At 68.8% G+C, this 55,208-nt stretch carries 59 protein-coding genes and 3 pseudogenes (2 of these 62 running past the window's edge); 35 read left to right on the top strand and 27 right to left on the bottom strand.

The features are described 5' to 3' along the window. Positions 1-1,171 carry the 3' portion of a helix-turn-helix domain-containing protein gene (locus tag OHU89_RS26240; RefSeq protein ID WP_405646304.1) on the top strand. It extends 74 nt beyond the left edge of the window, so 1,171 of the gene's 1,245 nt are visible here — the last part of the coding sequence; its start codon lies off the left edge, out of view; it ends in the stop codon at positions 1,169-1,171. 21 nt (positions 1,172-1,192) lie between these two features. Here the strand turns inward: OHU89_RS26240 and OHU89_RS26235 are convergent, their stop codons facing one another. The 6 genes from OHU89_RS26235 to OHU89_RS26210 all read right to left on the bottom strand — a co-directional run bounded on the left by OHU89_RS26235 (position 1,193) and on the right by OHU89_RS26210 (position 5,293). Then, complete coding sequence (locus OHU89_RS26235) at positions 1,193-2,542, bottom strand: phosphatase PAP2 family protein (RefSeq protein ID WP_405646302.1); 1,350 nt, start codon at positions 2,540-2,542, stop codon at positions 1,193-1,195. A 208-nt stretch (positions 2,543-2,750) separates the two neighbouring features. Beyond that, positions 2,751-3,053, bottom strand: coding sequence for an SCO5918 family protein (locus OHU89_RS26230; protein WP_405646301.1), 303 nt, complete (start codon positions 3,051-3,053; stop codon positions 2,751-2,753). 99 nt (positions 3,054-3,152) lie between these two features. After that, entirely contained in the window at positions 3,153-3,356 is a 204-nt protein-coding gene (locus OHU89_RS26225; protein ID WP_046247661.1) for a cold-shock protein, read from the bottom strand. A 248-nt stretch (positions 3,357-3,604) separates the two neighbouring features. Further along, entirely contained in the window at positions 3,605-3,925 is a 321-nt protein-coding gene (locus tag OHU89_RS26220) for a MerR family transcriptional regulator (protein WP_405646300.1), read from the bottom strand. Between the two features lie 112 nt (positions 3,926-4,037). Next, positions 4,038-4,805 carry a hypothetical protein gene (locus tag OHU89_RS26215; protein ID WP_405646298.1) on the bottom strand — a complete coding sequence of 256 codons (768 nt, stop codon included), beginning with the start codon at positions 4,803-4,805 and terminating at the stop codon, positions 4,038-4,040. Between the two features lie 362 nt (positions 4,806-5,167). Further along, on the bottom strand, positions 5,168-5,293 hold the full coding sequence (locus OHU89_RS26210) for a hypothetical protein (RefSeq protein ID WP_405646296.1): 126 nt from the start codon (positions 5,291-5,293) through the stop codon (positions 5,168-5,170). Positions 5,294-5,449: 156 nt separating this feature from the next. Here OHU89_RS26210 and OHU89_RS26205 point away from each other — a divergent pair, with 156 nt between their 5' ends. From OHU89_RS26205 to OHU89_RS26185, 5 genes are all read left to right on the top strand, one after another. Next, complete coding sequence (locus OHU89_RS26205) at positions 5,450-6,373, top strand: amidohydrolase family protein (protein ID WP_405646294.1); 924 nt, start codon at positions 5,450-5,452, stop codon at positions 6,371-6,373. A 43-nt stretch (positions 6,374-6,416) separates the two neighbouring features. Beyond that, positions 6,417-6,911: a MarR family winged helix-turn-helix transcriptional regulator gene (locus OHU89_RS26200; RefSeq protein ID WP_266889757.1), complete on the top strand. Its 495-nt coding sequence runs from the start codon at positions 6,417-6,419 to the stop codon at positions 6,909-6,911. A 166-nt stretch (positions 6,912-7,077) separates the two neighbouring features. Continuing rightward, positions 7,078-7,698 (top strand): DsbA family protein, encoded by a 621-nt coding sequence (locus OHU89_RS26195; protein WP_405646291.1) that lies wholly within the window; start codon positions 7,078-7,080, stop codon positions 7,696-7,698. A 26-nt stretch (positions 7,699-7,724) separates the two neighbouring features. Next, complete coding sequence (locus OHU89_RS26190; RefSeq protein WP_405646289.1) at positions 7,725-8,531, top strand: MBL fold metallo-hydrolase; 807 nt, start codon at positions 7,725-7,727, stop codon at positions 8,529-8,531. A gap of 2 nt (positions 8,532-8,533) precedes the next feature. Further along, complete coding sequence (locus tag OHU89_RS26185; RefSeq protein WP_405646287.1) at positions 8,534-8,944, top strand: nuclear transport factor 2 family protein; 411 nt, start codon at positions 8,534-8,536, stop codon at positions 8,942-8,944. Positions 8,945-8,971: 27 nt separating this feature from the next. Here the strand turns inward: OHU89_RS26185 and OHU89_RS26180 are convergent, their stop codons facing one another. Beyond that, a complete protein-coding gene (locus OHU89_RS26180; RefSeq protein WP_266889766.1) occupies positions 8,972-9,595 on the bottom strand; it encodes a phosphoribosylanthranilate isomerase in 624 nt (207 codons plus the stop codon). 72 nt (positions 9,596-9,667) lie between these two features. Continuing rightward, positions 9,668-11,239, bottom strand: coding sequence for a CBM35 domain-containing protein (locus OHU89_RS26175; protein ID WP_405646285.1), 1,572 nt, complete (start codon positions 11,237-11,239; stop codon positions 9,668-9,670). A gap of 270 nt (positions 11,240-11,509) precedes the next feature. Here OHU89_RS26175 and OHU89_RS26170 point away from each other — a divergent pair, with 270 nt between their 5' ends. Together OHU89_RS26170 and OHU89_RS26165 are read left to right on the top strand one after the other, a co-directional pair. Further along, positions 11,510-13,108: an alpha/beta hydrolase gene (locus tag OHU89_RS26170; RefSeq protein ID WP_405646283.1), complete on the top strand. Its 1,599-nt coding sequence runs from the start codon at positions 11,510-11,512 to the stop codon at positions 13,106-13,108. Between the two features lie 69 nt (positions 13,109-13,177). Beyond that, positions 13,178-13,876 (top strand): ankyrin repeat domain-containing protein, encoded by a 699-nt coding sequence (locus OHU89_RS26165; protein ID WP_405646281.1) that lies wholly within the window; start codon positions 13,178-13,180, stop codon positions 13,874-13,876. Between the two features lie 332 nt (positions 13,877-14,208). Here OHU89_RS26165 and OHU89_RS26160 read toward each other — a convergent pair whose 3' ends face one another. Beyond that, positions 14,209-14,541 (bottom strand): recombinase family protein, encoded by a 333-nt coding sequence (locus OHU89_RS26160; protein ID WP_405646279.1) that lies wholly within the window; start codon positions 14,539-14,541, stop codon positions 14,209-14,211. A gap of 51 nt (positions 14,542-14,592) precedes the next feature. Here OHU89_RS26160 and OHU89_RS26155 point away from each other — a divergent pair, with 51 nt between their 5' ends. From OHU89_RS26155 to OHU89_RS26130, 6 genes are all read left to right on the top strand, one after another. Continuing rightward, positions 14,593-14,916, top strand: coding sequence for an antibiotic biosynthesis monooxygenase family protein (locus tag OHU89_RS26155; protein ID WP_405646277.1), 324 nt, complete (start codon positions 14,593-14,595; stop codon positions 14,914-14,916). 125 nt (positions 14,917-15,041) lie between these two features. Continuing rightward, the gene (locus OHU89_RS26150; protein WP_405646275.1) at positions 15,042-15,881 is read left to right on the top strand and encodes a Scr1 family TA system antitoxin-like transcriptional regulator; all 840 of its coding nucleotides are present in this window, start codon (positions 15,042-15,044) and stop codon (positions 15,879-15,881) included. Then, positions 15,878-16,054 carry a DUF397 domain-containing protein gene (locus OHU89_RS26145; protein ID WP_405646273.1) on the top strand — a complete coding sequence of 59 codons (177 nt, stop codon included), beginning with the start codon at positions 15,878-15,880 and terminating at the stop codon, positions 16,052-16,054. Before OHU89_RS26150 ends, OHU89_RS26145 begins: the two co-directional genes overlap by 4 nt. A 6-nt stretch (positions 16,055-16,060) precedes the next feature. After that, the gene (locus OHU89_RS26140; protein WP_405646271.1) at positions 16,061-16,648 is read left to right on the top strand and encodes a toll/interleukin-1 receptor domain-containing protein; all 588 of its coding nucleotides are present in this window, start codon (positions 16,061-16,063) and stop codon (positions 16,646-16,648) included. Further along, a complete protein-coding gene (gene fxsT, locus OHU89_RS26135; RefSeq protein WP_405646269.1) occupies positions 16,648-20,331 on the top strand; it encodes an FxSxx-COOH system tetratricopeptide repeat protein in 3,684 nt (1,227 codons plus the stop codon). Before OHU89_RS26140 ends, fxsT begins: the two co-directional genes overlap by 1 nt. 111 nt (positions 20,332-20,442) lie before the next feature. Next, positions 20,443-21,375 carry a hypothetical protein gene (locus OHU89_RS26130; RefSeq protein ID WP_405646267.1) on the top strand — a complete coding sequence of 311 codons (933 nt, stop codon included), beginning with the start codon at positions 20,443-20,445 and terminating at the stop codon, positions 21,373-21,375. A gap of 1 nt (position 21,376) precedes the next feature. Here OHU89_RS26130 and OHU89_RS26125 read toward each other — a convergent pair whose 3' ends face one another. Continuing rightward, positions 21,377-22,495 carry a sugar ABC transporter substrate-binding protein gene (locus OHU89_RS26125; RefSeq protein ID WP_405646266.1) on the bottom strand — a complete coding sequence of 373 codons (1,119 nt, stop codon included), beginning with the start codon at positions 22,493-22,495 and terminating at the stop codon, positions 21,377-21,379. Positions 22,496-22,645: 150 nt separating this feature from the next. Further along, positions 22,646-23,293, bottom strand: coding sequence for a TetR/AcrR family transcriptional regulator (locus OHU89_RS26120; protein ID WP_405646264.1), 648 nt, complete (start codon positions 23,291-23,293; stop codon positions 22,646-22,648). Positions 23,294-23,396: 103 nt separating this feature from the next. Here OHU89_RS26120 and OHU89_RS26115 point away from each other — a divergent pair, with 103 nt between their 5' ends. Both OHU89_RS26115 and OHU89_RS26110 read left to right on the top strand, forming a co-directional pair. Then, positions 23,397-24,230, top strand: coding sequence for a patatin-like phospholipase family protein (locus OHU89_RS26115; protein WP_405646262.1), 834 nt, complete (start codon positions 23,397-23,399; stop codon positions 24,228-24,230). 151 nt (positions 24,231-24,381) lie between these two features. Beyond that, complete coding sequence (locus OHU89_RS26110; protein WP_405646260.1) at positions 24,382-25,482, top strand: cytochrome P450; 1,101 nt, start codon at positions 24,382-24,384, stop codon at positions 25,480-25,482. Here the strand turns inward: OHU89_RS26110 and OHU89_RS26105 are convergent, their stop codons facing one another. Then, on the bottom strand, positions 25,483-25,851 hold the full coding sequence (locus OHU89_RS26105; RefSeq protein WP_405646258.1) for a DUF4333 domain-containing protein: 369 nt from the start codon (positions 25,849-25,851) through the stop codon (positions 25,483-25,485). Positions 25,852-25,965: 114 nt separating this feature from the next. Between OHU89_RS26105 and OHU89_RS26100 the strand changes: the two genes are divergently transcribed. After that, on the top strand, positions 25,966-27,120 hold the full coding sequence (locus tag OHU89_RS26100) for a sensor histidine kinase (protein WP_405646256.1): 1,155 nt from the start codon (positions 25,966-25,968) through the stop codon (positions 27,118-27,120). An 81-nt stretch (positions 27,121-27,201) separates the two neighbouring features. Here the strand turns inward: OHU89_RS26100 and OHU89_RS26095 are convergent, their stop codons facing one another. Further along, the gene (locus tag OHU89_RS26095; protein WP_405646255.1) at positions 27,202-28,881 is read right to left on the bottom strand and encodes a lysyl oxidase family protein; all 1,680 of its coding nucleotides are present in this window, start codon (positions 28,879-28,881) and stop codon (positions 27,202-27,204) included. A gap of 264 nt (positions 28,882-29,145) precedes the next feature. On the opposite strand from OHU89_RS26095, the gene OHU89_RS26090 reads away from it, so the two are divergent. Beyond that, a complete protein-coding gene (locus OHU89_RS26090) occupies positions 29,146-29,526 on the top strand; it encodes a luciferase family protein (protein WP_405646253.1) in 381 nt (126 codons plus the stop codon). 9 nt (positions 29,527-29,535) lie between these two features. Here OHU89_RS26090 and OHU89_RS26085 read toward each other — a convergent pair whose 3' ends face one another. From OHU89_RS26085 to OHU89_RS26070, 4 genes and pseudogenes are all read right to left on the bottom strand, one after another. Beyond that, positions 29,536-30,588: an NAD-dependent epimerase/dehydratase family protein gene (locus OHU89_RS26085; protein ID WP_405646251.1), complete on the bottom strand. Its 1,053-nt coding sequence runs from the start codon at positions 30,586-30,588 to the stop codon at positions 29,536-29,538. A gap of 23 nt (positions 30,589-30,611) precedes the next feature. Beyond that, positions 30,612-31,454 carry a hypothetical protein gene (locus OHU89_RS26080; protein WP_405646249.1) on the bottom strand — a complete coding sequence of 281 codons (843 nt, stop codon included), beginning with the start codon at positions 31,452-31,454 and terminating at the stop codon, positions 30,612-30,614. Positions 31,455-31,533: 79 nt separating this feature from the next. Then, positions 31,534-31,893 (bottom strand): annotated as a pseudogene (locus tag OHU89_RS26075) (ABC transporter substrate-binding protein); the annotation flags it as partial. Positions 31,894-32,045: 152 nt separating this feature from the next. Then, positions 32,046-32,972 carry an SMP-30/gluconolactonase/LRE family protein gene (locus OHU89_RS26070; protein WP_405646247.1) on the bottom strand — a complete coding sequence of 309 codons (927 nt, stop codon included), beginning with the start codon at positions 32,970-32,972 and terminating at the stop codon, positions 32,046-32,048. A gap of 157 nt (positions 32,973-33,129) precedes the next feature. Between OHU89_RS26070 and OHU89_RS26065 the strand changes: the two genes are divergently transcribed. Continuing rightward, on the top strand, positions 33,130-33,492 hold the full coding sequence (locus OHU89_RS26065) for a DUF6479 family protein (RefSeq protein ID WP_405646245.1): 363 nt from the start codon (positions 33,130-33,132) through the stop codon (positions 33,490-33,492). A 78-nt stretch (positions 33,493-33,570) separates the two neighbouring features. Here the strand turns inward: OHU89_RS26065 and OHU89_RS26060 are convergent, their stop codons facing one another. Next, a complete protein-coding gene (locus OHU89_RS26060; RefSeq protein ID WP_405646243.1) occupies positions 33,571-34,086 on the bottom strand; it encodes a hypothetical protein in 516 nt (171 codons plus the stop codon). Positions 34,087-34,210: 124 nt separating this feature from the next. Between OHU89_RS26060 and OHU89_RS26055 the strand changes: the two genes are divergently transcribed. Further along, a complete protein-coding gene (locus OHU89_RS26055; protein WP_405646242.1) occupies positions 34,211-34,681 on the top strand; it encodes a hypothetical protein in 471 nt (156 codons plus the stop codon). 28 nt (positions 34,682-34,709) lie between these two features. Here OHU89_RS26055 and OHU89_RS26050 read toward each other — a convergent pair whose 3' ends face one another. Then, complete coding sequence (locus OHU89_RS26050) at positions 34,710-35,384, bottom strand: DUF6445 family protein (protein WP_046262261.1); 675 nt, start codon at positions 35,382-35,384, stop codon at positions 34,710-34,712. 422 nt (positions 35,385-35,806) lie between these two features. Here OHU89_RS26050 and OHU89_RS26045 point away from each other — a divergent pair, with 422 nt between their 5' ends. Then, positions 35,807-36,973 (top strand): hypothetical protein, encoded by a 1,167-nt coding sequence (locus OHU89_RS26045; RefSeq protein ID WP_405646240.1) that lies wholly within the window; start codon positions 35,807-35,809, stop codon positions 36,971-36,973. Positions 36,974-36,977: 4 nt separating this feature from the next. Here OHU89_RS26045 and OHU89_RS26040 read toward each other — a convergent pair whose 3' ends face one another. Together OHU89_RS26040 and OHU89_RS26035 are read right to left on the bottom strand one after the other, a co-directional pair. Further along, positions 36,978-37,739: a carboxypeptidase regulatory-like domain-containing protein gene (locus OHU89_RS26040; RefSeq protein ID WP_405646238.1), complete on the bottom strand. Its 762-nt coding sequence runs from the start codon at positions 37,737-37,739 to the stop codon at positions 36,978-36,980. Positions 37,740-37,909: 170 nt separating this feature from the next. Then, the gene (locus tag OHU89_RS26035; protein ID WP_405646236.1) at positions 37,910-39,049 is read right to left on the bottom strand and encodes a PucR family transcriptional regulator; all 1,140 of its coding nucleotides are present in this window, start codon (positions 39,047-39,049) and stop codon (positions 37,910-37,912) included. Positions 39,050-39,211: 162 nt separating this feature from the next. Here OHU89_RS26035 and OHU89_RS26030 point away from each other — a divergent pair, with 162 nt between their 5' ends. After that, on the top strand, positions 39,212-39,955 hold the full coding sequence (locus OHU89_RS26030; RefSeq protein WP_405654657.1) for a DUF4142 domain-containing protein: 744 nt from the start codon (positions 39,212-39,214) through the stop codon (positions 39,953-39,955). Here the strand turns inward: OHU89_RS26030 and OHU89_RS26025 are convergent, their stop codons facing one another. Beyond that, positions 39,956-41,605, bottom strand: a complete 1,650-nt coding sequence (locus OHU89_RS26025) for a glycoside hydrolase family 13 protein (protein ID WP_405646234.1) — start codon at positions 41,603-41,605, stop codon at positions 39,956-39,958. A 284-nt stretch (positions 41,606-41,889) separates the two neighbouring features. On the opposite strand from OHU89_RS26025, the gene OHU89_RS26020 reads away from it, so the two are divergent. Then, complete coding sequence (locus OHU89_RS26020; protein WP_405646233.1) at positions 41,890-42,819, top strand: LAETG motif-containing sortase-dependent surface protein; 930 nt, start codon at positions 41,890-41,892, stop codon at positions 42,817-42,819. Positions 42,820-42,911: 92 nt separating this feature from the next. Here the strand turns inward: OHU89_RS26020 and OHU89_RS26015 are convergent, their stop codons facing one another. Genes OHU89_RS26015 through OHU89_RS26005 form a run of 3 tightly spaced genes read right to left on the bottom strand, consistent with a single transcriptional unit; the run spans position 42,912 to position 44,010 of the window. Then, positions 42,912-43,226 (bottom strand): hypothetical protein, encoded by a 315-nt coding sequence (locus OHU89_RS26015; RefSeq protein WP_405646231.1) that lies wholly within the window; start codon positions 43,224-43,226, stop codon positions 42,912-42,914. Next, a complete protein-coding gene (locus tag OHU89_RS26010; protein WP_405646229.1) occupies positions 43,223-43,510 on the bottom strand; it encodes a hypothetical protein in 288 nt (95 codons plus the stop codon). The genes OHU89_RS26015 and OHU89_RS26010 overlap by 4 nt, the downstream gene beginning before the upstream one ends. A 59-nt stretch (positions 43,511-43,569) precedes the next feature. Then, positions 43,570-44,010, bottom strand: a complete 441-nt coding sequence (locus OHU89_RS26005; protein WP_405646227.1) for an ATP-binding protein — start codon at positions 44,008-44,010, stop codon at positions 43,570-43,572. A gap of 153 nt (positions 44,011-44,163) precedes the next feature. On the opposite strand from OHU89_RS26005, the gene OHU89_RS26000 reads away from it, so the two are divergent. From OHU89_RS26000 to OHU89_RS25945, 12 genes and pseudogenes are all read left to right on the top strand, one after another. Further along, positions 44,164-45,042 (top strand): helix-turn-helix domain-containing protein, encoded by an 879-nt coding sequence (locus OHU89_RS26000; RefSeq protein ID WP_405646226.1) that lies wholly within the window; start codon positions 44,164-44,166, stop codon positions 45,040-45,042. 5 nt (positions 45,043-45,047) lie between these two features. Continuing rightward, positions 45,048-45,236: a DUF397 domain-containing protein gene (locus OHU89_RS25995; RefSeq protein WP_405646225.1), complete on the top strand. Its 189-nt coding sequence runs from the start codon at positions 45,048-45,050 to the stop codon at positions 45,234-45,236. A gap of 195 nt (positions 45,237-45,431) precedes the next feature. Next, the gene (gene thrS, locus OHU89_RS25990) at positions 45,432-46,646 is read left to right on the top strand and encodes a threonine--tRNA ligase (protein ID WP_405646223.1); all 1,215 of its coding nucleotides are present in this window, start codon (positions 45,432-45,434) and stop codon (positions 46,644-46,646) included. A gap of 27 nt (positions 46,647-46,673) precedes the next feature. Then, on the top strand, positions 46,674-47,636 hold the full coding sequence (locus tag OHU89_RS25985) for a nucleoside hydrolase (protein ID WP_405646222.1): 963 nt from the start codon (positions 46,674-46,676) through the stop codon (positions 47,634-47,636). A 737-nt stretch (positions 47,637-48,373) separates the two neighbouring features. Beyond that, positions 48,374-50,113, top strand: coding sequence for a hypothetical protein (locus OHU89_RS25980; protein WP_405646220.1), 1,740 nt, complete (start codon positions 48,374-48,376; stop codon positions 50,111-50,113). Further along, the gene (locus OHU89_RS25975) at positions 50,110-50,736 is read left to right on the top strand and encodes a thymidylate synthase (RefSeq protein WP_405646218.1); all 627 of its coding nucleotides are present in this window, start codon (positions 50,110-50,112) and stop codon (positions 50,734-50,736) included. Before OHU89_RS25980 ends, OHU89_RS25975 begins: the two co-directional genes overlap by 4 nt. 17 nt (positions 50,737-50,753) lie before the next feature. After that, entirely contained in the window at positions 50,754-51,524 is a 771-nt protein-coding gene (locus OHU89_RS25970; RefSeq protein WP_405646217.1) for a class I SAM-dependent methyltransferase, read from the top strand. A gap of 13 nt (positions 51,525-51,537) precedes the next feature. Next, a complete protein-coding gene (locus tag OHU89_RS25965) occupies positions 51,538-51,828 on the top strand; it encodes a hypothetical protein (protein ID WP_405646216.1) in 291 nt (96 codons plus the stop codon). Then, entirely contained in the window at positions 51,825-52,349 is a 525-nt protein-coding gene (locus OHU89_RS25960) for a Pycsar system effector family protein (RefSeq protein ID WP_405646214.1), read from the top strand. The genes OHU89_RS25965 and OHU89_RS25960 overlap by 4 nt, the downstream gene beginning before the upstream one ends. A 22-nt stretch (positions 52,350-52,371) precedes the next feature. After that, positions 52,372-52,637, top strand: a pseudogene (locus OHU89_RS25955) (NUDIX hydrolase); the annotation flags it as partial. A gap of 6 nt (positions 52,638-52,643) precedes the next feature. After that, positions 52,644-53,189 (top strand): annotated as a pseudogene (locus OHU89_RS25950) (protein kinase family protein); the annotation flags it as partial. Positions 53,190-53,378: 189 nt separating this feature from the next. Then, entirely contained in the window at positions 53,379-54,149 is a 771-nt protein-coding gene (locus OHU89_RS25945) for a hypothetical protein (RefSeq protein WP_405646212.1), read from the top strand. 101 nt (positions 54,150-54,250) lie between these two features. On the opposite strand, the gene OHU89_RS25940 is transcribed toward OHU89_RS25945, so the two are convergent. Further along, on the bottom strand, positions 54,251-55,063 hold the full coding sequence (locus OHU89_RS25940) for a GAF and ANTAR domain-containing protein (protein ID WP_405646210.1): 813 nt from the start codon (positions 55,061-55,063) through the stop codon (positions 54,251-54,253). 111 nt (positions 55,064-55,174) lie between these two features. Next, positions 55,175-55,208: the 3' portion of an ANTAR domain-containing protein gene (locus OHU89_RS25935; protein WP_405646208.1), read on the bottom strand. 173 nt of this gene lie beyond the right edge of the window; only the last 34 of its 207 coding nucleotides appear in the window; the start codon falls outside the window, past its right edge; the stop codon is at positions 55,175-55,177.

The raw sequence follows: 55,208 nt of genomic DNA, 5'->3' as shown, positions 1-55,208 counted from the left end.
GAAGCGGCTGCACACCAGTACGTCCACCCTTCACCGGTACGTCAACGGGGACGCCGTACCGACGGACTACGCACCCGTGGAACGGTTCGCGCGGGTGTGCAGGGCGACGCCCGAGGAACTGGTGGAACTGCATCGGCGGTGGGTTCTCGCGGATGCCCGCCGGGGACAGAAGGCCGGCGCGGCTCCTGAGGCCACTGAGGCACCTGACACCCCTGCCGAGGAGGAACCGCAGGCACGGCCAGCCGCGGCGGCCGGGGCCACTCGCCGACGTACCGTCGTCCTCGCCGGGTCCGCCGTGGCCGCCGTCCTCGTGTCGGCCGCGCTCGTGGCGAATCTCGTGCCCGGCGACAGCGATGACGAGCAGGGCGGGAAGCGGTCCGTGGGGGCTGGCGCCCCGTCCGTCGACGAGAGTCCCCGCGTCTCCGGGTCGGCCGACGCGAAGGGCGGGTCGGCCTCGCCGTCCGTCTCCGCCAGTGGCAGTCCCACGGCTTCCGCCTCCGCCTCCCGCAGCGGTGGGGCCGGGGCCGCCCAGGGCGACGGCGATGCCGCGGAGAAGGCCACCGCGCCCGCCGTCGCCGTCAATCCGTACAAGTGGGAAGACCCGTGCGGCCCGCACTTCCTGGTGGACCGCAAGCCCGAGCAGGTGCCTCCGCCGCCGGGCGAGCAGGACGCGCGCGGGTGGGTCAACGCGCTCGGCGCGGTCTCCGCCGGGCAGCAGATGCTCGCGCTGACCGTGCAGGGCACCGGGAGGGCCACCGTCGTCCTGGACGACCTGCATGTGCGGGTCGTGGAGCAGAGCGCGCCGCTCGACTGGAACGACTTCTCGATGGGCGTCGGCTGCGGTGGCGGCGTGGACACGACGGCCTTCGAGGTGGACCTCGACGCCGGGCGGCCCGCGGTCTCCCCCAAGGCCGGTCAGCGCGACTTCCCGTACAAGGTGAGCGAGTCCGACCCCGAGGTCTTCTACATCTTCGCGGACGCGCGGGCCCACAACGTCAGTTGGTACCTGGAGCTGGACTGGTCCAGCGGCGACCGGAAGGGCACCGTACGCATCGACGACAAGGGGCAGCCCTTCCGGACGAGCGGAAACGTGGGACGGCCCGCCTACGACTATCCGCTCGGCGCCTCCGAGTGGGGGCGCAACGAGTACGAGCCCGACATCCCCGGCTGAGCGTCCGGCGGGCGGCGGGGGTCAGACGGGTTCCGACTGCCGTTCCGGCTGCTCCACCGGGACGGGTGCCGTCTCCCACTGTCCGGTGGTCCGTACGTAGCCGTAGATCACCGAGGCCATCGCCAGCAGGAGCAGTGGACCGTAGAGCCACGGCTGCCCGGCCATCTCCACCGGCAGAAAGCGGTACGCCAGCAGGAGCCCGGCGAAGACCGTGGCGCCGTAGGCGACCAGCTGGAGCCCCGACCGGTCCCAGCCGCGGTCGTAGGTGCGCAGGGCGGCCTCGATGGTGAGCACGAACACCACGCCGGCGACGAGGTCGACGCCGTAGTGGTAGCCGAAGCCCAGCGTCGCGGCGAGCGTGGCCACCAGCCAGAACGTGCCTGCCCAGCGCAGCGCTCTCGCGCCCTTGCGGGAATGGATGAAGATCGCGACGGCCCATGCCGTGTGCAGGCTCGGCATGCAGTTGCGGGGCGTGATGTCGTCGAACGGTATGGAGTGCGGGGTGGTGATCGGCGCCACCGTGTCCGGCCAGACCTGGGCCACCGCCCACTGCCCGGTGGAGTGCGTCTCCGCCCAGATGGCGACGTCGGCCCAGTGCTCGGTGCCGTTGCCGTAGGCGAAGATCGGTCCGACCACCGGGTAGATCATGTAGATGCCCGGCCCGAGGAGGCCGATCACCAGGAAGGTGCGCACCAGATGGTGGCGCGGGAAGCGGCGGTCGGCGGCCACGTTGCGCAGTTGGTACAGGGCGACGAGGACCGCGGCGACCGCGAGGTTGCCGTAGACGAAGTCGAGGAGGTTGAAGCCGAACTTGCCGGTGGCCTCGACGATCCGGCCCACCACCCACGACGGGTCGCCCAGCGCGTGGTCGGCGGTCGCGACGTACTGGTCGAGCACCGTCGGACGGGTCTTCGAGGTGAGGAGCAGCCAGGTGTCTCCGGCCTTGCGGCCGGCCCCCAGCAGCAGTCCGAGGCCCGCGCCCTTCAGCAGCAGAACGCGTTCCGCGCCGGTGCGACGGGTGAGCGCGAAGACCGCACAGCCCAGGATCACCCACAGCGCGCCGATACCGAAGGGATGGCCCTCCGTCACCTTGATGCCGGCCACCCATCGGACCAGCGCGATGGTGACGTCGATGCCGATCGCGGTGCCGAGCGCGAGGAGGCGTTGCCGCCAGGGAAGCACGACCAGCGTCAGCGCCAGGCCGGCGTACAGCAGTCCACCCGACTTGGGGGCGGATATCAGCTCTTGCAGCTGGCAGGTGAGCGGTCCCGGCAGATCGTAGCGACGCGCGGCGATCTCCAGCATGAGGAGGAACGCGAGGGTCACCACGCCCGCGGCGACCCACAGCACCGCTCGCGACTGACCCTTCACTCGCGAAAGCACCCGTGGTGATATATTTATCAACTTTGACCGATTTTTTGAGTGTGAGGTGAAGTGGCTACGTATCGCGCCCGATGGGGGTGTTCGTCGCGAGCTCGAACATGTTAGCGGAGCCGCTCACAGGTTTCACCAAAATTAACCGACCGCACACCTTGGCGACCGTCGGTCACGGACGCCTGGAGGAGGAGGCAGGGGCGGGTCAGCCGAGAAGGCGGTCGACCGAGCCGTAGGACAGGTCGGGGGCGGGGGCCGCCTTGGGGGGCGCGTTCTCGCAGGTGAAGCCGAGACGGACCAGGGCGCGGACCACTTCCGCGGCGGTGAAGTCGCGGGGATCCTGACCCGTGATCACCGCTCCCACCTGCTTGACGGGGTACGCCCGGCCACCGATGGTCACCGAGGCGACGGAGGCGTCAGTCACCGGTTCGGGACGGACCTTCTCCATCGACTTCTCCACCTCGGCCTTGGACAGGTCGAAGGGGTAACGGGCGATCACACAGCGCATGGTGCCTCACCAGGGTCAGGGCGGATCCGGCGTGCGAACGGGGCCGGAGAAACGGACAGGGGCCCGCACCCAAGGTGCGGGCCCCTGCTCAGCCGTGTGTCAGGCGGGGACGATGTTCTCCGCCTGCGGGCCCTTCTGGCCCTGCGTGACGTCGAAAGTCACCTTCTGGCCTTCCTGAAGCTCGCGGAAGCCCTGGGTGGCGATGTTCGAGTAGTGAGCGAAGACGTCGGGGCCTCCACCCTCCTGCTCGATGAAGCCGAAGCCCTTTTCCGCGTTGAACCACTTCACAGTGCCGGTGGCCATGTGTTTTCTCCTACTTAGGCAGTGCTGGAACCCGCACCTCGCGAGCTCCCTCATCGCTGTGATGATCACCTGCCCCGGAAAACCGGCAAGAATGGCAAGAATGGCAACCACAACTGCAACTGATATTCAGCCTAGCACGGACGAAATCGACAGCAAGAATAAGCGGGCAGACGACGGAAAAACTGTCGGCGCACTCGAAAATACTTTTACCTAACCGGTCGGGTTTCTACCCTGGCGCTGTCAGATATTCACCCGCCGCGGCGCAGTTTCTCGTTGACGCGCAGCGCGTCCGCCAGCTGGTCCTCGAGGCCGATGATCCGGCAGACCGCCTCGACCGGGGTGCCCTGGTCGACCATGTCGCGGGCGCGTGCGGCGAGGCGCAGCTGGTGGCGCGAGTAGCGGCGGTGGCCGCCCTCCGACCGTAGCGGCGTGATGAGTCCGGCCTCGCCGAGCGCCCTGAGGAACCCGGGGCTGGCGCCGATGACCTCCGCGGCACGGCCCATGGTGTACGCGGGGTGGTGGTCGTCGTCGAGCCGGTCGACAGCGGGCGACCGGTCTTCCGAGGGCATGTGTGCCTTCCCGCGGACCGCCGATGTCACGGCCCGCACAGGGAACTGGTTCCCTGACCGGAATTCTAGTCGGCTCCGGGGAAATTCTACTGTGGCGAGCACAGAATCTGCGTCAGCGGAGCACCAGGAGCCGGCGGTCGGCCGGTCGGGACGCCCCGCGGACCCCGGCCGTCGGCAGACAGCGCCAGCCCCAGGACAGCAGTGCCTCGAAGGTGTCCGTGTCGCCGCGGTCGACGAGCATGACGCCGACCGCCGGGGTGTGATCGCTCAGCAGCCGCTTCTGCAGGCGCCGGGCGAGGTTCCACTCGCGGCTCTGGTCCTGGGTGCGCACCCGGCGCTCGACCAGGATGTCGCCGATCACGAACAGGCCTCCGGGGGCGGCGAGGCCCAGCAGGTTCGCGGGGAGGTATCCGTCGAGCTCGTGCCACCAGGCGTCGTCGCCGAGTACGGGAAAGCCGTAAGCGCAGGCCGTGAGGACGGTGACACCCGAGGGGCGGGTCGTCTCCGCCACCAGCAGCTCGAACCCGGGCCGCCGCATGTGGTCCGCGAGCCGTCGGAGGAAGGCGGCGGACCTCGCCTGGGCCGAGGGGGCGGAGCTGTCCGAGGGTGCCGAGCTGTCCGAGGCGGATCCGCGGGCCGAGGTGTCCCAGAGGGCCGAGTGGTTCGAGGTGCGCGGTTTGCGTGGTCCGCTCGGTGTGGTCTGTGCGTACAGCTCGCCGAGTTCGGCCATGTGGTCGGCGATCTGGCGGCGGCTCAGCGGGCGGAGGAGCTCGCCCTCCTCGGGTGAGGGCCCTTGCCGGTGCCGCGGTGGATGCGCTCGGCCCCGGACCGGGGTCCCGGGGTGGGCGGTCGCCGGGCGGTCGGGGCTGTTCGAGGTCATGAGGCGAACCCTGCCCCGGGTCCGACGGTGGCCGGCCCGGCATCGTCGTTCGCCGAGAACGGCACCGGAGCGGAGCCGGCGCGCGAAGAGCCCTCGGTGCCTTCGAGACTACGCCCGCAGCCGTTGCGGAGAGTTGCGGCGGAGCCCGGCCGCGGGGCGAGGGAATCGGACGGGAACGGATCGGAACCCGAGCATGCTCTTCACCTTCGCGGACCGCAGCGGCGGCGACACTGCTTCTCCTCCTTCGTCGCTCTGACGTCGCTCCGTCGTCGCTCCCCGAGTGCGGGCCGTCGTCACGGCCGCTGTCACCCCGCGGATCGCGGTGGTCGAAGCTCTCGGCCGGCGACTCAGGCGTGGCGCGGCTAGGTGTGGGTGAAGGAGGTCTCCGCCGTCTCGAGCTCGATCTCGACGTCCAGGTCCGCGGCGACCTTCGTCTCGACCTGGTCCTCGACCTGGGCGGACTGCATCTCGTTGATGTTCTCGGCCATTTCCGTCTCCTTGAGTCGGGCCCGCCGTTCGGGCTGTGACTCAAGAGTCCGCCACGGCCGGGGGCCCAACCAGTCGGTAAAGCACACGACTTGACAGGCGGGAGTGGCCCTTGTGCGGGTGGACGCGCGGCCTCGTCAGAGGCGATCGTGGGCGGCATGAGCGATCAAGCGGCCATGAGCGACGTGCCTTCGGACGAGGAAGCCGGCGAGGTGCGCCGCTTCTGGGGGCGGCTGGGGCTTCCCGGGCTGATCGACGTGCATACGCACTTCATGCCCGAGCGGGTCCTGCGCAAGGTCTGGGAGTACTTCGACGCGCTCGGACCGCTGACCGGCGGTCTGGAGTGGCCGATCACCTACCGGCAGGAGGAGGCGGAACGAGCGGCGCTGCTGCGGGAGTTCGGCGTACGCGCCTTCACCTCGATGCTCTACCCGCACAAGCCGGGCATGGCCCGGTGGCTGAACGACTGGGCGGCCGACTTCGCCCGCCGCACCCCCGACTGTCTGCACACCGCCACGCTCTTTCCCGAGCCGGACACCGAGGCCTACGTCCGTGAGGCCGTCGAGGCGGGCGCGCGGGTCTTCAAGGCACATGTGCAGGTGGGGGCGTACGACCCGGCCGACGAACTCCTGGACGGGGCCTGGGGGTTGCTGGCGGAGGCCGGGGTCCCCGTCGTCATCCACTGCGGCTCCGGGCCGGCGCCCGGCAAGCACACCGGCCCCGAGCCGGTCGCCCGGGTGCTGGGGCGCCATCCCCGGCTGCGGCTCATCGTCGCGCACATGGGGATGCCCGAGTACGAGGACTTCCTCGGCCTCGCGGAGCGGTACGGGGAGGTGCGGCTGGACACGACGATGGCGTTCACCGACTTCACCGAGGACTTCATCCCGTTCCCCCGCCGGGCCCTGCCCCGCCTGACCGACCTCGGCGACCGCATCCTGCTCGGCACCGACTTCCCCAACATTCCCTATCCGTACATGCACCAGCTGCATGCCCTGGAGCGGCTGGACCTCGGGGAGGAGTGGCTGCGGCGGGTGTGTCACGACAACGCGGCGGGATTGTTCGGGCTGACCGGCACGGCATGATCAGGGGTGGACCGGCGGGGACGAGGAGAAGGGCGGCTGGGCCGTGGACGAGCGGGTGGAGATCTCGACGGCGAAGGAGGCCGCGGGCAATGAGCTGGTGCTCGCCTTCGGGCGGCTGCAGGGCGCGGCGAACCGGCTGGAGTACATCCTGGGGCGGGCCCTGGAGGTGGAGTGCGGGATCAGCCATCTCATGTTCGAGGTGCTGCTCATCCTGGGCCGGGCGGGTGAGCCGGGACTGTCGATGCGGGCCGTCGCCCAGGAGCAGGTGCTGACGACCGGCGGCGCCACCCGGCTGGTGGACCGTATGGAGGCGGCGGGCCTGGTCGAGCGGGCCGAGGATCCCGGTGACCGGCGTGGGCGTCTGGTGCGGCTGACACCCCGGGGCGAGGAGACCGCGGTCGCCGCCGCACGGGTGCACGTGGAGAACATCCGCCGGTATTTCGTGGCCCCGCTCCCGGCCGAGGACCGCGAGCGGTTCGCGGAGGACCTGCGCATCCTGAGCCATTCGGCGCGGGACATCCTCCCCCGCCTGCCCTGACACCGGCGCCCCGAGCTGCGGCCGGGCGGACGCCTTGCTCTAATGGCGGGAGAGCCACAGGTGTGGCAGCTGTCACACGTGACAGGAAATATCTGACACGTCAGTTACTGTTTTGTCAGGTGAATCGCTCGCAACCGGCGGGTGCCACACCCTCTCGAGGTCTCCCATGCGGCTCGTCTACGTCTTCGACGCCTACTGCGGCTGGTCCCACGGCTTCTCCGGGACGCTCCGCGCGGCGGCCTCCCGCCACCCCGAACTGCCGGTGGAGGTGGTCTCCGGCGGTCTGTTCACCGGACCGCGCCGGGTCCCGATCCGCGAGTTCGGCTACGTCCAGGGCGCGAACGCCAAGATCGCCGAGCTGACCGATGCGGAGTTCGGCGAGAGCTACGAGCGGCTGATCGCCGACGGCTCGTTCGTCATGGACTCCGAGGCCGCCGCCCGTGGCGTCGCCGCCCTGCGCCAGGTGGCCCCCGACCGCGCGGCGGAGCTGGCCGCGGCCCTGCAGGACGCCTTCTACGTCGACGGCCTGAGCCTGTCCGACCCGGCCACCTACCGCACGGTGGCCCAGGCGGCCGGGCTGGACGCCGATGCCGTCGTCGCCGCCTTCGAGGCGCCCGGAACGCGGGCCGCCGCCGAGGCCGACTTCCGCCGCGGCGCCGCGCTGGGCGTCACCGGCTTCCCCACCCTCCTGGCGGTCGACGGCGACTCCATCGCCGTGCTGGCCCACGGCCACGCCACCGCCGACGAGATCGACCGCCGGCTGACCACCCTGACCACCACCCGCTGAACCCCATCCCCCTGAGGAGCCCCCGCATGAGCACGCTCTCCTTCAAGATCCTCGACCTGGACTTCCCGGCCGGCAGCAAGAACAAGACCGCCACCCTCGTCACCGGCGAGACCGAGGCGCTGCTGGTCGACGCCGCCTTCACCCGCGCCGACGGCCACCGCCTGGCCGCCGAGATCCTCGACTCCGGCAAGCAGCTCACCACCGTGTTCGTCTCCCACGCCGACCCCGACTTCTACTTCGGCGCCGAAGTCATCGCCGACGCCTTCCCAGACGCGGCCTTCGTCGCCACCCCCATCGTCATCGACCACATCAAGCACTCCTACGAAGGCAAGCTCAAGGCCTGGGCCGCCCTCGGCCCGAACCTGCCCACCCGCCTGGTCGACCTCACCCCCCTCACCGGCGACCTCACCCTCGAAGGCCACCGCTTCGAACTCAAGGGCGGCACCGCCGACCTGCCCGACCGCCACTACCTGTGGCAGGCCGAGCACCGCGCCCTCCTCGGCGGCGTCCTGCTCTTCCAGCAGGAACACGTCTGGGTCGCCGACACCGCCACCCCCGCCTCCCGGACCGCCTGGATCAAGCTCCTGGACGAGATGGCCGCCCTCGACCCGCAGCTGGTCGTCCCGGGCCACCGCCTGCCCGGCACCGCCGCCGACGCGTCCGCGATCACCGCCACCCGCGACTACCTCCTCGCCTTCGAGGAGGAGCTCGCCAAGGCGGCCGACGGTGCCGCGCTGACCGAGGCGCTCATCGCGCGCTACCCCGACAACGGCATGCTGATCGCCGCCCAGATCGGCGCGAAGGTCGCCAAGGGCGAGATGAAGTGGGGCTGACCATGAACGACTTCACCACATCCACCGCGCCCGCCGACGTCGTACGCCGTCAGTACCTGGCCTCCGCCGCCGCCGACCTGGAAGCCCTGCGCGCCACCCTCGCCCCCGACGTCGAGTGGACGGAGATGGCCGGCTTCCCCCTCGCCGGCACCTACCGCACCCCCGACGGCGTCACCGCCAACGTCATGGAAAAGCTCGGCCAGGACTGGGACGGCTGGGCCGCCCACGACGACACCTACGTCGTCGACGGCGAGAACGTCGTCGTCCTGGCCCGCTACACCGCGACCAACAAGGCCACCGGCAAACCGATCGACGTCCGCGTCGCCCACCACTTCGTCGTACGCGGCGGTCTCATCGTGCGGTTCGAGCAGTTCGTCGACACCGCACTGGTCCGCGAGGCGATGACGGACTGACCAGGGCGGAACCCGCCTCCTGCCGCGTCAGCCCAGCGGGCGGGCCGCCTTGACGAAGGCCGTGATCAGGGCGGGGTCCTTCACGCCGCGGGCGTGTTCCACTCCGCTGGAGACGTCGACGCCCCACGGGCTGGTCGCCTCGACGGCCACCCGGACGTTGTCGGGGGTGAGCCCGCCGGCGAGGAGCCACTTCTCGCCGGGGGCGGCGAGGGGCTTGCTGGACCAGTCCCAGGCGATGCCGGAACCGGGGACGGGGGCGTCGAGCAGGAGCATGTCCTCGCCGTACTCACCCACGCGGGGCACGGAGTCGCCGAAGGCGGCGGCGCGGATCAGGGTCCAGTCGCCGGTGGCGAGGTCGGCGTAGTACGCGTGGTCCTCGGGGCCGTGCAGCTGGACGGCCCCGATGCCGGACTCGTCGGCCATGGCGCGTACGAAGTCCAGGGGCTCCTTGCGGAAGACGCCGACCGTCAGGACGTGCTCGGGCACCCGGCGGCTGAGCCGGAGGGCCGTGGCGGCGTCGACACGGCGCGGGCTCTGGGAGAAGACGAAGCCGATGGCGTCGGCGCCCGCCTCGACGGCCGTGTCGACGTCCCGCTCGGTCTTCAGGCCGCAGATCTTGATGAACAGGGTTTCGCTGGAGTTCTCGCTCACGGGTCCCAGACTGCCGTATCGCGCGCGGAAGGCCCGGATCGGGGACCCGGGCCTCACACGCCGAACGTGGTCCTACAGCGTGACCTTGGTGCCGCCGATCGTCACGACCAGCGTGCCGTCCGAGGCGAAGGACCAGGCCAGGGCCCCGGAGTAGGCGGAGCAGCGGGAGCCGTTGGTGCCGGACCAGAACTGGTTGGAGCTGTCGGCGTCACCGACGTACCGGTCGGACGATCCGCTGTTGCAGGAGGTGTTGTTGCGGAACACCGAGGTACCGGCGTCGAAGTTGAAGTTGCGCTCGGTGTTGGCGATGCTCAGGTTGTTCGAGATCGTCATCTTGCCCGGGTTGCTGTTGTAGGTGAACCCGTGCTTGCCGTTCTCGAAGGCGATGCTGCGCTTCACGATGTGGTTGACCGCGATGTCGTCGCCGCCGAGCTTGTAGCCGTTGCGGTCGCCGTTGCCGGCCGTGGTGCCGTCACTGAGGGTGCCGTTGTCGTAGGCGAGGGAGTCCTCGATGGTCACCGGGCCGATGGCTCCGGTGTCGGTCTTGGTGTAGAGGTCCCAGCCGTCGTCGATGTTGTTGTGGGAGACGGCGTACCGGAAGACGTTGCCGCTGCCGGTCGTCAGCTTCGCGGCGAAGCCGTCGGCATCCTCGCCGTCGGAGTCGGCGTTGTCGTGCGACTCGGCGCTGACGATCAGGTTGTTGGCCGGCCACTCGCTGCTCGGGGTGGTGGAGGCCATCCGGCCGAGCTGGAGCCCGGTGTCACGGTTGTAGCGGGTCACCGTGCGCTCGATGACGTTGTTGCTGCCGCCGACGTAGATCCCGTTGTCACCGGCGCGCTCGACGACGAGCCCCTTGATGTGCCAGTAGTTGGCGTTGAGCTGAAGCCCGCGGTTGGACGAACTCTCGGTCTGCGCCGAGAAGTTGAGGACGGGCTTCTCACCCGAGTAGGCGGCGAGGGTGGTCCGGGCGGACGAGGTGCCGTTGCTGCCGGCCGGGATGGTGACCGTCGCGGAGTGGTTGTACGTCCCTCCGCGCAGGTAGATCGTGCCGCCCGAGGACACCTTGCTGATCGCCGAGGCGAGGGTGGTCGGGGCGTCGATCGTGCCGGCCGCGCCCGCGGTGCCGCTGGGCGAGACGTAGAGCGCGCCGCTCGCGGGAGGTGTGGTGCCGCCGTCGGCGGTCGTGGCGTCGAGGTAGTCGACGTTGGGCAGGCCGTCGGCGGTGGTCGGGCTGAGCCGGATGGTGTTGCTGCCCGAATTCACCGGCACGGTCAGGGTCTTGGTGGTCCAGCCCGTCCAGGTGCTCGTGCCCTCGAAGGAGGCCGTGCTGACCGTCGTGCCGTTCACGATGATGTTCGCCGGCCGGGCGGTGGTGGTGCCGTTGGCGAAGCGGACGGCCACGGTCGCCGTGCCGGCCGCGGGTGCGGTCACGGTGAACTGGGCGTAGCCGCTGGTGGCGTTCGTGGCGTTGCAGAAGCCGCTGCCGGAGTAGCCGGTCCAGTTGTTCTCGATGGCGCCGGTGCAGACGGCCGGGGAGGTCTCGGCCTCGTAGCGGGCGGTGGCGGCCTGTGCGGTGGGGCCGGACAGGGCGACGAAGGTGCCGCCGAGAAGGGCTGCGCAGGCTATGGCGGGTCTCAGGTGCATCGTAGATCTCCATCTCCAGGACGGTGCGGGTCGTGCCAGAGGGGTGGAGCGGGTGTGTCGAAGCAAGGCTTGGAAAGCGCTTTCCCCCGGAAGGTAGGAGTGCTGGCCTGAGCACGTCAATAGTCCGGTAGCTGATTTCTGTTCACATGAGAGAACGTCGAGGGAGACATCCCGGAAACAACTGTGCGTTCCCTGTGGAACTGGAAACCCCTCGAACTCCTCTTCATCCACGGGTTCTTGGTGTCACATCAGCTACAGGGGGAACACACCGTGCTCAGACCACTGAAAACCGTCGGCGCGGCGGCGGTCGCGCTCGTCATAGCCGGGGCCGGGGCGGTCCAGGCAGCACCCGCCCGGACCGCCCCGGCCCCGGTACCGACCCTTGCCTGGGCGGACTGCCAGGGCGGCTTCGAGTGTGCGAACGCCGCCGTGCCGCTCGATCACGACGACCCGCAGGGCACCACCATCACCCTTGCCGTCATCCGCAAGAAGGCCACTGACCAGGCCGAACGCAAGGGCACCCTCTTCCTCCAGCCCGGCGGCCCCGGCAACTCCGGCGTGGACTTCGTCCGCAACAACTACGCCGACCTGCCGGCCGACCTGCGCGACTCCTTCGACGTCTTCGGCTACGACGTGCGGGGCGTCGGCCGCAGCTCACCCCTCCAGTGCTGGGACGACCCCACGTACACGGCCGCCGTCACCGCGGCCAAGGGCGTCCCCGGCCCCGACGCCTACGAACCCGCCGTACGCCAGGCCGCCGCCTTCGACCAGGCGTGCCAGGACAACGCGGGGGCGCTGCTGCCGTATGTGGGCACGGAGTACGTCGCCCGGGACATCGACCTGCTGCGCCAGGCGCTCGGCGAGGAACAACTCACGTACTACGGCCGCTCGTTCGGCAGCTACATCGGCACGGTCTATGCGTCCCTGTTCCCGGAGCGGGTGCGGGCCCTCGTGCTCGACGGGGCGTACGACCCCGAGCGCTACGCGAACCAGCCGTACGCCTACGACCGCACCCAGTACCTCGCCCTGGACGGCGCGATGAGCCGCTTCCTCGACTGGTGCGCCGCGGACCAGTCGACCTGCGGATTCGGCGACGGCGACCCGCGCGCGGCCTTCGAGAAGCTGAAGGCGGACCTGGACGCGAACCCGGTCGTGACCGCGAGCGGCGGCCGGGCGAACGGCTACACCCTCGTGTACCGCCTGATGTTCAACATCAACGAGGGCAAGGTCATCTGGCCCGCCCTCGGCGAGGCCATGCGCAAGGCGCAGCTGCGCGACAACACGTCCTTCCTGCTGCGGCCGCCGTCCCCGGCCAGCTTCGACTTCCTCGGCCCGAACGTGGTCGTCGAGTGCGTCGACAAGGACTACCCGGACAGCGCGGCCCGTCTGAAGCGCGAGGTCACCACCAACGCCCGGCTGGCCCCCCTCCTGGGCCCCGCCATGGCCTTCGGCCCGCCGACCTACGACCACCAGCACGCCACGGCCTGCGTCCAGTGGCCCGGCGAGCAGGTCAGCCGCTACGGCGGCCCCTTCGAGGCGGAGGGCTCCGCGCCGATCCTGGTCCTCGGCACGACCGGTGACCCGGACACCCCGTACCGGGACGCGGTGGCGCTGTCGCGGGAGCTCGACAACGGGCGGCTGCTCACGTTCAAGGCCGAAGGACACACGGCGTTCGGGCGCAGCGCGTGCGCGACGGACGCGGTGACGGCTTACCTGGTCGACCTGAAGGTCCCGAAGCGGGGGGCGAGTTGCGCGGACGAGACGCAGCCGCCGTCGTCGACGCCCACGGTGGCTCCTTCCGGTACGACGCTGAGTGAGCTGCGGAACGGGGTGAGCGACCGGGTGGAACGCATCGGCACCCTGCGCTGACTCTTCTGAGGCGCCGGTCCGTTGTCCGGGCCGGCGCCTCGTCCATGGGTCCCACCGGGCCTCGTCCTCATGATCCGTAGACTCGACGCCATGGCCGTGGAGAGCAGCGCGCAGTGGGACGGGGTCGTCCGCCGGGACTCCATCAAGGAGAAGTGGGCGGCGGAGCGGGACCGGCTGTCCGACGCCGCGCACAGCGGTGACTGGGAGACCGCCTTCCGGGTCCTCGACGAGAACCCCGAATGGATCAACTCCGGGCGTCTGGAAGGTCGTAGCGCCTACGGCCCCCTGCACCAGGCCGCCTGGCACGGCGCCGACGTCGAAACGGTGGGCCGCCTCCTCGCCCGCGGCGCCTGGCGCACCCTGCGCTCCACGGACGGCACCCGCCCGGTGGACATCGCCGTACAACGCGGCCACCAGCACCTGGTCGCCCTGCTGTCACCGGCCTACCGCCACCCGCAGCCCCAGGACACCCTGGACCGCCTCCGCACCCACCTCCACCGTCTGATCCACCACCGCTCGGGCGGCGGCACGGGCACCGACGACCTCGCCACCCGACACGCACTACGCCTCCCGGACCCGGCGGTCCTGACGGAACTCGACATCCCCCACCTCTGGTTCCCCGTCCCCGGCATGTACGGCGGCTTCCACATCAGGCTCCAGGGCAGCGAGTTGAGCGTGGACAGCTGGGTGCGAGTGGTCGGCGGCTCGGAACGGACGGACCTGGTCACGGTGGACGGGGTGCGGCTTCAGGAGGGTGGGACGCTCTGACGGCAGGCTCCTGCCGGATGTCGGACGCGGTCCGGTCCGGACCGGTCCGGACCGGACCGGACCAGGAAGTAAGACGCCTCTTGGTGGGGGCTGTGGCTGCTGTACAACTTTGTCCATGATTCACAAGCCGCTTGTGCGACGCCTGGTCATCGACCTGTGCCGACGCCCGGCTTCGTGTTGTCGTTGATCCTGCGCTGACCCCGTGGTGATCCCCTTGGTGACGTGCGTCTGATGCGCGTCTGATTCCGGTTCTTCCACGGGGGCGTTTTCCTCCTCGCACTTCCGGTGCCTCTTCTTCGGGCCGTCGTCCCTGTTGCGACGGCCGCGACTGCTCACCCCTCGGCGCCCGTTGGAGGCTGCCCGTGTCCGGCAAGCTCTTCGTTGATCAGCATCGCTTCGAGGGCGCCTTGACGGGTGAGGCGGGACAGCGAGAAGACGACCACTGCGTCTACGTGACCTGCGCGAACGGCGGCCATCATCTCTTCGAACTCGGGCCGGATCACCTTCGGGTCCCACCAGGATTTGCCTACGCCAGCGAAGTGGCCGGCATTGTCCCAACCCTTCGCGGCGATGAGCGCTTCGCACCTGGTTCCTTGGGCTTCGGGAGACGATGCGGAGTCGTCCTCACGGCTCTTTGATCGCCTGATGTAGGAGACTGCGCGCACGGAGTCCAGGTTAGGGACCCAGTCTGGGCCCCTGTTTGTGAGAGGTGTCATGTGCCTAGCGTGGTAAAGATCAACGTACTCACGGTCCCAGAAGAGCAGCGCGCGGAGCTGGAGAAGCGGTTCGCCGCCCGGGCCGGCGCGGTGGAGGGCTCGGACGGTTTCGAGTGGTTCGAGCTCCTCCGCCCCGTGGAGGGCACCGACACCTACCTCGTGTACACGCGGTGGCGCTCCGAGGAGGACTTCGAGAAGTGGCGGTCCAACATGGGTGCCTCGCACGGCAGCGGCGGAGGCGGCGGCGCGCAGAAGCCCGCGGCGTCCGGGGCGACGCTGTGGTCCTTCGAGGTGGTGCAGTCCGCCGGGCCCAAGGAGGGCTGATCCCGGCGTTCCCCTGACGCGAGTCACTCTCCGTGTCCATCATGGAACCCTGCGCGCACCCGTACAACGCGTTTGTACGGGTGTGTCGCGGTGAACGTACGGGCGCGGCGGGGGAGTTCAACGCCATGGGAACGACGACAGGTCCACGCTCACGGACCGCACGCAGGAACGCCTCCGCGATGAGGATGGTGGGCGCGCTGCTCGCCGTCTTCCGGACGGCCGCCGGGTACACACAGCAGCAGCTGGGCGACATGCTCGGTCTCGGGGAACAGACCGTCGCCTCGATCGAGCAGGGCAGACGGCGGTTGATGCCGGACGTCGCCTCGCGGCTCGATGAACTCCTTGATACGAAGGGGGCGTTGTCGGTCGCGTTGAGCAAGATGCCGGAGGTGGATCTCGTCCCGCTGTGGGCGGAGGAGTTTCTGGAGCGGGAGCGAGAGGCGATCGCCATCTCGTGGTACGAGAGCCAGGTGCTGCCCGGCTTGCTCCAGACGGACGCGTACGCGGAGGCCGTCTTCCGCAGCCGCGTGCCGGTCTACGCCGAGGACGAGATCGCGCAGTTGGTGGCGGGCCGTACGGAGCGGCGGGCGATCCTGCACCGGATGGACCGGCCGATGACCAGCTTCGTGATCTGGGAGCCGGTCGTGAATGCGCCCATCGGCGGGACGGAAGTCTGGGTCGAGCAGCTGCGGCACCTGCGTTCGTGCTCCGAACTCCCGGGGCTCATGCTCCAGGTGCTGCCGCTGAAGCGCACCACACATGCAGGGCTCAACGGGCCGTTCATCCTCCTGGAGACCCCGGAACACCAGCGTCTCGCCTACATGGAAACGCAACGCGGAAGCCAACTCATCGCGGATCAGGACGAGGTGGCGATCCTCAACCAGAAATATGCGATGCTGCGGTCACAGGCCCTCACCCCCGAGGACACGAGGGATCTGCTGGACCTTCTGCTGGGAGAGCGATGAGCGACACGGCACTTCAGTGGTTCAAGTCGAGCTACAGCGGTGACGAAGGCGGTGCCTGCGTGGAGATCGCCACCCAGCCCACCGCAGTGCACGTCCGTGACTCCAAGAACCCGTCCGGTCCGCAGCTCGCCGTCGCTCCGGACGCCTGGGCCGCCTTTGTCGCCCAGAGGTAGCGCGGGGTGGATTACGAGTACGACGTCTTCATCAGTTACAGCCACAAGGGCCACGTAAAAGGCTGGGTGAAGAACCATTTCCAGGAAGAGCTCACGAAGTCCCTGGAGGACGTGCTCCCCAACGACCCTCGTATCTTCGTGGATTACGAGATACCGGTGGGAACGCAATGGCCGGACAAACTCGAGAACGCCCTCCTGAAAAGCCGCTGCCTCGTGGCGATATGGTCGCCGCCCTACTTCCGTTCCGAATGGTGCATGGCGGAGTGGACGAGCATGCGGAAGCGCCAGGCGGCCCTGGAGGAGACCGACGGTCAGGCGCCGACCCTGATCTATCCGATCAGGTTCGCGGACGGTGACCACTTCCACCCCGATGCCCAGGCGACGCAGCACTGCAGAGACCTGAGCAAGTACGGGCACGACGGTGAGCAGTTCCGGAACACTCCCGACTACGTGGCGTTCCAGAAGGAAATGCGGACCGTGGCCGAGGAGATCGCGTCGCTCCTCGACTGTGCGCCGGAGTGGCAGGCGGGCTGGCCGGTGGACCGTCCGGATCCCTATACGAAGATCCCCCAGAGCCGTCTGCCGAGGTTGTGATGAACAAACTCGACGGCAAGGTCGTGACGTTCTACTCCTACAAGGGCGGGGTGGGCCGCAGCTTTCTGCTCTCCAACACCGCCACGCTGCTCGCCCAGTGGGGATACAAGGTCCTCTGCATCGACTGGGATCTGGAGGCCCCCGGCCTTCACTACTACTTCCGCCCCCATATGGAGACCCCGGAAACCGGCCTGGTGGAAATGGTGCTGGGCGCTCGCGACGGGCAGCCGGTGGACGCACTGGGGCACATCACGCCGGTCACCTTCCCGGACGGCTCGCGACTCGATCTCATCGCCGCGGGCGGGGTCGGCAGCGACTACATCCCGAACGTGCAGGGCATCGACTGGGACGCGCTGTACGAGAACCAGGACTTCGGCAACGTGCTGGAGGACTGGCGGCGGCGCTGGATCGACTCGTACGACGTCATCTTCGTCGACAGCAGGACCGGGATCTCGGACTCCGGCGGTATCTGCACGGCCCAGCTGCCGCACATCCTGGCGTACGCCTTCACCGCGAACCAGCAGAACGTCGACGGTGTGCTGGACGTGGTGACCCGGGCGGCCAAGGCGCGCAACGGGCTGCCGTACGACCGGTCCCGTCTCCTCACGCTCCCCCTGCTCTGCCGGTTCGACATGAGCGAGGAGTACGAGCGGGCGGCGGACTGGCGCCGGAAACTCCAGCCCGCGCTCAAGTCCAGCTACAACGCCTGGGTTCCGGAGGGGGCGGCGGTCGAGCGGGTGCTGGATCACTGCACTGTGCCGTACTCGGCGTACTGGTCGTTCGGCGAGGAACTCCCGGTCCTGACCGAGGACTTCAGGAACCCTCAGCTCATCAGCTACAGCCTCGCGTCGATCGCAGCACTGATCGCGCGCAGCCTGGAGGACGTGCGGCTCTTCACCGAGAGCCGCGACTCGTATGTCGAGGCCGCGATCAGGACCGGGCGCCGTGGAGGGCACTACCAGCACGACGTCTTCATCAGCAACGCGTCGAACACGCACGACCAGGCGGAGGAACTGGCCGAGCTGCTGACGAACGAGAACGTCACCTGCGTCTACTCACTCCCACTCGGCACACAGACGCCGGCGGACGACCTGCGTCCGGTCATCGACACCTGCCGGCACTTCGTCCTGCTCGCCAGGGACGCCGTGAGTTCACAGCAGCGTGCCGAACTGAACTACTTCCTGCGCCAGACCCTGGACGAGCAGACGGACCGCACGCTGTTCCCCGTCATCATGCCCCGGCATCTGCTGCGCGATCTGCCCATCGCCCAGTCGATCCCGCCCTATGTCCTCTCCGGGGCCAACCTGCCGGGGATCGCGAGAACGATCAAGGAGAGGATTCGGGGCGACGGCTCGCTGAGCATGGTGCCCTCATCGGACGAAATCCTCTACATCTCCTATGCAGGTGCGGATCAGGCGTGGGCCGAGTGGGTGGCCTGGCAGCTGAAGGACGCCGGATACCGCATCGGGCTGGACATGGTGCGCGAGCCGACGGAAGGCGACTTCTTCGAGCGCTTGGCACGGCCCCAGGAGCAGAACCGGACCCTGGCCCTGTTCTCGCAGGCGTACTTCAAGGGCCGCCATCTCACGACGGCAAGAGCAGACGTCATGCTCGCCGCACGGGAAAACCTTGTCCCGGTGCGCATCGACGCCACCGTAGGGCCGGGGGTTCTGCGGGGACTGCCGGAGACGAACCTGTCCGGGCTGGACGACGACTCGGCACGGACCGAGTTGCTGCGGGCGGTGGGCATCCCCCTCGGGGCGCCGAGTGGCGCGCCCGACGTCCGGCAGGCTACAGCCAGTAAGGGACCTCGGCTGCCGGGCAGCCTGCCGGCGGTGTGGAACATGCCCGCTCGCAGTACCAACTTCGTCGGCCGGGACGACGCGTTGGTGGAGGTCCGTTCCCGGCTGACGGAGCGTCGGGCGGCGGCGGTGCTAGCGCTGAGCGGCCGGATCGGGGTGGGAAAGTCCCAGCTGGCCATCGAGTACGCCCACCGGTTCAGTGGCGAGTACGAGTTGGTGTGGTGGGTGGACGCCGGCGAGCCGATTCCTGGCCAGTTGGCAAGGCTCGCCGTGGCCAGCAACTCTGCCGCCGCCAGCACTTCTGTGGATCGGGCGGTGACGATGCTCCACGAGGAGTTGCGAACCCGGTCGCGCTGGCTGCTCGTCTTCGACCACGCCGACGACCCGGCCGTACTCGCCCAGCATCTACCGGCCGGTGAGGGGCACGTACTGATCACCTCCCGCAACCCGCTCTGGCACCAGGTCGCCTCTTCGGTAGACGTCGACGTCCTGGACCGCACCGAGTCGATCGCCCTGCTGAGCTCCCGCAGCCGGAACCTGAGCGAAGGAGACGCGAATCGGCTCGCCGCAGCCTTGGACGATCTGCCGCTGGCGCTGGCGCAGGGCGCGGAGGCCCTGTACCTGTTCACCCCGGACCAGTACCTGCAGCAGCTGGAGCACCACGCCGACGCGGCGGTCAGCGACGGCACCCCCTTCGACTACCCCAGCCCGCTGGCCACACAGCTGCAACGGAGCCTGGCGAAGCTGGCGCGCCAGGATTCCGAGGCGGTCCGGCTGTTGCTGGCATGTTCCCTGCTGGCGCCGGAGCCCTTTCCCGTGCACGCCTGCGCCTCGGGCAAGGCCGAAGCAGGGGGGGATGATGACGCTGAAGAGCTGGTGCGGCAGTTGGCCGACCCACGGGTCTTCCGACGGATCCTGACGGCCGTGGAACAGTCCGGACTGGCCCGAGTGGCCGGTGGCCGCATCCAAGTACACCGCCTGACCCAGGCCGTCCTTGTCGATCAGCTCCCTCCCGGAGGACGCGCACAATCTGTCCGTCTCGCCGGCACCCTGCTGGCCGCGGCCTACCCCGGCAAGGCAGCCAATCCGGAGACGTGGCCGCGCTGGCCCGAACTGCTGCCCCATCTCCTCGCCGTCAGCCCCACCGACCTCACCACACAGCGCGCCCGGTACGCGGCCTGTGAGGCCTGCTGGTATCTGATGGATCGCGGCGATACCCACACCGCGCTGCCTCGCCTGCAGGACCTGCACGAGATCTGGACTCATCAGTTCGGCGCCGATGCCGAGGACACCATGTGGGCAGCCGCCTACTTGGCCCGTGCCTACGCCGAGACGCATATGTACATACAGGCCCACAACTTGGAAGCCGACATCCTGGCTCAGCGACGGAGGCAGCTCGGCGAGGACCATCCCGACACCCTGCGCACCGCCGGCAACCTGGCCATCCGACTGGCCGACCTGGGCAACAACTCCGAAGCCCGTGTGCTGACCGAGGACACCCTCGACCGACAACGCCGCGTGCTCGGCGAGGACCACCCCGACACCCTGATCGCCGCGGGCAACCTCGCCACCCACCTGTCCGAACTGGGAGAGGCCGGACAGGCTCGCGCGCTGGCCGAGGACACCCTCGGCCGACAACGCCGGGTACTCGGCGAGGACCACCCCGACACCCTGCTCACCGCCGGCAACCTCGCCATCTATCTCGACGCACTGGGAGAGACGGAACGGTCCCGCGCGCTGGCCGAGGATGCCCTCGGCCGACAACGCCGGGTACTCGGCGAGGACCACCTCGACACTCTGCACACCATCGACGTCCTCGGCGGCCAACGGCACGCCCAGGGCGCACAGCAGCCAAGCACGGCGCCCCCGGAATCGACCTGACCCTTCAGCGGCTCGGCCTGACCTCGGCCGAACGTTTTTGCCGTCCCCGAAGGAGTGAACGACTTCCGATCTTCTGGAAATCCCAGCCGTTGATCGGCTTGCGTGACATCCATGGTCACCTCAGCCCACGAGGGCATGCACCGCATGTTCCAGGAGCGGCCCGAGATCCTCACGCCCGTCTTCAGGATGCTCGGTCTGCCGTTACCTGAGAAGGCGACCGTCGAAGTCGTCACCGGCGACGCCACGGAGACCAGACCTCTCGCACGCCACGTCGACACCGTGCTGCGCGTGGGCCCGTCCGACGGAGAGGACTTCCTGCTCGCCGTCGAGGCTCAGGGGAAGCAGGATCCGAAGAAGGAGGCAAGCTGGGCGTACTACGTCGCGTATCTCCAGTCGAAGTACCGCCTGCCGGTGCTACTGCTCGTGGTCTGCCGGGACCGGACGACGGCGAAGTGGGCCGCAGGGCCCTTCACTTGCGAGACGCGCGGCTGGACCGCCCAGCGGACCTACCCGCTGGTCATCGGGCCGGACAACCTTCCAGTGATCACAGATGCCAGAACAGCAGCCGAGAAACCGGCAATGGCTGCATTCTCCGCGCTGACACACGCCAACAGCCCCGATGCCGACGCCATACTGGACGCGATGGGTCAGGCCCTCGCGGGCATGACCGGGGAAGCCGCCGACTACTTCTACCAATTCCTGGACGTCACGCTGGGAGAGACTCCTGCCGGTGACAAGTGGAGGAACATCATGGGTTTCGTCAACTACTTCCCCGGCCGGGGGCACGTCATGGAGAAGGCCTACCTCGAGGGCAAGGACCAGGGCAGGGCCGCAGGCAAAGCCGCCGGTGAGGCCAGGGGCATCCTCCGCGTCCTCGAAGTCCGCGGCCTCCCCGTCTCCGACACCGCACGCGAACGCATCACGTCCTGCACCGACCTCGCCCGCCTCGACGACTGGCTCGACCGGGCCGGTACGGTCACGGACGTGGAGGAACTCTTCACGGACGACACCGAGCTCCCGCAGCCGAGCTCCGAACCGGCCTGAGCTACGTCAGCCCGACCGCCGCGCAGTCCGCCGCATAATCCGCCGTACAGATCTCCTTCACCGTGTACACCCCATCCCGGATCACCGTGTCCTTGATGTTGTACTTCGTGAGCGCGACCACCGGCACCAGCATCGACGGGATGTCCTGCTCCGTGGGGCTGTCGACGGAGTCCGTGGCGAGGGAGTCGAACTCGATGGAGCGGCCCTTGACCTTGGCGACGGCCATCTCCGCGGCGCCGTTGGCCTCCTCGATGAAGGACTTGTACACGCTCATGTACTGCTCGCCGGAGACGATCCGCTGCACCGCCGCGAGGTCGGCGTCCTGGCCGGTGACGGGTGGGATCTTGGTGGCGCCGGCGGCTTTCATCGCGTCGATGACGGCGCCCGCCATGCCGTCGTTCGCGGAGTAGACGGCGGAGATGTCGCTCAGCCCGACGGCCTGGATGGCCTTGTTCATGTTGGCCTTGGCGATCTCGGGCTTCCACTCCTCCGTGTCGTACGACTTGGCGATGACCACGTGATTGGCGAGCACGCTGAGCGCGCCGGCCTTGAAGCGGGCCGTGTTGGGGTCGGCGGGTGAGCCGTTCATCATGACGATCTTGCTGGACTCGGCCTTGTCGCCGAGCGCCTCCAGGATGGAGCGGGCCTGCACCTCGCCGACGAGTTCGTTGTCGTGGGATATGTACGCGTCGATCGGACCCTGGGCGAGGCGGTCGTACGCGATCACGGGGATGCCCGCGTCCTTCGCCTTCTGGACGTCCGGCGCGATGGCCTTGGCGTCGACGGCGTCCACCAGGACGACGTCCACCTTGGCCGCGATCATCTGCTCGAACTGCCGGCTCTGCTTGTCCGCGCTCGCCAGGGCGTTGGCGTAACGGATGGTGCCCTTGCCGTGGGTGAGGTCGGCGACCCGCGTCTTGATGAGGGGGTAGTCGAACTTCTCGAAGCGCTTGGTCTCCTTGTCGGGCAGGAGCAGGCCCACCGTGATGTCGTCGCCCTTCTTCGGACTCGCGGAGCTCTCGCTTCCGCTGACGGCGTCGACGACACCGCAGGAGGTGAGCAGCAGCGCCGAGGCGACGGTGAGGAGGGCGGTTCTGTGGGGGGTGGTACGAACGTTCACTGACGAGCCTTCCGAGCAGTGGAGCGGCAGAGCGCTTCGAGCGTCTCGCGCCAAAACCGCTCACAGGAGACCGGTACCGAATCTCCCCTACCCACCACGCCTTGTTTCACATTTGACCAGTCAGGGGGCAGCCGGGCGGCAGGTCCGCCCTCACGTCGTGCGGTGCGGGCCCAACTCCTGGAGTACGTCGCCCAGTTCAGTGGGGGTGAGGGACGCGCCCGGCAGGGGTGAGCGGAGCGCGTCGGTACGCAGGCCCGTCAGGAGCAGGGCCAGCGGGCGGCGCCAGGCGTCGGGGGCCGTCGCGGCGGTCAGGGCGGGGACCGCGCGGCCCAGGGCGGCCAGGGTGAACAGGACGTCCTCGACGGTGGCGTCAGGGCGGACGGTGCCCTCCTCGTGGCCGCGGCGCAGGAGGAGTTCCAGCGTCTCGCGGTTGTGGGCGTGCACGGCCGCCAGGGAGTCGACGCCGTCCACGCGGGTGGTCATGAGGTCGTTCGTGCCGCGGTCGGCGGCCAGGGTGGTGAACACGGCGTCCAGGTATGCGGTCAGGCCCGTCCAGGCGTCCGGGGCGCCTCTCGCCTCCTCGCCCGCCGTCATCGTGCCGGTCAGCTGGTCGCGGAAGACGGCGTCGATGAGGGCGGCGCGGGTCGGGAAGTGGCGGTAGAGGGTCGCGTTGCCCACGCCGGCCCGGCGGGCGATCACGTCCAGTGGCGCGTCGAGGCCCTGCTCGGTGAAGACGTCGTGCGCCGCTTCCGTCAGCAGTTCCCGGTTGCGCCGCGCGTCGCGTCGCAGTGCGCCCATGTCTTGCCCTCCGTACCCAAGTGGGGAGCACTCCCCGGTCGTGATGCTATCTTCGGAACACGAAGTGGGGAGTGCTCCCCACTTCTGACGGGAGGGGCGTGGCATGGGCGGGACGGCACTGGTGCTCGGCGGCGGGGGGCCGGTCGGGGGTGCGTGGCTGACGGGGGTGCTGGCCGGCCTCGCGGACGGCGGTGTCGACCTCGCCCGTGCCGACGTCGTCATCGGCACCTCGGCCGGGGCGATCTTCGGCACCCGGCTGGCCTACGGGGAGCCGCCGCGTGAGCTGTACGAACGTCAGCTCAGCGGGGCCGACCGGCTGGTCCTGAGCGTGACCGCGGCACAGACGGCGCGCTTTCTGTGGGCGGCGCTGGGGTCCCGGGATCCCGAGCGGTCCGTACGGCGGCTGGGGCGGGCCGCGCTGGCCGCGGGGGTCGGGGGCGATGTGCTCCCGCTGGTGCGGCAGGTGCTGCGGGGGGTGGAGGAGTGGCCGGGGGTCGGGCTGCGGATCGCCGCGGTCGACGCTCGTACGGGGGTCGTGGAGGCGTTCGACCGTGATGCGAAGGTCTCGCTCGTCGAGGCGGTCGCCGCGAGTTGTGCGGTGCCGTTGGTCTTTTCTCCTGTCTCCGTCGGTGGGCGGCGCTGGATCGACGGGGGCAGTCGGTCCACGGCCAATCTCCAACTGGCCCGTGGGTATGAGCGGGTGCTGGCCGTCGCGCCGGTCGCGAAGGCTGTCGGGCCGCATCCCGGGGCGGAGCGGCAGGCGGCCGAGCTCCGTGCCGGGGGTGCGGTTGTCAGCCTGCTCGTGCCGGATGCCGCCTCGCGGCGGGCCATGGGGCGGGATCTGACCTCCGATGCGCATCGGGTGGGGGCGGCGTTGGCGGGGCGGGCGCAGGCGGAGCGGGCCGTGGAGGCGGTGGGTGGGGTGTGGCAGGGGTAGCGGGGGTGCGCGCCGGGCTTTTCTCGCCCCCGCCGCCCCAACCCGTCCCATCCCTGGGGGCTGCGCCCCCAGACCCCCGCTGTCGGCCCCGAAAGGGCCTCGTCCTCAAACGCCGGACGGGCTGACAAACACGAAACGGAAGGCATCTCTCATGCAACCCCACACCCCCCTCACCCCCCTCACCCAAGGTCCCGTCCATCGCATCCACGTCCCCGGCAGCGGCGAAGCCTGGCTGGTCGTGGGGTGGGATGTTGCGCGGGGCGCGCTCACCGATCCTCGGTTGTGCAATGACATCCGGTACTCCGCGTCCTGGGAGAGCGACGGCGGGCATGCGCTCGGGCGGAACATGTTGCAGAGCGATCCGCCGCAGCACACGCGGTTGCGGCGGCTGATCGCGGGGCACTTCAGCGCCGGGCGGATCGGTGCGCTGGGGCCGCGGGTCGAGGAGATCGCCGGGGAGCTGGTCGCCGTACTGCCCCGGCAGGGGACCGTGGACATCGTCGGGCACTACGCGCTGCCGTTGCCCGTCACCGTGATCTGCGAGCTGCTGGGGGTTCCGGCCGAGGAGCGGGACGGCTTCCACGCCTGGTCGAACGAGCTGGTCATGCCCACCTCGCCGGAGGCGGCGGCCGCGGCGGGGGCCGCGCTGACCGCGTGTCTGACCGAGCTGACCGGACGTAGGGGAACCCTTCTCGGCGACCTGGCGGGAGAGCTCGACGGCGAGGAACTCCTCGGCATGGCCTTCCTGCTCCTCGTCGCCGGTCACGAGACGACCGTCAACCTGATCTCGGCCACCCTCCACGGGCTGCTGTCCCACCCGGACCAGCTCGCCCTCCTCCGCGACGACCCCGGCCTGACCGAGTCCGCCGTCGAGGAGGCACTGCGCCACTACTCACCCGTACACACCACCACGTTCCGGTACGCCGCCGAGCCCCTGGAGCTCGCGGGCGTCCGCATAGCCGCCGGTGACACGGTGCTCGTGTCGCTCGCCGAGGCCTCCCGTGACCCGCTCCGCTTCCCCGATCCCGACCGCTTCGACATCACCCGGCGCACGACCGGCCACCTCGGCTTCGGGCACGGCCTGCATCACTGTCTCGGCGCCCCGCTGGCCCGTATGGAGGCCTCCATCGCCGTACGACTGCTCCTGCGACACCGTCCCGCGCTCGCCTTCGCGACCGACCCGGCGGAACTCACCTGGCGCAGCAGCACGTTGCTGCGGGGGCTGGCCGAGCTGCCGCTGCGGTTCGGCTGATCAGCGCTCGAACTTCCAGGTGATGTGTGTGTCCGTCGCCCTCACCACCGTCACCGGGATGTCGAGCGTCGTGCCGTCGGTGCGCCGGCCCGTGCAGGTGAGGGTCGCCCCGGCCTGGGCCTTCAGGCCCTCGGGGCAGGAGACGTGGACCTTCACGCCGACCCAGGGGAGCGGGTGGTAGAGGCTCTCGGTGCGGCCCGCGACGATGTTCGCAGCGAGCGCCTTGTGGCCGTCGACCGTGACGGTGTCGTACACGTCCAGCCGAGTCGTCGACTCGGTGTTCGAGAGCAGATAGGTGCCGACCCCGCCGAGGACGAGCACCGTGGCGGCACCGCCGACGACACCGAGGAGGAACCTGCTGTCCGGCATGGCGTGCGTACTCCTGAGGTGCGAGGGACCTCCAGCTTCGCCCCTCACCCCAGTCTCGCTCCTCGGCCGTTCGGCCGATCCCGCGGCGGGACCGGCGCGCATACGGTGATCCCCATGAAGTCCGCTTCCCCACGGGGCTGCGCCCGCGGTGCCGTCGTGGGCGCGCTGCTCGCACTGTGCCTCGTCGACGTGCTGAGCGCGTACGACACGGGCTACAGCGTCTGGCGGCCGGCGGCCGTCCTCACCGTCGGCCTGACCGCGCTGCTGTGGCCGGCCGCACGGCAGCCCGACTGGCTCACCCCGCAGCTGCGCACCGCCGTACCCGCCCTGGCCTCGCTCCTGTACACGGCGTCGTCGCTCGTCCTGCACCGCGTCGCGCCCTTCGGCCCGGGCGAGGTCGCCGTCCTGCTGTGTCTGCTGTTCATCGCCGTACGGCACTGTCCGCCGCGCTGGGCCGTGGTGTGCGGTCTGCTGGACCTGGCCGCCGTGCTCACCCAGCCCGTCCGCTTCTTCCAGCACCTGACCACGGGCGAGGCGCCGGGCTATGTCCTGGTCGGGCTGGTGGTGGCCGGTCTCGTCGCCTCCCTCGCGGCCTATCTGCGGTCCCTCGACTACCGCCGTACCGTCGCGGTCGCCGACACCCGCCGCGAGGAGCGCCTCGCCATCGCCGCCGACCTGCACGACTTCGTGGCCCATCACGTGACCGGCATCCTCGTCCAGACCCAGATGGCCCGCATGATGGCCACCACCCAGCCCGAGGATCTCGACCCGGTCCTCGCGGGCATCGAGGGCGCTGCCACGGAGGCGCTGGCGTCCATGCGGCGCACGGTCGGCGTGCTGCGGGACGCGGACGAGGCCGACCGGCGCCCGGTGGGCGACCTCGTCGGCATCGCGGACCTGGTGGAACGCTTCGGCGGTCCTGTCCAGAAGGCCGCCCTGGACCGCGTAGGCGTCCCGGACGACCTGCCGCACGAGGTGCAGGCGGCGGCCTTCCGGGTCGTGCAGGAGGCGCTGACGAACGTACGACGGCACGCGGCCGACGCGACCGAGGTCAGCGTCCGGCTGGGCCTCGACGGCGGCCGTCTGACCGTGTCCGTGGCCGACGACGGCCGGGGCGGCACCCAGCTCCCGGACGCGGCGCACGGCGGTGGCTTCGGGCTGGTCGGGCTGAAGGAGCGGGTGACGGCGCTGGGCGGCGAGCTGACGGCCGGACCGCGTGCGGGGCACGGGTGGGAGATCAGGGCCGCGTTCCCGCTCTCGGCCGAATGACCGAGGCGAACGGGGCGCGGGTGTCGCCGCGTGCCCGCAAGGGGCACCGCCCGACACCCGCGCCGGTGACAAGCCGTTCGGTTACGGCGCGTTGATCAGATCGTGCGGCGGTACCTGGACCGTGCGCTTGCCCGGTTCACCGCTCAGGATCACCTTGCGCAGGGCGACGTTGTTGTTCAGGTTCGTCTCCTGGAGGCGCTTCTCCGGGTTGGCGATGACCTGGATGTAGTACGTGCCGTTCGGCAGGTCCGTGATGTCGAAGGACTGGCCGGGGCGGTACTGGGTGTAGGTGTCGCCGGAGCCGACGTCGAGGACCTCACGCACCGAGATGGAGTTCTGCTCACCGCACGCGGTCGACAGGTCCGTGTTGTACGGCTTCCAGTTGGCGTTCTTCACCGTGTAGTCCACGGCGTCGGTGTTGGCGAGACAGAACGCCTCCTTGCCGCTGCGCACCTCCCTCGTCTTGTCCTCGCTCAGCAGCCGGTAGCTGGCGAAGTCGGTGAAGTGCCAGTGCTCGTGGCCGATGCGCGGGTCCCACTCCATGGTGCCGGTGGGCGTGTAGCCGATCTGCTTGCCGTTCGCGTCGTAGAAGTACTGGTACGCGTCCATCAGATCGGCGCCCGGCTTGCGGAAGCCGTCGACGACGAGGGGCGCGGGGCCGGCGTTCCACACGTTGGCGCTGAAGGCCAGGTAGTCCTTGCCGGGTACGTCCCCGTCCTCGCCGTCGGTGATGGCGATGTCCCACGCCGGGAGGGAACGCAGGTCCGGCTTGGGCACGTTGGCCGGGACACCGGCCCGTCCGGTGGGCCGGGTGCTGTTGGGCCGCAGTGCGGCCGCGATGCGCGAGCCGTCGGTGTGGCCGCGGCCGTCGCCCAGGTGGTGGGCGAGGCCACGGTCCTCCAGGGCGTGGGAGAGGGCTCCCGGGGTGGGCTCGTCGGCGCCGCGCGGGCCGTAGTGGTGGGCCATCCCCTGGGCCGACCCGTGAGCCGAGCCGTGCGCGCCGCCCTGGTGGGCGGCCATGCCCCGGCCGACGCCGCCGTTCTCGCTGGGCTTGCGGACGGTGACCTTGATGGTCGGCGAGTCGTTCGGGATCCCGAAGAGATCCCGGTACTTCTTCGCCACGGACACCTTCGCGGTGTACTCACCCACCGGCAGGTCCACGGGCTTGTCGTAGTCGACGGTGCTGGAGTTGGACGCCCAGCCCTTCTCGACACCCCACACCGACCCGAGGGTGAACGGGTTGGTGGGGCAGCTCTCCGGATAGTGCGAGGTGGCGGGCGCGTCCGGCCGGAGCCGGCCGGAGGCGTTGTTGGGGCAGAAGTTCCCCTTGCTCTTGGCGACCTCGCTCCCGTTCGCGTCCTTGACGGACACCTCCAGGAACCCGGGGAGCCCCGAGAAGTCCTTCACGAGCCCGGTGGGCAGCGCCTTGGTCGTCGTGGTGCCGTCGTGGCGGAAGACCTGCTTGGCGACGATCGGGTCCTTGTAGGACTTGCGCGTCACCTTGAACTCCAGGGGCGCGTTGTCGACGGTGACATACGTGCCGAGGTCCAGGTAGACCCCGGGTTCCCCCTCCCACCGGTCGAGCGTCACGGAGTTCGACGCGGCGATCAGCTTGAGCTTCGGCTTGCCGGGTGTGGCGGCCTGCGCGGCCCCGGCGCCGGGTGCCGCTCCGGCGGCGGTGACGACGACGGTGAGAGCGGCGCCGGCGGCGAGAGCAGGGCGCTTCCAGCGGCCGCGGTTGCGGTGTTGCTGACTGGTCATCGGTTCCTCGTCTGCGAGTGCCCTGGTCAGGGGCATCGGACTGGACAACCCACGGGCGGCCGACGGTGTGGACGCACCCCCATGCGCCCCACGTGCACTCCGGCACACCTGTGAGCGACCTGTGAGACCGGTAAAGAGGGTGTTCAGGTTGCCTGTTGGGACGGAAATCAATCGATCGGGCGGCGGCCGCCCGCGCACCTCACGCCCCGGTTACTTTTCCCTCAACCCCTGGTTGCGCGGGGGTGAGCAGGCGACGATGGGCTCATGACTCTCGCCGAGCGCGCCTTCGAGCGCCTCCAAGCCTGGCCCGACCTCCGCACGGGGCACCCCAGCTGCGGGACCGGGCGGGCCCTGCGCTCCCCTCATGGCGAGATCGTGCACTTCCACTCCGACCGGGACGTGGACCTGCATCTGACCGGCCGCGCGATCGAGCGCTTCGCGAGGGACCTCCAGGGGTCCACCGCCATCCACCTCGTCCCCGGCTCCCGCTGGGTCACCGTCCACCTGGACTGCGACACCGACGTCGACCTGCTGCTGAGCCTGGTCAGCATGGCCCTCAAGGCGTATCAGGGACAGGCCGGCGAGGCCGCGGCCACGTGCAACTTCCGGCGGGTGACGGTCGTACCGCGCGACATACCGGCGTAAGCGGTTCCGTCACCCCGCCGGTTCACGCCAGGCCCGGTAGTGGTCCAGGACCGTCTCCTCGATCGGGCGGTAGGTGAGGCCCAGTTCGTCGATGCTGCGGCTGTTGTCGACTTCGAAGCGGATGCCGAGGTGCTTGCGGATGTAGTCCTGGGTGAGGCCGAACGCCGGGCCGAGGACGCGAACCGGCCAGTGGGGCAGCCGGGTTCGCGGCAGCCGGAGGTCCCTGGGGTACTCGGCGCGCAGGATGCGGGACATGTCGTGGAAGGACGTCATGGTCGGCGCCGCGAGGATGTAGCGGCCGTGCGCTTCCGGGTTCTCCGCCGCGGCGATGTGCGCGTCGGCGACGTCCCGCACGTCGACCGTGGTGAAGCTGAAGTCCGGGGCGCCGTAGAAGAAGTAGCCGTTGAAGAGCTCCTCCAGGAGGAAGAGGCTGCCGGACTCCGAGGCGGGGGTGAGCGAAGGGCCCAGGATCAGGCCCGGGTTGACCGCCACCATGCTCCAGCGGTCCTGTGCCTTCGCCGCGTCCCAGGCCGCCTGCTCGGCGACCGTCTTGGCGTAGTGGTACGGGTTGTTCTCCACCGTGCTGGTGGTGTTGACGTACTCCTCCGTGAGGATCCGGTCCTTCATCTCCAGTACGTCGGCGTAGTCGCCGAAGATCGCGCCGACGGTGGAGGTGAGGACGAGCCTGCGGACGGCCGGGGTGCGGTCGATGGTGCCGAGCACGTTGCGGGTGCCGAGGAGCGCGGGCTCCACCACGTCCTTCCGGCCGTCCTTGATCCTCTCCGGCACGAGGAACGGGGAGGCGACGTGGAAGACGGTCCCGCAGCCCTGAGCCGCCTCGTCGAAGGAGCCCTCGGCGAGCAGATCCGCCTCGAACAGGTCGAGCCTGTCCGGGAATTCGGCCTGCATCGCCCGCAGGGGCCTGGTCTTCGGCGAGTCGGCGGTGGCGCGGACCGTCGTACGGACCCGATGGCCGCGCTCGAGGAGCCGTTTCACCAAGTGGCTGCCCACAAAGCCGCTGCCGCCGGTCACCAGGACCGGGGTCCTCTCCACGTCGTCCACCCGCGCTCCTCGGACAGAACAGGTCAGAGCCCGTAGCGGCTCTTCAGATGACGCCAGAAGTCACGCGCCATCCACTTGTCGAACTCCGTGATCTGCGCGGCCGATCCGGCCTTCATGAGGAAACAGCACTGGCCGGTCGGCGTCCAGTCGTAGAAGTCGTCGAGCCCGAAGGTGTGGCCGACTTCGTGGAGATAGATGTGGATGTTCTCCTGGCCGAGGGCCCCGGTGAAGTACTCCTGGCCGACCCGCTGGCCCCAGTCACCGCCCGCGCCGCCCTGGAAGCCCTTGGTGAGCCACAGCGACTGGTCGTAGTGGCGGGTGACGCCGCCGGGGCACTTCGAGTAGTTGCCGTCCTGGTGGAAGAAGCGGCCGCAGTCGGGCGCGCACTGCGGGGCGCCGCCGCCGTCCAGGTTGTTGACGTAGATGTCGACCGAGTTGTCGGTCCACTGGAGCGTGGAGCGGTTCTTCACCGCCCAGCCGACGATGTTGACAGGCACATTGGTGTACGGCCAGGCGTTGGTGCCCGTGCCGTTGTCGAGCATGGCCGCCGTCCACTTGCCGAACTGCTTCTTCAGCTGGGCGTGGATCTGGTCGCGCAGCGCGGTGCTGACGGGGGCGTCGGACTCCCAGCGGACGCAGTAGTTGATGCTCCCCTTGTTGGCCATGACCTGGTCCCAGCCGTAATTGCGGAAGCCGTAGAGGTTCGGGTACGTCGACTCGACGTGGTTCCAGACCTCGCCCAGTGGCTGTACGAGGTTGGACGGCGGGTTCCAGTTGTCGGCCGACTGGGCCGGGGCGGCCGTCGTGAAGGCCGCCGCCAGCAGGGCGGTGAGGATGGTGACGAAACGCGCGATGCGGGTGCGCATGGGGGTGAACTCCCTTCGTGGGGTGGGGACTTCACCTCCAGGTCGCCGCCGGCCGACGGGCAGGTTGCCGACGCGTTGTTCACAGCCTGTGGATGGCGTCCACAAGGATGTCGATGACCAACGGCGTCCGGGGCCCGAAGCTCAGCAGCACGCCGTCCTCCAGGGTCACGATGCGCCGGTCGGCGCCGGCCGGGGTCTCACGGATGCCGGGGATGTCTACGAGGCCGTCGATGCCGCCCACCGACTCCAGGCCCTTGTCCATCATCAGGATCACGTCCGGCTCGGCGGCGATGAGCGCCTCGCTGGTGAGCGGGGTGAAGGGCTTGTCCAGGCCGCCCTCGACGCCCGCGTCGACCGCGCCCACGGCCTCGATCAGCGAGTCGGCGCCGGAGCCCTCGCCGCCCATGAGGTAGACGGCCGCGCTGCCGCGCATGTAGGCGTGACCGTCCTGTCCGTAGCCGCCCTCGCGGCCGCCCTGACGGGCGCCGGCTGGGTGGCGTACCGACGGGGCCGTACCGTCAACTGACGCCCGGCGTGCAGACGTTCGCCCTCTCCGGCGCGGCCGGAGAGGGCGGACTCATGACCGGGGTGTCACAGGGACACGGCGACGGCGTTGTACGTCGTCTCCGGTGTCGGCGGGGTCGTGAAACGGGCGTTGACCAGGTACAGCCGGTCCCCGAAGCGGGCGGCCGTGGTCGGCACGTCGAAGCGCGGGTCGGTGATCGTGGTGCGCAGGGTCGCGGTGGTGGCCTTGGCGTCCAGGTCCCATACGCTCACCAGGTTGAGACGGTTCTGGACGACGTACAGCGTGCGACCGATGCGCCACAGACCGTCGCCGTTGACCACGGTGTCCTGGCCGACCAGGGCGATCTTCGTGGCGTGCCCGGTCCTCGGGTTCACGTTGTAGAGCTCGCCGGGGGTCGACTTGACGACGATCAGGCCGCGGCCGTCGGGGGTGCCGACGACACCGTTGGCGTTGTTGACGTCGGGGAGCTGCACCCAGTCGCCGGTGAGCGGGAGGGTGCGGACGGCACCGTCGCGGCCGCGGGGGACGCTGTAGAGCTGGGCGGCGCGGGAGTCGGTGAACCAGGCGCGGTCGCCGAGCAGGGTGACGTCGTTGATGAAGTGGCCGGTGGCCTCGCTCAGTTGGAAGGTGCGGACGACCTCCCCGGTGCGCGAGTCATGGACGCGGGCGACACCGGTGTTGCCCGCGACGTACAGCAGGCCGTCGCGGTCGATCTTCAGGCCGACGGCTATCTGGCCGGTGGCTCCGGCGTGGAGGACCGTGCCCTCGCCGGTACGCAGGTCGACGCGGTAGATGCCGCCGGTGCCACGGGAGCCGAAGTAGGCGTACGGCTTCGAGCCGATCGCGATGCCCTCGGGCAGCCAGCCGTTCGGCAGCGGGAACTCGGTGGGCCAGGCGGCGGTCCGTGCGGTGGCGGGGGCGGCCGTCACCGCCAGTGCGGCCAGGGCCGCGGCGCCGCCGAGGACGGCTCTGCGGCTCGGTTTTTGGATCATGGTGGGGACCTCCGTGGAATCCAACTCCGTTTACCGTTCCTTTAGTTGGCAACGGCACGGCGGAAAGCCGAGTTCCCGGAAATCCAGAAGACAGCACTTGGACAGGTTCCTCGAATTCAGGTCTGCCCTTTTGAGGCATTTCGGCGATACTTGCAATATGAGTACCGCAACGTTTGTAGTAGCGGCCGCGGGAAGCGACGTGCTCAACGTGATCGCCGCTTTCGTCGGTGGTGCGTTCATCGCCGGTGCACTGATCTTGGCCGTGCAGTTCGGCATGCGGGTACAGGACCGGGAACTTCGCAGGCCCCGCCCGGACGAGCAGCCCACCCTTCCCAGCACCGGCGCGGTCCACGAGATCAGAGAGATGCGGGAGCCGAACGTGGTCCCGCTCGCGGAGCGGGAGCGGCTCATGCCGTATCAGCTCCATCCCGGCAGTAAACGAGGCGAGGACCAGCAGCGAAAGCGCTGGCTGCCCGGGTCCAGCGGATCCTTCGGCAGCGGCGGCCTGGGACACGTGTGACGGTGTGACGCCAGGGGCTGCCCCGCCGACCAGGCGGGCAGCCCCTCTTCAGCTGTGCCGTCAGGGATCCGGCCCGGGTCAGCGCCCTGCTGGAGCGGTACCGCGCCCTGAGACGTGGGGCGCCGTCGCCAGGGCCCAGATCACGAAGAAGTCGACGCCGACCATGATCACGGACCAGGTGGGGGAGTACGGCAGGAACAGGAAGTGCAGGACCATGCTCGCCGAGGCCAGGAAGATGCCGGTCATCCGGGCCCACCAGGCACCCTTGAGGACGCCGTAGCCCACGGCCAGGAGGACGACGCCCAGGACGAGCAGGATGACGCCCCAGCCGGTGAGGCTGATCTTGTAGACGTAGTCGCCGACCCGGTTGTAGACATCGTCCGTGGCGAGCGCGGAGATGCCCTGGAGGATCGCGAGCACGCCGTTCACCAGCATCAGGACACCAGCGAAGACGAGCCCGCCGGTCGCGAACCCGCTGCCCGCCGGCATGTCGGCCGGGGTGGGCGCGGCCTGCTGGTGCTCCTTGTCCCATACGGGCGGTGTCGCGGAGGGGGGTGTCGCGGAGGGCGGTGTCGCATGCGGTTGCTGAGTCATGGTTCGACGATCTGCCCGGGCCCCGGCGGGCACCACGGGGGCAGGGCCGTACGGGTGACGGCCGGGGTGCGGCCGCGGGCGGGCCGATCTTCACTGGAGGCACCCGCAGCACCCTGGAGGCGATATGACCGGCTACCGCCGGGCACTGGCGGCGGCTGTCGCGGCCGCCGCACTCACCGGACTCACCGGACTCACCGGCTGCTCCGACGACGACACACCCGCGTCGGTGGCGAGCAGGGCCGCGTCCGCCGCGTCCCAGGGCGCGGACGTGTTCGCGTCGGCGACGGCGGAGGTCGGCGAGAGGTTCGACGACATCAAGAACGGCGTCGACGTCAAGGACGACGTGAAGCTCGGCACGGTCACCACCTCCGGCGGGCGCGCCGAGGCCGAGGTCACCGCGACCAACACCGGCGGCTCGCAGAAGTCCTTCCTGGTGCAGGTGAACTTCACCGACGGCGACGGCAACTTCCTCGACGCGGTCGCGGTGACCGTCTCCGACGTGGCGGCGGGCAAGTCCGGGAAGGCGACGGCCCGCAGCAACCGCGATGTGTCCGGTGGGGTGAAGGCGGAGGTGGACAGGGCGGTCCGCTACTGAAGCCGCCGCCGACTCCCGCGCCGAGGCCTCACGCCATCCAGAAGAAGACCGCCGTCATCCGCTTCTCCTCCAGGGTGGCGCCGCAGTAACCGGTCGCGCTGTGCACCAGGTTGGCGCTGTAGAGCAGCAGCCGGTTGTACCGGTGCGGCACGCGTACGTCCTCCTCGAAGGCGTCCGGCGCCACGAACCGGGTGCCGAGCGCGTCGACGAGGTTGTTGTGCGGGGCCTGGACGACATTGCCGCCGAGACGGCCGCCGGGCAGGGACTGGCGATAGAAGCTGGTCCCGCAGTCCTTGGGGACGCCGGGGTTGAGGTAGAGGACCGCCGCGTACCGGCACAGGTTGCGCGAGTCGGTGTGCGGACGGGGCGTGCTCTCGCCCTCGCCGACCACCTGGACGCAGTTGTGGTTGAGGGTGCCGCCGCCGGGTGTGCGCTGGACCCACAGCTCCTTGGCACCGGTGGCCTGCCGCACCAGCCGTTCGACCCGGGCCAGTTCGTCCGGTTCCAGGCCCGGCATGGCCCGCAGCCCCGGCCACGCCTCCGGCTTGTGCGGGTAGCCCTCGACCCAGTCATCCTTGGCCAGACACCGCTCCCGTACGGCGTCCGCGTCGGGCAGGACGTCGTCCAGGACCCAGTAGTCACGCCCCTTGGTGGGCTTGCGGTAAGGGAGCACGGGAAGGGTGGCAGGGGGGTGTGGGGGCATGCGCCGAATCTAGGGCCGGGCCTTCTTTTGACTCTCCCGCAAAGAGGTCTGGACTCTCCCGCGAAGTGGTCAACCTTCCGTCAACGAGCGCACGGAATACGGGATATCACGCACGCAATTGTCCGCATTCCGAACCCCATGTGTCAGTAATTTGCCAGTAACGCCCGCTGCCTAAGGTCGCTCACATCGGCCCTGTTCCGACACATTGGCCACGAGCAGGGCCGAGTAATGCCCCTCGGGACGGGAGCCGCCGTATCCCTCCTGTGGGGGGTAGGGATACACGCCGGGAGCCCCGTGAGACCGATGAGGTCACCAATCGCGGGGCCTCCGGTGATCCGTCCGGGCGTTTCACATGTCCGGACATTTTGTTTGTCCGGTCATATTCCGGTCAAAACAGGAAACCGGGCTAGAGTGCGGCCCACATGAGCAGCAGAAACGCGGAAACGGCGGACGGTGCCGTGCGCCGGCCGGCGCCGCCCGTCCTGCGGCTGTACCTGCTCGGCGGCTTCCGCACCGAACGGACGAACGGGGCCCCCGTCGCCGATCGCAGGCCGCGCCCCAGCTCCCGTCGCCTCGTCGAACTGCTGGCCGTCTCCCCCGGCCGGGTCAGGCACCGCGAGGAGATCATCGAGATGTGCTGGCCCGACACGGCCGGCACCCCCGCCGCCCTAGGCAGCCTCCGCGTCGCCCTGCACGCCGCCCGCCGCGCCCTGGAGCCGGAGCTGACGGCCCGCACCCCCTCCTCGTACCTGGTCGGCGAGGGCGCACTGCTCCGGCTGGCGCCCGAGACGGTGTGGATCGACGCCGACGAGGCCGAGACCCTCGCCGAGCGCGCCCTGCGCACCGGAACCACCGCCCACCTGGCCGCCGCCCTCGAAGCCTTCCTGCGCGAGCATGCGAGACGCTCGGGCCGGCTACGGGAAGCCGCCGCGATCGGCCGCCGCGCCCTCGAACTGGCCGACGGCTGCGGGGACCCCGAGGCTGCCGCCTTCGAACGCGCCAACCTCGCCGAAGTACACCTCCTGCTCGGCGAGTTCGAAGCGGCCGCGGAACTCGCCGCCGACGCCGTCGCCGAGGCCCAGGCCCACTCCGGCTGGTGCCTGCCGTACGCGCTCGCCGCCCTCGCCCGCGTCCAGCTGCGCGGCGGCCCCCGCCCCGCGCTCCCCGACCCCCGGGAACTGCTGACCCGCGCGGCCCACTGTGTGTCCCGTCGCCCCGACCACCAGGCCGACTACGAAGTACGCACCGCCCAGGCCGGGTTGGCGCTCCGCGACGTCCGCCCCGACCGCGCCCTCGCCCTGCTGGAAACCGTGTCCGGCACCGGCGTCCCCGTCATCGCCGCCTGGGCCCACCTCACGGCCGGCGATCCCGCGCGCGCCGCCCGGCTCGCCGCGGAGGAGGCCGTACGGGCCGCCGGGTCGGGCGAGGCGGTCACCGAGTGCGAGGCCCGTACCGCGCAGGCGACGGCGCTGGCGGTGCTGGGCCGCACGGACGAGGCCGGGCGGTGTGCGGCCCGGGTGCGCGAACTCGCCACGGCCCTGCCCTATCCGACGGTGCTGCGCAGGGTGTCCCACGCGAACCCGTCGTGACCCGTCACCGCGTGGCGGACCCCACCGTGACGTTCTTCTGCTCGCTCACCGCACTGACCCCGTTGAGGGAGGCGGTCGCCTGGAGCCGTCCAGGACCGGCGGGGAGCGGCAGCGCGGGCCGGCAGGACCACGTGCCGCCGGCACCGGCCGTCGTGGTGCACACCTCGGCCCCCGGCTCCGGTCCCTGCCCGGTCACCCCCTCGTCCTCCGCGTCCTCGTGCCGCACGGTCACCTGCGCCCCCGGATACGCGGTCCCGGCCATCTCCGGCCGCGCGCCGAGCGGCACCCCGGACTCGGGCCGGGCCAGCGTCGGTTCGGGCAGGCCGACGGTCACCGCGCAGGTTCCGTGGTCCTTGCGGGTGCCGCTCTCGTCCGTGAGCCGCATCGCGCAGCCGGTCAGGCGGGTGCCGGGCACCGCGTCGGCCGGTACGGAGAGGACGAAGGGGAAGGTCTGCTCATGCCAGGCGCCGGCGTTCGTGGTGCCCGTGTAGGTGTACGTGGCGCTGTCGCCGTCGGTGTCGACCGCGCCGCGGAAGCCGTGGGCGTCGAGGGGGGTGTCGGTGACCTCGGTGCCCTCGGGGGCGGTGAGCGTCAGTCGTGACCCCGCGCCGAGGGCGGGGCCGGTGTATCCGGCGGCCTCCACGATGCCCTCGCGACCGGGCACGATGGTGACGGTGGCCCAGAGGTCACGGCCGCCGTGTGCGGAGGCGGGCGTCGCGATCAGGGTGAGTGCGGCGATACCCAGGGCTAGTGTCTTCCGGCTCATTTCTCGATTCTGACGGGGCGTCGGGGGGTGGGGCTTGCGCTGTGCGTCCGTATGGGTTGCTTGTTCGTTGGCGAGTGCGGGTTCATCGTGGCTGGTCGCGCCCCGCGGCGGAGCCGCGTATCGATACAGCCCCGCGCCCCTTCTGGGCGCGTTCCCATTACCGGCATCTGTCAGCGCAGCAGCAGTGCTGCCAGTGCCAGCGCCGCGTCCCTCGGTGCTCCCGGATCCAGGCCCGTCAGTTCCGCGATGCGTGCCAGTCGGTTGTCCACCGAGTTGGGGTGGAGGTTGAGGAGGCGGGCCGTGGCTCGGCGGTCCTGGCGTTGTTCGAGGTGGGTGCGGAGGGTCTCCAGCAGGTCGGGGCGGTCCGCCAGCGGAGCGAGGAGCGCGGCGATGCGGTCGCTGCCGTCGCTGGGGCGGGACAGGTGGTACTCCAGCAGGACGTCGTCCAGCCGGTGCACCCCGGGCGGCCGGCCGCAGGCCCGCGCGACCCGGACGATCTCGGCGGCGACGTACGAGGCGTGCGGGACCCCCGCCGTGTCCGGTGCGAGGGCCACGGCCAGCCGCACCCCCGGCTCGGCCACCTCCCGCAGGACACCGGGCAACCCGTCGGACACGTCCGTCGCGTGCGGCACGACCGCGAACCCGCCCCGCGTATCGAGCACCGCCGCCACCTCCGTCCCGAACTCCCGGTCCAGCTCCGTCTGCACGCGACGCACCAGACGCCGTTCCGCCACGGAGCCGAGAGCGCCCCGGGGCCCGAACTCCAGCCTCAGGACGAGGGCAGGGACGTCCGGAGCGGGCCGGTCGGGGTGCGGGGTCCCGTCCAGCAGCGCACGGGCCAGGGCGCGGCGCCGCTCCCTGTGCTCCGCGGCGAGCGCGGCCTGCTCGTCGAGATAGCTCTCCGCCACGGCACCGACGACCCGCCCCTGCGAGGACAGCAACGCACCGCCCAACTCGACGAGCGCGGCCTCCTCCCCGGGCCGGGCCACCTCTTCCAACGCCTGCCACAGCACCTGCGCGCCCAGGGTGTACGTCCGCAGCAGCAGATGCAGCGGCATCCCCTCCTCGGCCCGCTGCACGGCCCGCTCCTGAAAGAGCTCGAGCCCTCCGTCCGGCGACCCGGCGTTCCGCAGGAACAGCCGCATCGCCTGCCGCGCGGTGGCGGCGATCTCCACGTCCTTCACCTCGGCGGGCAGCTCGGCATACCCCGGCAGCTGCTCGAAGACCCCGCGAGCCATCCGCCGGGCAAGCTCATTGACCTGCCCTTCGCAGCGAGCGGCCAGCGCACGGGCCCCAGGTGACAAAGACATGCCTCACCTCCCGCGCAACGGTAACCAGAGCCGAGCGACCGACGAAGTGACGTACGCGTCATGAACACCCGTGGCTCCCCGTCCGTATTACAGGACCGAACAACCCCGATCGGAACAGGAGCCACGGTGCGCTTTTCGCGGAATGCCACGGGAACGCTCTTCGTGGGCGGTGCGCTCAGCCTGACCCTGGTCGCGCTCGCCTATCCCGCGATGCTCGGCTTCGACAAGGTGTCCACCGCCCAGGACCGCGTGATCGCCCAGACCCAGTGGGGTCCGTTGACCGAGCAGGACCGGGACTTCGTGGTCAAGGTGCGGGCGGCGGGCCTGTGGGAGTACCCGCTGGGGAACATCGCCTTGGAGAAGGGGACGACCGAGGAGGTGAAGGAAGCGGGACGGCATCTCCTGGACGGGCACGCGGCCCTGGACGCCGCCTGCCGCAAGGTCGCCCCGATGCTCAACGTCACCCTGCCGAACGTGGCGAGCCCGCAGCAGGTGGCCTTCGTGAACCAGATCCAGACCGCCAACGGCCGGGAATTCGACTCGACCTTCGCCAACATCCTGCGCACGACCCACGGTTCGATCTTCAACACGATCGCCAAGATCCGCTCCACCACGAAGAACTCGCTGGTGCGATCGCTGGCCGACATGGCCAACGACACGGTCCTGGACCACATCACGGTCATGGAGAAGACCGGCTTCGTCAACTTCGACCAGGCCCTCTTCCAGCAGACCACCCCGCCCAAACTGCCCACCGACGACCTGACCCCGCCGGCGCCGCAGCCCGGCGAGCCGATGGTCGTACTCAGCCCGCCGGCGAACCCGACGTCCACGCCGATCGCGATCCCGGGCGAACAGTCGGGCGGCACCCCGAGCTCGGGCGCCAGCCAGAGTCCCACCATCGGCTGACTAGGCGAGCCAGACGGTCGTGTCCGGTGCCAGCAGTCCGTCCTCCAACGGGCCGCTGGCGAGCAGCACTTCACCCGGCGGCAGTTCCACCGCCGCCGGGGACAGGTTGGCCACACACCGCCACCCGTCGTGCCGTACGAAGTCCAGCACCCCGTCGGTGGCCCCGTCCGTCCAGGTCAGCGCCTCTCCCTCCAGCAGTTTGCGGCGCAGCTTCAGGGCCGTGCGGTACAGCTCCAGGGTGGAGCCCTCGCTGCCGTCCTGTGCCTCGACGGCGTACTCCGCGAAGCTCTCCGGCTGCGGCAGCCAGGCCCCGCCCGCGCCGAAGCCGTACGACGGCCCGGTCCGCGTCCACGGCAGCGGCACCCGGCAGCCGTCGCGGCCCTTGCGGACGCGTCCCGTCTGCTCCCAGATCGGGTCCTGGAGCACCTCGACGGGCAGGTCGGCGACCTCGGGCAGCCCGAGTTCCTCGCCCTGGTAGACGTACGAGGATCCGGGCAGCGCCAGCATGAGGAGTGTGGCGGCGCGCGCACGGCGCAGCCCCTTGGCGGTATCGACCTGCGGTGCGTGGCCGCCGGAGAGCAGCCAGGCGTTCTCGTCCGTGCCCGGCGGGAGCATCAGGCGGGAGGTGTGGCGTACGACGTCGTGGTTGGAGAGCACCCAGGTGGCCGAGGCCCCGGCCTCGCGGGCGCCGGCGAGGGAGTCGACGATGACCTGGCGGAGTTCCGCCGCGTCCCAGCCCGCGAGCAGGTAGGCGAAGTTGAAGGCCTGTCCGAGCTCCTCGGGGCGGGCGTACTGCGCGCGCCGGGCCGCGCTCGGGACCCAGGCCTCGGCGACCGCCATGCGGGGCGGGCGGTAGGAGTCGAAGACCTTGCGCCACTCGCGGTAGATCTCGTGGACCTCGTCGCGGTCGAAGAAGGGGTGGGTGCCGGGCGCGAACTCGGCCAGCGCCTCCTCGCCGCTGAGTTCGGGTGCCCCGAGGTCGCGCAGCGGCTCGGCGAGGTCCTTGGCCAGGGCGTGGGCCACGTCGACACGGAAGCCGTCGACACCCCGGTCGGACCAGAAGCACAGGGTGGTGCGGAAGTCGGCGCGGACCTCGTCGTGGTCCCAGTTGAAGTCGGGCTGCTCGGGCGTGAACAGGTGCAGATACCACTGCCCGTCCGGCACCCGCTTCCACGCGCTGCCGCCGAACACGGACTGCCAGTCGGTGGGCGGCAGTTCCCCGTGCGCACCCCGCCCGTCCCGGAAGACGTACCGCTCGCGGGCGGCCGAGCCGGGCCCGGCGGCGAGGGCCTCCTGGAACCACACGTGCTGGTGGGAGCTGTGGTTGGGGACGAGGTCGACGATGACCTTCAGTCCGAGACGGTGGGCCTCGGCGACCATGGCGTCGAAGTCGTCGAGGGTGCCCAGGCGCGGGTCGACGTCCCGGTAGTCGGCGACGTCGTAGCCGCCGTCGGCGAGTTCGGACGGATAGAAGGGGCTCAGCCACAGGGCGTCGACGCCGAGGCCGCTCAGATGCGTGAGCCGCTCGGTGACGCCTCTGATGTCACCGAGCCCGTCGCCGTCGGCGTCGCCGAAGCTTCGGGGGTAGACCTGGTAGACGACAGCCTGCCGCCACCAGTTCGGGTCCCTGGACGAGAGGTCGGGGGTCACACGATCTCCTGAGTGCTTTGTGCGTACGGCAAAGACGAACAAAGGGGAATCTGTCCACAGCTGTGGAGGGACGAACCTCCCCAAGGTGCGGAGCGCCGTGTTCCTTGTGTGGCGGAATTGTGATGGCCGATGAACAGACCTTGCATTCCCGCAGGTTGACACCCCTCGGCGGCGAGATCCACGATGTCCGCAGCTGTGGCGCATGTGACCAATGAGCCCAGTGTTGCCGAGTGCTTTTCTGTGCCCTCGGCGTTTTCGGATCACTCCATCCTGATGGGATACGCATGTCCATAGCGAGACGTGTCACTGTGCGCCGCCTGCTGGGGACGGGCGCCGCGACGCTCGCCCTCTGCGCCTCGGGCGCATCCGCCGCCTGGGCCACCGGGCCCGGCGGCGACGGCTGGAACCACGGTGGTACTTACAAGCCCGGCACGGGCGCGGGTACGGAGACGGGGACCGACCGCTGCCAGTTCTCCCTGGACGGGGTCAGCTTCTTCGACTCGGTCAAGGTCGACGACCAGAACCTGAAGCCGACCGAGGACGGCAAGGTCCACATCAAGGTCCGCGCGGCTCAGGACGCGGCCACCTGCACGGCGTCGCTGGCCTCCTACATCGCCCACGGTCCGACCTTCGCGACCTCCGGCGAGCAGATCTTCGTCGACTTCGACACGGTGACCGTCAAGCAGGGCCAGACCGACTCCCTCGACATCGCGGTGCCCGACGCCGGCTGCTACGCGCAGATCGACCTCTACCGGGGCGCCACGAAGTTCGACGGCAACCTCGACGCCAACGACGGCTTCACCCACGGTGAGCTGCCCAAGGGTCCGGACCGCCCGGTCATCAAGGACAAGCTGATCGCGGCCTGGAACGGCGGCACGAAGGACTGCTCGACGACGCAGACCACGCCGCCGGCGACCCCGCCCGCCGAGTCGACCCCCCCGGCGTCCGAATCGACCCCGCCGGCCTCCGAGTCGACTCCCCCGGCCTCCGAGTCCACGCCTCCGGCCTCCGAGACCCCGTCGACGGGCACCCCGACCCCGTCCGCCTCGGAGTCCACCACGGCCCCCGCGGCCACCCCGAACGGCGGCGGCGACCTCGCCGAGACCGGCGGCTCCAGCGCGACCGGCCCGATCGCCATCGGCGCGGCCGTCCTGCTGGCCGGCGGCGCGGGCATCGTCCTGGCGACCCGCCGTCGCAAGGCGACGCGCGCGTAGTTTGTACGACGCCATGAACGCCGGGTCCGAACTATCCGGACCCGGCGTTCATGGTGCGGGTGGCCCTCTTCACCATGGCGGCGGCGCGAGGTTCAGAACCCGATGTCACCGCCCGCGAGGCGGACAGGGGACACCAGCGCGATACGGATCAAGCCGGGCTCTGGAGGAGGGGCGTCGTAGACGTAGGTGACGGTGAGCGTCGGGCGGGCGTCGGTTCCTTCGAGGCGGGTCGTGTAGATCTTCATGCCCCCGACCGCGCTCCCGGCACGTCGCCCGAGTTCCGGGTTCTTCTCCAGTTCGGCCCGCAGGAGCTCCACGGCTTCGAGCGCTCCCCCGCCGATGGCCCGACAACGGGCGCGAGCTTCATGCGTGATCTCCGCGACGGCCTGGGGACGCGCAACGCTCACCGCCCGGCACCCCGGGCCGCCTCGATGTCCCCCACGGCGGCTGACACAGCGGCATCGAAGCCGGGATCCTGACGGGCAATGATCCGGCCCCGGAACTCCTCGACCAGGCGAACGACACCGGAGAGGTCGGCGGGGTCAGCGTGGTTGATCTCGCGGGCCAGCTCGGCTTCGAAGTCATCGGCGTCACCGGGGAAGCCGTAGCCCATGGTGAGGGCGGCGCGGACCTGGCCGATGGTGCGCATAGGCGGGAGCTGTGATCCGGAGCCTGCGGGGTCAGTGGTCATGACGGTCGTCGCTCCCTCTTCGCGGTGTCTGCTCCACAGTACGACGCGCGGGCTGTACGTCACCCTTCCTCGCCTCCCACCAGAAGATCCAGTTCCGCCCAGACGGTCTTGCCGACGACGAGCTGTTCCACTGCCCAGCGGTCGGCCAGCGTGTGGACGATGAGCAGGCCCCGGCCGAACTGGTCGTCGGGGTGCGAGCGGCGGGAGTCCGGAAGGCGCTCGCGTCGCGGGTCGGTGACGGCCACTCGGAGGGCCTTGCCGGTCAGGGACGTTTCCACACGGAAGAGTCGGTCCCGGAGGCTCCCGTGCAGCAGGGCGTTGGTGCACAACTCGCTTGCCAGGACGGCAAGATCACCCGCCACGCCGGGATGGCCCCAGTCGATGGCGAGTTGAGCGACGTGCCTGCGGGCAAGGGGGATGCTGCGCGGGTACGGGGCGTAGCTGACGGCATCGTGGCGGTCGTGACCCTTGGGGTACGGGGGAGGGCAGGCGTCGGTCACGGAATCCTCCGGGGTTCGGGGCAGCACGATGCGTCTCCGCCAACTGGTTTCACTGAGTGGGCGATTGAGTACTTAAGGTAGCCGTGAGAGGTTCATGGCAGCAATCGAACGCGGCAGAAATTTCGCTGCCGTTCTGAGCGGAGGAATCGCTGCATGGGAAACAACCCTGATCGCGGACGGACCATCACGACTGTTCTGGGGCGCCGACTGGGCGGAGAGCTCCTGCGCATGCGGGAAGCACTCGATCTGCGTCAGACGCATGCGGCCGAGGCGTTGACGGCGTCGGTCACGAAGATCGCGAAGATCGAACGCGGACAGGTGCCGTTGCGTGACCCGGACGTCAGGGCGCTGTGCCATCTGTACGGCGAGAACGATGAGACCGTGGTCGGAAAGCTACTGGCGTTGGCGAAGGCGGACCGCGAGCGGCGCAAGGCGCACGGCTGGTGGAACCAGTACCCGCAGCTGCAGACGATGGTTGAGTACGTGGCGCTTGAGGACATCGCGACCACCATTCGCACCTGGCAACTGGCCATCATCCCAGGCCTGTTGCAGACGGCCGATTACGCGCGGGCGCTCGCGGTCGGAAACGGCCACTGGGAGGACCCGGACGAGATCGAGCCGTTCGTCGAGTCCCGGATGGCCCGGCAGGCCCGGTTGGACGCGGACAGCCCGTTGGGACTCTGGGCCGTCGTACACGAGGCTTCCCTACGCCAACTCGTAGGCGGACGTGAGGTCATGCGGGCCCAGCTGGAGCACCTGCTGGACATGGCGCGGCGACCGAACGTGAAGCTGCAGGTGCTTCCCTACCTCGCGGGTGCCCATCCGGGCATGACCAGCGCCTTCACGATCGTGTCCTTCGCGGAACCCGGAGCCCTGGACGTGGTCCACGCAGATACCACCTCGTCGACCGTCTGGTTGGAGAGCGATACTGATGCCGAGCACCACAACACGCTCTTCGAGCGCATCACGCGGTTGAGTCTCGCGCAGCGCAACTCGGTCAGACTGATCGACGGGATCCTGAAGGAGATGTAGTCGGCGTGCCTGCATACGAGTTCGTCAAGTCCAGCTACAGCGGTGGCAACGCCGGACAGGAGTGCGTCGAAGTCGCCCGTAACATCCCCACCACCGTCGCCGTCCGCGACTCCAAGACCCCCGGCGGACCCATACTCCACGTACTCCCTGACACCTGGACGCCGTTCCTCCGTCTCGTCAGCCGACTCCCGTGATGAAAAGGCTTCGCCCTGCCCCCACCCCCCTTGCTACCGTCCCCTCCATGAAGCGCGCCAACCCGTCTGCCACGACGACGCCGGACACTGTCCCGGCGCGCTGAGTCTTGAGTTGAAGCGAACCCCGGGGCGAGGGCCCCGGGGTTTTGTCGTGTGGCGCTCGCCCTCTGGTTCATCATCCGGAGAGGAACCCCCATGTCCGACCACCGCCGCCTCGGCCGAGAGCTCGACCTGTTCGACACCGACCCCCTGATGGGCGCGGGGCTGCCGTACTGGCTCCCGGACGGGGCCGTCGTGCGGCACACCCTGGAGGAGTACGTCCGTGAGGCCGAGCGGGTCGGCGGCTACCGGCATGTGTACTCGCCCGTGCTGGGCAAACGGGAGCTGTACGAGATCTCCGGGCACTGGGACCACTACAGCGAGGACATGTTCCCGCCCATGGAGCTGGGCAGCGAGCAGGTCGTGCTGCGGCCCAGCCTCTGTCCCCACCACGCCCTCATCTACCGCTCCCGTTCGCACAGTTACCGCGAACTCCCGCTCCGCATGGCCGAGTTGGGCGGCATGTACCGCTCCGAGCTGTCCGGTGTGCTCGGCGGGCTGACCCGGGTCCGGGCCATCCAGCTCAACGACGCCCATATCTTCTGCACCCTGGAGCAGGCCGTCGAGGAGGCCCGCGCCGCCCTCGACCTGATCCGCCGCGCCTACGCCGACCTCGGTATCCGGGCCGCCCGGTACCGGCTGTCGCTGCCCGGGGAGGGCAACAAGTACGTGGCGGATCCGGACCTGTGGAAGCGGGCCACCGCCCTGCTGGAGCAGGTCCTCGACGGGGTCGAGTACGAGGCGGTGGAGGGCGAGGCGGCCTTCTACGGGCCGAAGATCGACGTACAGATCACCGACCGGGCCGGCCGCGAGTCCACCCTCTCCACCGTGCAGATCGACTTCCACCAGCCCGAACGCTTCGACCTGCACTACATCGGCGCCGACGGGGCCAAGCACCGGCCGGTCATGGTGCACCGCAGCATCATCGGCAGTGTGGAACGGGCGGTCGCGCATCTCATCGAGGAGCACGGCGGGGCGTTCCCGGCCTGGCTGGCACCGGTGCAGCTGGTCGTACTGCCCGTCTCGGAGGAGCAGTACGCACAGGCGGACCAGGTCGTACGCCGCGCCCTCGGCCTCGGACTGCGCGCCGAACTCGCCGGCCCCGAGCACGGCACCCTCGGCGCCCGCATCCGTGCGGCCCGGCTCGCGCCGTACGTCGCGGTGATCGGCGCACGGGAGGCCGACGGCGACCTGACCGCCGTACGGCTGCGGGACGGGCGCAAGCCGGGAGCCGTGCCGGTGGAGGAGCTGCTGCACCGCGTCCGGTCGGTGGTCGAGGCTCGCGGGGCTGAACTGTGGGCGGCTGCGTAAGGTCGGTCCCGACGGAAGGAGTCCACTGTGACTGCCCAGCCCATTCCCGTGATCATCGATTGCGACACCGGTGTCGACGACGCCCTGGCCCTGTTGTTCGCCGTACGTCACCCGGGTCTCGACGTGCGGGCGATCACCTGCGTGGCCGGGAACACCGACGTCGACGGTGTCGTACGCAACACCCTGACCGTCCTGGAGCAGGCCGGGGCCGGTGACATTCCCGTCGCGCGGGGCGCCGAGCGGCCGTTGGTCGAGCCGGCCCGGTCGGCGAAGCATGTGCACGGGCAGGACGGGATGGGCGATCTCGGGCTGCCCGCGCCGACCCGGCGGCCGGTCGACGTGGACGCGGTGACGCTGCTGCGGCGGGAGATCCTGGCGTCGCCGCGGCCGGTGACGCTGATTCCGACGGCGCCGCTGACGAACATCGCGCTGCTGCTGCGGACGCATCCCGAGGTGGTGCGGAACATCGAGCGGATCGTGTTCATGGGCGGGGCGGTGACGACGGGCAACGCGACGCCGGTCGCCGAGTTCAATGTGTGGCACGACCCGGAGGCGGCGGCGGTGCTGCTGACCGCGGGGGTGCCGATCACCATGTACGGGCTCGATGTGTTCAAGCGGGTGCTGGTGCCGGCGGCGGATGTGCAGCGGTTGCGGGCGAGTTCGGAGCCGCGGCTTCGGATGGCGGGCGAGTTGCTGGCCCACCGTGATCCGGCGACGTCCGGGGATCCCACGCCTACGGGGGGTCTCGGGGACGCGGGGGCGGTGTGTGCGGTGGTGGATCCGGGGGGTCTGAGCACTGAGTTGCTGCCGGTCGAGGTGAGTCTGGCGCCGGGGGCGACTCGGGGGCAGACGATCGTTGACCGGCGGCCGCGGCCGGGTGAGGCCGAGATCCACGAGGGTGAGCGCGAATTGGCCCTGGTGGATGTGGGGCTGGACGTCGATGTCGAGCGTTACGTGAAGCTGTGGCTGACGACGGTCGAGGGCGTCTGAACGTAACTCGGCGGTGAGCCGGGAGCCCGGTGGGCGACGGCTGAGCGGTGGTGGGCGGCTCTTGGGACTACACCCCTTAGGGGTGTAGTCCCAATGGACAGGCCTGAGGGGTGGGTACTCCGAGCAACGCAGTGCCGGTTGCTCGACAACACATAGGGACGCGAGCCATCGGAGGCGCGTTCACCCCGGAGTCCTCGCCAGGAACCAATCCATCCGTCGGACCCGCGAGTTCGTAGGCCGGATCGGGCACGTCGTGGTCCATGCCGTCCACTCACAAATGATCAACAAGGTGACAGAGCCGGATCACGGTGAGACATGCTGAGGCGGTGGATTTGAATCCAGGGGGACGCTTCACGTCCCTACGGTCTTCAAGACCGTTACCTCAGGCCGCTCGGGCAGCCCATCCCGCTCCCGCCACCTGCGGTGGACTGGGTACAGCCCGCCGGCCGTCGGCTTCGCGCGGGGTCCATGCTCCACACTGGGTGCATTAGCCCCGCTGCCCTACCCTGAACCACCCCTCCGGCGAGTGATCGGTCTGTAGATCCTACTCAGGGTCAAGGCCTGGAGCAGGGCCGCGTCCACGAGGCTTCCAGTTTGTTTTCCAAGCTAGGTACTTTGGGTACAGCATCCTGTAAGACTGCACACCTGGCAGCCAATAGTTATTGCACCCACGGGCAGCAGGAGTATCGGGGGTCTCATTGTCTAACGCTCAGTGGGAACCAAGGCATCATGCAATCGTGACGGTAGACATTGAAGGGTTCAATTCGTCCACTCGTACGGATCCAATCCGCGCTGGATTACGTCGCGACCTTGAAGAGATCATCAACTCCGCAATCGCTGCTATGCCCCCGGCGGACCCACTCGTTGCGCAGGGTGACACCGGAGACGGCAAGTGGCTTCTTTTCAGGTCCGACCTTCAGAAGACAGCACTACTCCAGTCCTTTACTCCGACCCTAGAAACAGGCATTCGGCATCACAACCGAACGGCTAGCGTCGCAGCTACCTTAAGACTGCGAATTGGGGTTCATCATGGCGAGGTGACCGTTGAGAATTCAGGCTATTCAGGCGAGCAGCTGAATCACGCGTTTCGAATTATCGAGAACGACGTGGTGCGAAACATTCTCCGGAATACGAGAAATGACATAGTAGTTGCAGTCTCTGACGACTTCTTCTTGAAAATAATTAAGCCTGGATACGGGTCACTGGAACCCGACGACTACTCACCGGTCATGGTGGAAGCCAAAGAGACATCGGCCGTTGTTTGGATATCTTCTCTCCACAGGCATGATAAGTCTCCTGCTTCTATCAGCGAAAACACGTCACCACCGTTCTCCGCGACACCGAGTATCTCCTATTCACCTGAAGTGATCACGCTTCATGATCTACCCCCAACGAGTCTGTACGTAGCCATTACGGATATCCATAATGAGAGGCTCTATCGACGCCGGTTCCCCGAGGCGCCCGTGGAGCAGCATGTCGAATCAGCCCTACTTCTCGCGGACAAGGTGGTGCTGCACTGCGCCGACGCCTATCGCTCAAAGCGAGTAGCGAAACTCTTATGCGAGTACCAGGCATGCATTTCAGCTGGCGACCTACTTTTCCTCCTGGGCGAGAATACACACAACCCAAAAGCCCATTTCCGTAATTACATCGACTACAAGATCCAGCAGTATGGAAAATCAGATCTCGGTCAACGCGACGCCGAATCCCTCGTGAACGTCGACTCAGATGCGGCTAATCGTACGGAAGAACTACTATCCCTAAGCCCTTACGCGTTGATTCGAGGATTCTCTGGTGCCGATTGCTTCATAAGGGCCGTCAAGCAGGACTTTCAGTCGGCCGAGCAAATCACTATTCGTGAGCACTTTTCAGCCAGCATCGTCCTTAACCAGCTGAACGTCACCATTCGGCAGCTATTGGACCTCACGCACCAGACGAGCCAAGGAGAGGTGACCCGTGTAGTCGCCGACGCCGCGGCGGTAGGACACCTCCAATCTGAAGTAACCCGGCTTGCTAGTCACAATTCGTGCTCACGTCAAATCCTCATGGAGGCGGTCAGACAGGCAACAGGTATCAGAGAGCATGATGCTCTACATGAAGCCTTCGAGGAAAGGGTCAGCATCCTTCATCTTTTCGGGACAACTGGGGGACTTGCGCATACGGAGGTAACGAACCGTAGAGACCGCCCTAGCCCTTATTACTACGGCCATCTACTGGAACACTTGAGCATTCTATCCGAGACTCCGCATCCTCCTCGATTCGGGCCGCAACTTGTCATGGAACTGCGATCTCTGCCCAGTTGGAGCTATTTTTCGTCTTACCACATCCGGCTTGTCAATCATCTAATCCACCGTGCAAGTAAGGAGCCCAGGGTGGGCGACTTGGAGACGGGCTTCACTTGGACACGTCGCATCCCAGAATTTGAGCCCATCAGAACAGCTGTACGTCGCCACTGGGAGAGCAGGGACTACTCGTGAAAATATTTGAGAATTTCTCTGATGCCTGGCACTTCTGCTTAAGGGAAGTCTGGACCAATGGAGAAGACGTAATCGATGACGGACTGATCTTACGCGAACGCATAAATGTTAGCCTTTCAGCACGCAATTGCCATCAGAGGGATTTCGTCGAAGCGGGTGCCAATGAGGAGCGGATTGAGCTTATGCTCAGAAAGTACAAGTCCCTGGAACCGGTTGCGCCATACGATACTAGTTACGGCCGCCTATTCCGCAATCAGATGGGCGTTGATCAGATCGATTGGCTGATTGAGAGGCTAAAAGGCAAGACGCATACCAAATCGGCTACCATCAGCTTCCATGTGCCGGGCAACAATAGGTTGAGTTGCATATCGCTCATGGACTGCAAAATAAGAGATGGCGCCCTCTATTTGACGTCCGTTTATCGAAGCCAGAATGTATTGGCTAGCCAGCCTGGTAACGTTTGCGCACTGCGCGATTTTCAACAAGAGATCGCGCAAGCGGTAGGAACAGAAGTTGGTGTATTAACACTACACATACTTTCGGCGCACATATATCAGCACGACTGGGGAGCGGCCCAACGGCTCATCGATGGACGTAAAGAAAATGGAGTAAATATCCTATGAAGCGGAGATTCGGTAAGGTGAGGAAAGTTGAGTCCCAGGGCAGCGAAAGGCTGGCCGAGGAGTGGGACAAGTTGGCCGCTGACCGAGATGCACTGATCAGCGAAGGACGAGATCTCAGCTATCACCATATCCTTCTCCCTGCGCTGCACGGGTTGAGTGCTTCCACGTTGGAAAAGGCAGGTCGTATTCTCGACGTAGGGTGTGGCACCGGGAAATTGGCAGCCGAATTGGCGGAACGGTATCCTCGGTGCGAAGTCGTGGCGATCGATCCCAGTCCGCGAAGCATTGATATTGCGTGCTCAAAAGGAGATTCTTTCGAAGATGTAACCTTCCATTGCGCCTCTATCGAGGATTATTCCGCCAGTATGGAAAGCCCGTCGTTCGATCTCGTCATTGCGAACATGCTATTCCAGAACGTCGCCTCAATGCCCGATGCCCTAAAGGGGTGTGTGGAAGTAATGAAGCCAGGTGGCACACTCGTTTTCGCAGTAGCACACCCTTGCTTCTGGCCACGCTACTGGAAATATGAAAACGAGCCATGGTTCCGCTACGATCAGGAGATTTGGATTGAGGCTCCATTCCGTACCTCCCTGTCACCGCATGAAACGCTAACTACTACTCACACCCATCGCCCGCTGAGTTCCTATCTCACTACTTTCTCGCAAGCCGGGTTGTGCCTGGAAGAGTTGGTAGAGCCCTATCCGGATGAGGGTATTGAGGGTGAATACCCAATCGCTTGGGAGTTCCCTCGATTTCTGTTGGGGCGCTACCGGAAGGGCAATTCTTGACACCGTTCCCAGAATGGGGGAAATAGGGCGCTGCAACAACGAAGTAGCAAAACTCGATGCAATATACCTCTACGCTGACACTGTGGCTCCACGAAATAAGAGATTTCATGGAGAGATCCGCAGCTACGACGGTGACCGCGTGATGGGCATCTTCACCGGGCGATCGAAAAACTCCAGCACCGTCAAAGATGCCGAGGAGATGAAGCTCTCGGAGCAAGGAGCCAATATGCCGGAGGCCCACACCACTGATGTCGGCAGCGAACGGATGACAATCTACCGTTCCACTTACCGGTGGTCAGTGTGACTGAGCCGGAGGAGGTTTCAACCGAAGCTGAAGCAAGAGCGATCGAGACGGCATGGCGTATTCACGCGGAGTTGGGAAACTGGACAGCCAAAGCGGATGCTAAAGCGTCATTCGCTCTCACGCTTGACTCTGCAGCCACCGCTGGCATTGTTGCGCTCTCGAACGGCGACCACGTCTTCGCTGACCTTCACGGCTGGAGTGCTCGTTCCCTGCTGTGGAGTGGGATCGTCCTCATTATCGGATCTGGGCTCTTCGCCATGCTGGTCGTCGTCCCGCGACTGAGGGCCCGCAAGGTCGAGGCAGAAGCTGCCTCCAACTTCATCTACTTCGGACACCTCAAGCACAGGCAGGCAGACGAGCTTGCGAACGCGCTCAAAGAGACCGATATTCTCCCCGTGCTGAGTAAACAGCTCATCACCATGAGCAAGATCGCTTGGGACAAACACCGTCACGTCCAGTTGTCATTCGTCACCTTCGGTTTGGGTGTCGCTTTGGCCTTCCTCTCAGGACTCGCCCGCTGAGGGCGGAGCTTCGTAAAATGAGGAGGCCGCAGGCCGCGTAGTCCTGTGAAGAGACGGGCTGGCGCCCCGGCCCCATCAAGCCTCTGATCTGGGCCGAGCCGGCCAACGGCGTCACCGACTCGCAGCACCACGTCTTCCACATCGACGGCGCGATCTACGCCGAACCACCCCACAGAGAAGAACAAGTCCAACCGCATCGAATGGATCCCTCTCTCAGAGGTGCGAGTCGTGATCGACCGTCGGGAGGTCGTGAGCAGCGGCTCACTCATCGGTCTGCTCTACCTACTGGGCGGGGGCGGAACCTGGAACTTCCAGCCGTGGCACGAAGGGCCGGACCTGTACCAGCTGTGGGAACCGTGCCGTCGCCCTGACTCCTCGATCACGCCACACACCAGCGTGGCACTCGGGCGCGTCGAAGCCTTGGCCGAACTCCACGCCAAGGGCTGGGCACACGGAGACGTGCAACCCGCCCACTTCATCATCGGGCCGGAACGAACCCACCTCATCGACCTCGCCCTTGCTCAGAGCGGCCACGTGCCCGAGGGATACGACTTCCCGTTCCGCGGCTGCCTCGTCCACTACGAGGCACCCGAGATCGCCCGGAGCGTGCTCGACACCGGAACAGCCGAGCCGACCCAGGAAGCCGACGTCCACGCGCTCGGCGCCTCACTGCTCATCTCCGCCACCGGCTGGCGCGCGATGAAGTACCCGGCCGACGCTCCCCGCTCGGTGCAGAGAGAGGCCGTGGCGGACGGTCGGCGCCGGCTGATCAACGCGATGCTCAGCCATGCGCCCGAGGACCGACCCGCCATCTACGAGGTGGGCAAAGCCCTGAACTAGTCTCTGAGTAACGCCCGGTCGGGGGACGCAGCCTGGTGTGCCCCGTCCCGGCCCCCGACAGGAGTCCCGTCCCGCCCGGAGCTGGTCCGGAGAATCAGTACCTACATCGCGGCCCCTGGACCAACGCGACCCTCCCCCATACGGCCCGCCGCACTGGTGCGCCTCGCCCCGCGATGCTCCCGTAAAACCATGAGCCGCCCTCTCCTCGCCCTCCCGCTGGCCGCCCTCCTCGCCACGACCGCCTGCTCCGCCATCGCCACGGACAAGGCGCTCCCCGCCAAGAAGCCCGCCGCGTCCCCCACCACGGCCGCCCCCACCACCGCGCCCCCGTCCCCCACCACCGCGCCCGCCCTCACCCCGGCCCAGGCCCAGGCCGCCCTGATCACCGACACCGACCTCGGCGAGCCCTGGACCATGACCGAGGGCGCCGCGACCTGGCGGGACGGGCTTCTCAAGGCCACCGCGAACGCACCCGACTGCCAGCGGCTGCTGGACACCCTCTACACCGAGAAGTTCTTCGGCGCGGACGCCCAGGTACGGGCGAGGACGGGCCTGGACGACACCTGGAACGACGCCCAGCTGCACCATCAGGTCGTCGCCGACCGCCCCGCGGACGTGGACAAGTCGCTGGCCTGGCTGAAGACCCTGCCCAAGAAGTGCGGGCGGTTCACGGCCGCCACCGCCACCGGCGCCGTCCAGAACGCCGCGGTCACCGAGGTGCAGCTGGAGAAGACGGGGGACGCCCGGCAGGGCCTGCGGCTCACCCTGAACGGCGAGAGCGCGGACGGCGAGGAGACCACGCTCACCCTCGACCTCGCCGCCGTCCGCGTCGGCGACGACACGATCGTCCTCACCAACGGCGGCCTCGGCGACGTGTACGCCGAGATCACCCGGGCGGTCGCGGAACTGGGCGTCAAGCGTCTGACGGACGTACGCAAACAGGCCCGCGCGGAGGTCTGAGCAGGTCGGGCGAGGTCGGCCGCGCCCTGAAGGGGCGACGACTCATCGCGGCACTTCCAGCGGAGCGCTCGGCGCCCGCGGCCGGTCCGGCACGGGCGTACTCAGTCGCGGTCGAACCTCTTCCTGTGCGACACCACGGCGTGCGCCACCTCCAAGGCGGTGCGGTTGTGCGAGAAAGCATGGGCACGCAGCCGGGCCAGCGCCTCGTCCTCGCCGACCCCGAGCTGCGCCATGATCATGCCGATGGCCTGGTAGACCTGGTCATGATCGGTGGCCAGACCGCCCAGCCACGGTTCTTCCCCCTCGGATCCGCTGTCCTCCGCATGGGGCAGCGCCATCAGCGCGACGGTCACCACGCCGGCCACCAGTTGCGCGGTGCGCAGCTCGCGGGTGCTGAGCTCGCCGGGGGTGTCGCGGTAGAGATCGAGGGTGCCCACGCACACGGAGTCGTTGCCCAGTGGGATCGAGTACACCGCCTGCACCCCGGCGGCCGTCGCCTGCTGGGCGAAGACCGGCCAGCGGTCGGGGTCCCGGCCGTCGGTGAGGTCGGCGGCGACCACGGGGGCGCCGAGCCGGACCGCGTGCCGACAGGGACCGTCGCCCAGGGTGGCCTGGATCTCCCCGACATGAGCCGCCTGCTCATTGCTCGCGCTCAGCTGGACGGGCATCCCGTTGGCGGACAGCGACACGCTCGCGCCGGTCACCGGCAGCAGCTCGACCGCGACCACGCACAGCCGGTGGGGCATCTCGCCGGGTCCCGCTCCCCGGACCCCCTCGGCGATGACATCGACGGCACGCACCCGGTCGCGCTCGCGGTCCGCGTCCCGTGCGAGCCTTCCGGGGTCACTGCCCGACGCCCCGTACGGACCGCGGTCGTCGCCGGATGCTCCGTGGCGGTCGTCCCTGGGGCCCACGGCCCCCGCCTCCTTCGCTCGGCGTGGCCAGTCGTCGTCCATGGGCTGGGCGCGGATTCACCCGGAGCAGTAGCCGTGACCGGTGGTCCGCCCGTTCCACGCGCACCCCGACTACCCCTCGCCCGTCAGACGAAACGCGTCCGCC

Source organism: Streptomyces sp. NBC_00019, assembly GCF_045041015.1.
Lineage (GTDB): Bacteria > Actinomycetota > Actinomycetes > Streptomycetales > Streptomycetaceae > Streptomyces.
This window is presented reverse-complemented; position numbering and strand designations above follow the sequence as displayed.

Excerpts from the sequence above, each read along its gene's own strand:
- OHU89_RS25945 (WP_405646212.1), top strand. The coding sequence starts at position 53,379 with ATGAGCCGCCCTCTCCTCGCCCTCCCGCTGGCCGCCCTCCTCGCCACG.
- OHU89_RS26100 (WP_405646256.1), top strand. The coding sequence starts at position 25,966 with ATGAAGTCCGCTTCCCCACGGGGCTGCGCCCGCGGTGCCGTCGTGGGC.
- OHU89_RS26000 (WP_405646226.1), top strand. The coding sequence starts at position 44,164 with ATGGGAAACAACCCTGATCGCGGACGGACCATCACGACTGTTCTGGGG.
- OHU89_RS26220 (WP_405646300.1), bottom strand. The coding sequence starts at position 3,925 with ATGCCCTCGGAAGACCGGTCGCCCGCTGTCGACCGGCTCGACGACGAC.
- OHU89_RS26105 (WP_405646258.1), bottom strand. The coding sequence starts at position 25,851 with ATGCCGGACAGCAGGTTCCTCCTCGGTGTCGTCGGCGGTGCCGCCACG.
- OHU89_RS25965 (WP_405646216.1), top strand. The coding sequence starts at position 51,538 with ATGGGGGAAATAGGGCGCTGCAACAACGAAGTAGCAAAACTCGATGCA.
- thrS (WP_405646223.1), top strand. The coding sequence starts at position 45,432 with ATGTCCGACCACCGCCGCCTCGGCCGAGAGCTCGACCTGTTCGACACC.
- fxsT (WP_405646269.1), top strand. The coding sequence starts at position 16,648 with ATGAACAAACTCGACGGCAAGGTCGTGACGTTCTACTCCTACAAGGGC.
- OHU89_RS26190 (WP_405646289.1), top strand. The coding sequence starts at position 7,725 with ATGAGCACGCTCTCCTTCAAGATCCTCGACCTGGACTTCCCGGCCGGC.
- OHU89_RS26095 (WP_405646255.1), bottom strand. The coding sequence starts at position 28,881 with ATGACCAGTCAGCAACACCGCAACCGCGGCCGCTGGAAGCGCCCTGCT.
- OHU89_RS26045 (WP_405646240.1), top strand. The coding sequence starts at position 35,807 with ATGAGCAGCAGAAACGCGGAAACGGCGGACGGTGCCGTGCGCCGGCCG.
- OHU89_RS26010 (WP_405646229.1), bottom strand. The coding sequence starts at position 43,510 with ATGACCACTGACCCCGCAGGCTCCGGATCACAGCTCCCGCCTATGCGC.
- OHU89_RS26120 (WP_405646264.1), bottom strand. The coding sequence starts at position 23,293 with ATGGGCGCACTGCGACGCGACGCGCGGCGCAACCGGGAACTGCTGACG.
- OHU89_RS26070 (WP_405646247.1), bottom strand. The coding sequence starts at position 32,972 with ATGATCCAAAAACCGAGCCGCAGAGCCGTCCTCGGCGGCGCCGCGGCC.
- OHU89_RS26050 (WP_046262261.1), bottom strand. The coding sequence starts at position 35,384 with ATGCCCCCACACCCCCCTGCCACCCTTCCCGTGCTCCCTTACCGCAAG.
- OHU89_RS26020 (WP_405646233.1), top strand. The coding sequence starts at position 41,890 with ATGTCCATAGCGAGACGTGTCACTGTGCGCCGCCTGCTGGGGACGGGC.
- OHU89_RS26205 (WP_405646294.1), top strand. The coding sequence starts at position 5,450 with ATGAGCGATCAAGCGGCCATGAGCGACGTGCCTTCGGACGAGGAAGCC.
- OHU89_RS26040 (WP_405646238.1), bottom strand. The coding sequence starts at position 37,739 with ATGAGCCGGAAGACACTAGCCCTGGGTATCGCCGCACTCACCCTGATC.
- OHU89_RS26035 (WP_405646236.1), bottom strand. The coding sequence starts at position 39,049 with ATGTCTTTGTCACCTGGGGCCCGTGCGCTGGCCGCTCGCTGCGAAGGG.
- OHU89_RS26080 (WP_405646249.1), bottom strand. The coding sequence starts at position 31,454 with ATGCGCACCCGCATCGCGCGTTTCGTCACCATCCTCACCGCCCTGCTG.
- OHU89_RS26185 (WP_405646287.1), top strand. The coding sequence starts at position 8,534 with ATGAACGACTTCACCACATCCACCGCGCCCGCCGACGTCGTACGCCGT.
- OHU89_RS26130 (WP_405646267.1), top strand. The coding sequence starts at position 20,443 with ATGGTCACCTCAGCCCACGAGGGCATGCACCGCATGTTCCAGGAGCGG.
- OHU89_RS26225 (WP_046247661.1), bottom strand. The coding sequence starts at position 3,356 with ATGGCCACCGGCACTGTGAAGTGGTTCAACGCGGAAAAGGGCTTCGGC.
- OHU89_RS26195 (WP_405646291.1), top strand. The coding sequence starts at position 7,078 with ATGCGGCTCGTCTACGTCTTCGACGCCTACTGCGGCTGGTCCCACGGC.
- OHU89_RS26060 (WP_405646243.1), bottom strand. The coding sequence starts at position 34,086 with ATGACTCAGCAACCGCATGCGACACCGCCCTCCGCGACACCCCCCTCC.
- OHU89_RS26230 (WP_405646301.1), bottom strand. The coding sequence starts at position 3,053 with ATGCGCTGTGTGATCGCCCGTTACCCCTTCGACCTGTCCAAGGCCGAG.
- OHU89_RS26110 (WP_405646260.1), top strand. The coding sequence starts at position 24,382 with ATGCAACCCCACACCCCCCTCACCCCCCTCACCCAAGGTCCCGTCCAT.
- OHU89_RS26210 (WP_405646296.1), bottom strand. The coding sequence starts at position 5,293 with ATGGCCGAGAACATCAACGAGATGCAGTCCGCCCAGGTCGAGGACCAG.
- OHU89_RS26215 (WP_405646298.1), bottom strand. The coding sequence starts at position 4,805 with ATGACCTCGAACAGCCCCGACCGCCCGGCGACCGCCCACCCCGGGACC.
- OHU89_RS26150 (WP_405646275.1), top strand. The coding sequence starts at position 15,042 with ATGGGAACGACGACAGGTCCACGCTCACGGACCGCACGCAGGAACGCC.
- OHU89_RS26055 (WP_405646242.1), top strand. The coding sequence starts at position 34,211 with ATGACCGGCTACCGCCGGGCACTGGCGGCGGCTGTCGCGGCCGCCGCA.
- OHU89_RS26145 (WP_405646273.1), top strand. The coding sequence starts at position 15,878 with ATGAGCGACACGGCACTTCAGTGGTTCAAGTCGAGCTACAGCGGTGAC.
- OHU89_RS26065 (WP_405646245.1), top strand. The coding sequence starts at position 33,130 with ATGAGTACCGCAACGTTTGTAGTAGCGGCCGCGGGAAGCGACGTGCTC.
- OHU89_RS26115 (WP_405646262.1), top strand. The coding sequence starts at position 23,397 with ATGGGCGGGACGGCACTGGTGCTCGGCGGCGGGGGGCCGGTCGGGGGT.
- OHU89_RS26165 (WP_405646281.1), top strand. The coding sequence starts at position 13,178 with ATGATCCGTAGACTCGACGCCATGGCCGTGGAGAGCAGCGCGCAGTGG.
- OHU89_RS26175 (WP_405646285.1), bottom strand. The coding sequence starts at position 11,239 with ATGCACCTGAGACCCGCCATAGCCTGCGCAGCCCTTCTCGGCGGCACC.
- OHU89_RS26090 (WP_405646253.1), top strand. The coding sequence starts at position 29,146 with ATGACTCTCGCCGAGCGCGCCTTCGAGCGCCTCCAAGCCTGGCCCGAC.